Annotated in this window: 45 protein-coding genes and 2 pseudogenes (2 of these 47 only partly in view); 25 read left to right on the top strand and 22 right to left on the bottom strand. The window is 67.2% G+C overall.

Going from position 1 to position 57,531, the window contains the following annotated elements:
- The 11 genes from ACTXG9_RS08565 to ACTXG9_RS08515 form a co-directional block, all read left to right on the top strand.
- Window positions 1-306, top strand: the 3' end of a protein-coding gene (locus ACTXG9_RS08565; protein ID WP_111098818.1) for a LolA family protein. 324 nt of this gene lie to the left of the window's left edge; the window shows 306 of its 630 coding nt (coding positions 325-630); its start codon lies off the left edge, out of view; it ends in the stop codon at window positions 304-306.
- Window positions 278-2,653, top strand: coding sequence for an MMPL family transporter (locus tag ACTXG9_RS08560; protein WP_329858808.1), 2,376 nt, complete (start codon window positions 278-280; stop codon window positions 2,651-2,653). Before ACTXG9_RS08565 ends, ACTXG9_RS08560 begins: the two co-directional genes overlap by 29 nt.
- A gap of 53 nt (window positions 2,654-2,706) precedes the next feature.
- Window positions 2,707-3,957, top strand: a complete 1,251-nt coding sequence (locus tag ACTXG9_RS08555; RefSeq protein WP_329866858.1) for an NAD(P)/FAD-dependent oxidoreductase — start codon at window positions 2,707-2,709, stop codon at window positions 3,955-3,957.
- Window positions 3,945-4,502, top strand: coding sequence for a DUF3261 domain-containing protein (locus ACTXG9_RS08550; protein WP_021203493.1), 558 nt, complete (start codon window positions 3,945-3,947; stop codon window positions 4,500-4,502). Before ACTXG9_RS08555 ends, ACTXG9_RS08550 begins: the two co-directional genes overlap by 13 nt.
- Window positions 4,499-5,683, top strand: coding sequence for a beta-ketoacyl-ACP synthase (locus tag ACTXG9_RS08545; protein ID WP_134732097.1), 1,185 nt, complete (start codon window positions 4,499-4,501; stop codon window positions 5,681-5,683). Before ACTXG9_RS08550 ends, ACTXG9_RS08545 begins: the two co-directional genes overlap by 4 nt.
- Window positions 5,680-6,135, top strand: coding sequence for an ApeP family dehydratase (locus ACTXG9_RS08540; protein ID WP_134732095.1), 456 nt, complete (start codon window positions 5,680-5,682; stop codon window positions 6,133-6,135). The genes ACTXG9_RS08545 and ACTXG9_RS08540 overlap by 4 nt, the downstream gene beginning before the upstream one ends.
- Entirely contained in the window at window positions 6,132-6,863 is a 732-nt protein-coding gene (locus ACTXG9_RS08535; RefSeq protein WP_021203490.1) for a 3-ketoacyl-ACP reductase FabG2, read from the top strand. Before ACTXG9_RS08540 ends, ACTXG9_RS08535 begins: the two co-directional genes overlap by 4 nt.
- Window positions 6,863-8,101 carry a beta-ketoacyl-ACP synthase gene (locus ACTXG9_RS08530; RefSeq protein WP_197575337.1) on the top strand — a complete coding sequence of 413 codons (1,239 nt, stop codon included), beginning with the start codon at window positions 6,863-6,865 and terminating at the stop codon, window positions 8,099-8,101. The genes ACTXG9_RS08535 and ACTXG9_RS08530 overlap by 1 nt, the downstream gene beginning before the upstream one ends.
- Before the next feature lie 61 nt (window positions 8,102-8,162).
- Window positions 8,163-8,603, top strand: coding sequence for a hypothetical protein (locus ACTXG9_RS08525; protein ID WP_005420284.1), 441 nt, complete (start codon window positions 8,163-8,165; stop codon window positions 8,601-8,603).
- A gap of 160 nt (window positions 8,604-8,763) precedes the next feature.
- The gene (locus tag ACTXG9_RS08520) at window positions 8,764-9,024 is read left to right on the top strand and encodes a YcgL domain-containing protein (protein WP_014648833.1); all 261 of its coding nucleotides are present in this window, start codon (window positions 8,764-8,766) and stop codon (window positions 9,022-9,024) included.
- Window positions 9,017-12,355: an ankyrin repeat domain-containing protein gene (locus tag ACTXG9_RS08515; protein WP_019661701.1), complete on the top strand. Its 3,339-nt coding sequence runs from the start codon at window positions 9,017-9,019 to the stop codon at window positions 12,353-12,355. The genes ACTXG9_RS08520 and ACTXG9_RS08515 overlap by 8 nt, the downstream gene beginning before the upstream one ends.
- Window positions 12,356-12,489: 134 nt before the next feature.
- Here ACTXG9_RS08515 and ACTXG9_RS08510 read toward each other — a convergent pair whose 3' ends face one another.
- Window positions 12,490-14,268, bottom strand: coding sequence for a monovalent cation:proton antiporter-2 (CPA2) family protein (locus tag ACTXG9_RS08510; protein WP_021203487.1), 1,779 nt, complete (start codon window positions 14,266-14,268; stop codon window positions 12,490-12,492).
- A gap of 344 nt (window positions 14,269-14,612) precedes the next feature.
- Here ACTXG9_RS08510 and mgtE point away from each other — a divergent pair, with 344 nt between their 5' ends.
- Both mgtE and ACTXG9_RS08500 read left to right on the top strand, forming a co-directional pair.
- Complete coding sequence (gene mgtE / locus ACTXG9_RS08505; RefSeq protein ID WP_021203486.1) at window positions 14,613-15,983, top strand: magnesium transporter; 1,371 nt, start codon at window positions 14,613-14,615, stop codon at window positions 15,981-15,983.
- A 129-nt stretch (window positions 15,984-16,112) separates the two neighbouring features.
- Window positions 16,113-18,833, top strand: coding sequence for a bifunctional acetate--CoA ligase family protein/GNAT family N-acetyltransferase (locus ACTXG9_RS08500; RefSeq protein WP_021203484.1), 2,721 nt, complete (start codon window positions 16,113-16,115; stop codon window positions 18,831-18,833).
- 73 nt (window positions 18,834-18,906) lie between these two features.
- Here ACTXG9_RS08500 and ACTXG9_RS08495 read toward each other — a convergent pair.
- Window positions 18,907-19,103: pseudogene (locus tag ACTXG9_RS08495) on the bottom strand (heavy metal-binding domain-containing protein); the annotation flags it as partial.
- Between the two features lie 136 nt (window positions 19,104-19,239).
- Here ACTXG9_RS08495 and ACTXG9_RS08490 point away from each other — a divergent pair.
- A complete protein-coding gene (locus ACTXG9_RS08490; protein ID WP_111098815.1) occupies window positions 19,240-19,941 on the top strand; it encodes an alpha/beta fold hydrolase in 702 nt (233 codons plus the stop codon).
- 104 nt (window positions 19,942-20,045) lie between these two features.
- On the opposite strand, the gene metH is transcribed toward ACTXG9_RS08490, so the two are convergent.
- From metH to ACTXG9_RS08475, 3 genes are read right to left on the bottom strand one after another with little or no spacing between them, the layout of a single operon-like run.
- Entirely contained in the window at window positions 20,046-22,730 is a 2,685-nt protein-coding gene (gene metH / locus ACTXG9_RS08485) for a methionine synthase (RefSeq protein ID WP_021202717.1), read from the bottom strand.
- Between the two features lie 57 nt (window positions 22,731-22,787).
- Window positions 22,788-23,879, bottom strand: a complete 1,092-nt coding sequence (locus ACTXG9_RS08480) for a homocysteine S-methyltransferase family protein (protein ID WP_021202718.1) — start codon at window positions 23,877-23,879, stop codon at window positions 22,788-22,790.
- Window positions 23,880-23,892: 13 nt separating this feature from the next.
- Complete coding sequence (locus ACTXG9_RS08475; protein WP_019660391.1) at window positions 23,893-24,822, bottom strand: ArsR/SmtB family transcription factor; 930 nt, start codon at window positions 24,820-24,822, stop codon at window positions 23,893-23,895.
- A gap of 153 nt (window positions 24,823-24,975) precedes the next feature.
- Here ACTXG9_RS08475 and ACTXG9_RS08470 point away from each other — a divergent pair, with 153 nt between their 5' ends.
- A complete protein-coding gene (locus ACTXG9_RS08470) occupies window positions 24,976-26,124 on the top strand; it encodes an acyl-CoA dehydrogenase family protein (RefSeq protein WP_021202719.1) in 1,149 nt (382 codons plus the stop codon).
- A gap of 45 nt (window positions 26,125-26,169) precedes the next feature.
- On the opposite strand, the gene ACTXG9_RS08465 is transcribed toward ACTXG9_RS08470, so the two are convergent.
- Window positions 26,170-27,087 (bottom strand): hypothetical protein, encoded by a 918-nt coding sequence (locus ACTXG9_RS08465; RefSeq protein ID WP_021202720.1) that lies wholly within the window; start codon window positions 27,085-27,087, stop codon window positions 26,170-26,172.
- Between the two features lie 289 nt (window positions 27,088-27,376).
- On the opposite strand from ACTXG9_RS08465, the gene ACTXG9_RS08460 reads away from it, so the two are divergent.
- Window positions 27,377-27,670, top strand: coding sequence for a hypothetical protein (locus ACTXG9_RS08460; protein ID WP_019660388.1), 294 nt, complete (start codon window positions 27,377-27,379; stop codon window positions 27,668-27,670).
- A 152-nt stretch (window positions 27,671-27,822) separates the two neighbouring features.
- Here the strand turns inward: ACTXG9_RS08460 and ACTXG9_RS08455 are convergent, their stop codons facing one another.
- The 3 genes and pseudogenes from ACTXG9_RS08455 to ACTXG9_RS08445 all read right to left on the bottom strand — a co-directional run bounded on the left by ACTXG9_RS08455 (window position 27,823) and on the right by ACTXG9_RS08445 (window position 32,935).
- Window positions 27,823-30,996, bottom strand: coding sequence for a multidrug efflux RND transporter permease subunit (locus ACTXG9_RS08455; RefSeq protein WP_019660387.1), 3,174 nt, complete (start codon window positions 30,994-30,996; stop codon window positions 27,823-27,825).
- A gap of 15 nt (window positions 30,997-31,011) precedes the next feature.
- Window positions 31,012-32,280, bottom strand: a complete 1,269-nt coding sequence (locus ACTXG9_RS08450) for an efflux RND transporter periplasmic adaptor subunit (RefSeq protein ID WP_111098205.1) — start codon at window positions 32,278-32,280, stop codon at window positions 31,012-31,014.
- Window positions 32,280-32,935: pseudogene (locus ACTXG9_RS08445) on the bottom strand (TetR/AcrR family transcriptional regulator). Before ACTXG9_RS08445 ends, ACTXG9_RS08450 begins: the two are co-directional and overlap by 1 nt.
- Window positions 32,936-33,185: 250 nt before the next feature.
- Here ACTXG9_RS08445 and ACTXG9_RS08440 point away from each other — a divergent pair.
- From ACTXG9_RS08440 to ACTXG9_RS08430, 3 genes are all read left to right on the top strand, one after another.
- Window positions 33,186-38,162 carry an NAD-glutamate dehydrogenase gene (locus ACTXG9_RS08440; protein WP_021202723.1) on the top strand — a complete coding sequence of 1,659 codons (4,977 nt, stop codon included), beginning with the start codon at window positions 33,186-33,188 and terminating at the stop codon, window positions 38,160-38,162.
- 194 nt (window positions 38,163-38,356) lie between these two features.
- On the top strand, window positions 38,357-39,130 hold the full coding sequence (locus ACTXG9_RS08435) for an NAD kinase (RefSeq protein WP_021202724.1): 774 nt from the start codon (window positions 38,357-38,359) through the stop codon (window positions 39,128-39,130).
- Window positions 39,131-39,177: 47 nt separating this feature from the next.
- A complete protein-coding gene (locus ACTXG9_RS08430; protein ID WP_021202725.1) occupies window positions 39,178-40,122 on the top strand; it encodes a 5'-nucleotidase in 945 nt (314 codons plus the stop codon).
- Between the two features lie 61 nt (window positions 40,123-40,183).
- Here ACTXG9_RS08430 and ACTXG9_RS08425 read toward each other — a convergent pair whose 3' ends face one another.
- The 12 genes from ACTXG9_RS08425 to asnS form a co-directional block, all read right to left on the bottom strand.
- Window positions 40,184-40,735, bottom strand: a complete 552-nt coding sequence (locus tag ACTXG9_RS08425; protein ID WP_111098202.1) for a DUF2939 domain-containing protein — start codon at window positions 40,733-40,735, stop codon at window positions 40,184-40,186.
- A 42-nt stretch (window positions 40,736-40,777) separates the two neighbouring features.
- Complete coding sequence (locus ACTXG9_RS08420; RefSeq protein WP_111098201.1) at window positions 40,778-41,758, bottom strand: aldo/keto reductase; 981 nt, start codon at window positions 41,756-41,758, stop codon at window positions 40,778-40,780.
- Window positions 41,758-42,444, bottom strand: a complete 687-nt coding sequence (locus tag ACTXG9_RS08415) for a DUF2461 domain-containing protein (protein ID WP_134730870.1) — start codon at window positions 42,442-42,444, stop codon at window positions 41,758-41,760. The genes ACTXG9_RS08420 and ACTXG9_RS08415 overlap by 1 nt, the downstream gene beginning before the upstream one ends.
- Entirely contained in the window at window positions 42,441-43,880 is a 1,440-nt protein-coding gene (gene sbcB / locus ACTXG9_RS08410) for an exodeoxyribonuclease I (RefSeq protein WP_197575181.1), read from the bottom strand. The genes ACTXG9_RS08415 and sbcB overlap by 4 nt, the downstream gene beginning before the upstream one ends.
- Window positions 43,880-45,247: an FAD-dependent oxidoreductase gene (locus ACTXG9_RS08405; protein ID WP_456115653.1), complete on the bottom strand. Its 1,368-nt coding sequence runs from the start codon at window positions 45,245-45,247 to the stop codon at window positions 43,880-43,882. Before ACTXG9_RS08405 ends, sbcB begins: the two co-directional genes overlap by 1 nt.
- A 31-nt stretch (window positions 45,248-45,278) precedes the next feature.
- Window positions 45,279-46,553 carry a kynureninase gene (gene kynU, locus ACTXG9_RS08400; protein WP_019660376.1) on the bottom strand — a complete coding sequence of 425 codons (1,275 nt, stop codon included), beginning with the start codon at window positions 46,551-46,553 and terminating at the stop codon, window positions 45,279-45,281.
- Window positions 46,554-46,720: 167 nt separating this feature from the next.
- Window positions 46,721-47,242 carry a 3-hydroxyanthranilate 3,4-dioxygenase gene (locus tag ACTXG9_RS08395; RefSeq protein ID WP_026347065.1) on the bottom strand — a complete coding sequence of 174 codons (522 nt, stop codon included), beginning with the start codon at window positions 47,240-47,242 and terminating at the stop codon, window positions 46,721-46,723.
- Between the two features lie 19 nt (window positions 47,243-47,261).
- Complete coding sequence (gene can / locus ACTXG9_RS08390) at window positions 47,262-47,924, bottom strand: carbonate dehydratase (RefSeq protein WP_005417406.1); 663 nt, start codon at window positions 47,922-47,924, stop codon at window positions 47,262-47,264.
- A gap of 72 nt (window positions 47,925-47,996) precedes the next feature.
- Window positions 47,997-48,635, bottom strand: coding sequence for an FMN-binding negative transcriptional regulator (locus tag ACTXG9_RS08385; RefSeq protein ID WP_021202731.1), 639 nt, complete (start codon window positions 48,633-48,635; stop codon window positions 47,997-47,999).
- A 7-nt stretch (window positions 48,636-48,642) separates the two neighbouring features.
- A complete protein-coding gene (locus tag ACTXG9_RS08380) occupies window positions 48,643-48,957 on the bottom strand; it encodes a hypothetical protein (RefSeq protein WP_019660373.1) in 315 nt (104 codons plus the stop codon).
- A 7-nt stretch (window positions 48,958-48,964) separates the two neighbouring features.
- A complete protein-coding gene (locus ACTXG9_RS08375) occupies window positions 48,965-49,264 on the bottom strand; it encodes a hypothetical protein (RefSeq protein WP_005417403.1) in 300 nt (99 codons plus the stop codon).
- Window positions 49,265-49,294: 30 nt separating this feature from the next.
- On the bottom strand, window positions 49,295-50,689 hold the full coding sequence (asnS, locus tag ACTXG9_RS08370) for an asparagine--tRNA ligase (RefSeq protein ID WP_021202732.1): 1,395 nt from the start codon (window positions 50,687-50,689) through the stop codon (window positions 49,295-49,297).
- Window positions 50,690-50,817: 128 nt separating this feature from the next.
- Here asnS and ACTXG9_RS08365 point away from each other — a divergent pair, with 128 nt between their 5' ends.
- From ACTXG9_RS08365 to zipA, 6 genes are all read left to right on the top strand, one after another.
- Window positions 50,818-51,156, top strand: coding sequence for a HesB/IscA family protein (locus ACTXG9_RS08365; RefSeq protein ID WP_019660371.1), 339 nt, complete (start codon window positions 50,818-50,820; stop codon window positions 51,154-51,156).
- Window positions 51,157-51,373: 217 nt separating this feature from the next.
- Window positions 51,374-51,811, top strand: a complete 438-nt coding sequence (gene rpsF, locus ACTXG9_RS08360; protein WP_005410228.1) for a 30S ribosomal protein S6 — start codon at window positions 51,374-51,376, stop codon at window positions 51,809-51,811.
- Between the two features lie 11 nt (window positions 51,812-51,822).
- Window positions 51,823-52,053, top strand: coding sequence for a 30S ribosomal protein S18 (gene rpsR / locus ACTXG9_RS08355; protein WP_002804494.1), 231 nt, complete (start codon window positions 51,823-51,825; stop codon window positions 52,051-52,053).
- A gap of 104 nt (window positions 52,054-52,157) precedes the next feature.
- On the top strand, window positions 52,158-52,607 hold the full coding sequence (rplI, locus tag ACTXG9_RS08350) for a 50S ribosomal protein L9 (RefSeq protein WP_021202733.1): 450 nt from the start codon (window positions 52,158-52,160) through the stop codon (window positions 52,605-52,607).
- A gap of 260 nt (window positions 52,608-52,867) precedes the next feature.
- Window positions 52,868-56,371 (top strand): chromosome segregation protein SMC, encoded by a 3,504-nt coding sequence (gene smc, locus ACTXG9_RS08345; RefSeq protein WP_019660369.1) that lies wholly within the window; start codon window positions 52,868-52,870, stop codon window positions 56,369-56,371.
- 46 nt (window positions 56,372-56,417) lie between these two features.
- Entirely contained in the window at window positions 56,418-57,155 is a 738-nt protein-coding gene (gene zipA, locus ACTXG9_RS08340; protein WP_019660368.1) for a cell division protein ZipA, read from the top strand.
- Between the two features lie 95 nt (window positions 57,156-57,250).
- Here the strand turns inward: zipA and ACTXG9_RS08335 are convergent, their stop codons facing one another.
- On the bottom strand, window positions 57,251-57,531 hold the end of the coding sequence (locus ACTXG9_RS08335; RefSeq protein ID WP_111102647.1) for a pyridoxal phosphate-dependent aminotransferase. Its footprint extends 844 nt past the window's final position; 281 of the gene's 1,125 nt are visible here — the last part of the coding sequence; its start codon lies beyond the right edge, outside the window; the stop codon is at window positions 57,251-57,253.

Here is a 57,531-nt window from a genome sequence, read left to right as displayed (position 1 = left end):
CGGCAGCAGCCGGCGATGCGTTCGGTGAACGCGATCATGTTCGCGCTGATGAGTGGCGACGTGCAGGCGCTGTCCGGCCAGTTCAACGTGGCGGCCAGCCGTGAAGGGCAGGGCTGGCGGCTGCGGCTGACGCCGAAGTCGGCGATGCTGGCCAAGGCCTTCCAGTCGCTGACCCTGCAAGGTGACCGCTACGTGCGCCAGGTCGAGATCGTCGAGGCCAACAAGGACCGCACGCAGATCCAGTTCAGCGCGTTGAGCGAGGCGCCGGCCACGCTCAATGCCGACGAGGCCCGCCGCTTTGAGTGAGGCCGTGGCATCGAACCCACCGGACCGGTTGCGGCGCTGGTGGCACTGGCTGGGCATTGCCTGGCTGCTGGTGCTGCTGGCGCTGGGCGCACAGCAGTGGCAGCTGTGGAGCCAGCAATCGCGGATCGACACCGACATCCTCGCGTTGCTGCCGCAGGATGCGCATGACCGCCTGTTGAGCGACGTCACCCGGCGCATCGCCGATGGCAGTTCACGGCAGGTGGTGGTGCTGCTGGGCAGCCAGGACGGTGCCGCCGCCAAGCGCGCGCAGTCCGCGTTCGCTGCGGCTATGGCCAAGGATGCCGATCACGCGTTGCTGGTGCCCAGTGGTTCCATCGAGGGCTGGTTCGATGAGGCGCGCGCGTTCTACGCGCCGTACCGCGACCGCCTGCTGACCCCGGCCCAGCGCGAGCAGCTGCAGGGCAGCGAGCCGGGCGCGTTGGCGGAGCAGGCGTTGGCTGCGCTGTACGGTCCGATGGGCGCCCCACGCCTGACCGATTGGCGCCAGGACCCGCTGTCGCTGTGGCCGCAATGGTGGCAGCAGCAGGCGCAGGGCTCGGGGTTACGGCTGGGCGATGACGGCCTGCTCGAAGCCGAGGGCAGGCATTGGGCCGTGCTGCAGTTCGATACACCTGGTTCGGCATTCCAGCTTGACGGCGAACGCCATCTCGATGGCCTGCTGGAACGCGCCGGAAAGGCGGCCAAGGCCGTAGCACCGGAGCTGGAGATCCTGCACGCCGGCGTGCCGCTGCATGCCGAAGCGGCCGCAGTGCAGGCCAACCGTGAGATCAACACGATCGGCTGGGGCTCGCTGGCCGCGGTGCTGCTGCTGGTGTGGCTGGCGTTCCGTTCGCTGCGCCCGATCCTGCTGGTCGCCGCGTCATTGCTGATCGGCTGTGGCGTGGCGCTGGCGGTGACCGTGCTGGTGTTTGGCAAGGTGCACGTGCTGACCCTGGTGTTCGGTGCATCGCTGGTGGGTGTGGCCGAGGATTACGGCATCCACTGGTTCGCCTCGCGCCAGGCCGAGCCGGCCGATCGTCGCTGGAAGCTGCTGCGGCACCTGCTGCCGGGCCTGTGGCTGGCCCTGCTGACCAGCGCGCTGGCCTACCTGGCACTGGGCCTGGCCCCGTTCCCGGGCCTGCGCCAGATGGCACTGTTCTCGGTGGTCGGTCTGGCCGCTGCTTTCCTCACGGTGATCTTCTGGTTCCCGTGGCTGGATGGTGGTGAGATCCGCCAGACCCGTTTCTCGCAGTGGCTGGGCAACACGCTCGAGCGCTTCCCGCGCCTGCATGGGCGTCGCCGGGTGACGGTGTTCGTGCTGGTCGCGCTGGCATTGTCTGCAATCGGCATCGCTCGCCTGCACAGCAACGACGACCTGCGCAGCCTGCAGTCATCACCGCCAGCGTTGATGGCGCAGCAGATCCGCCTGAGCCAGCTGCTGGGCATGCCCAGCCCGGCGCAGTTCTACCTGGTGCAGGGCGCGGATGCTGCGCAGCTGCTGCAGCGCGAGGAAGCACTGACCGAGCGCCTGCGTGTACTGGCCAACGACAAGCGCATTGGTGGCTATCGCGCGATCAGCGATTGGCTGCCGTCGCCGGCGCGCCAGCAGGCCGATGCCGCGCTGACCGCGAAGGTGGAACCTGGCGTGCTGTCGGCCGTGTCCGAGGCGGTGGGAGAGCCGCTGCAGCGTCCGCAGTTCGCGGATGCGCCGCTTACCGCCGAAGCCTTTCTGGCCTCGCCCGCCTCGCAGCCGTTCCGTCACCTGTGGGTGGGCGCGGTGGGCGGGCAGATGATCAGCGTGGTGATGGTCGATGACCTGTCGCGTGCCGATGCGCTGACCACCCTGCGTGGCGCGGCCGAGGGCCTGCCCGGCGTGCGCTGGGTGGACCGTACCGCCGACTTCTCGCAGCTGCTGGGCCACTACCGCAAGCTGATGGGCGGCCTGCTGCTGGTCGGCATCGTGCTGGTGTTCGGCGCGCTGTGGCTGCGCTACCGACGCCAGGCCTGGCGCGTGTTCGCACCGACCCTGATTGCCGGTGCACTGACCCTGGGCCTGCTGGGCCTGTTCGGCCAGCCGCTGCAGCTGTTCAACGTGCTGGCGCTGATGCTGCTGCTGGGCATGGGCATCGACTACGGCATCTTCCTGATCGAGCACCGCGGTGATGCCAGTGCCTGGCTGGCGGTGTGCGTGGGCGCGGCCAGTACCTGGCTGTCGTTCGGCCTGCTGGGCCTGTCGCAGACCCCGGCGTTGCGCGCGTTCGGCCTGACCCTGCTGTTCGGCATCGGCCTGGTCTGGCTGATCTCGCCGCTGTTCCGTCCGCCGCCGCACGATCTGCCGCCGGCCTGAGCCTGTTTTCCGACTTCCTTCTTTCCACTTGATCGAGCAACAAGGACGCACCGATGAACACTGCTGTGGATGCTGTCGAACGTACTGAAATCCTGATCATCGGCGCGGGCCCGGCCGGTTCGGTGGCTGCGGCGATGCTGCGCCAGCAGGGCCGCCAGGTGCTGATGCTGGAACGCCAGCAGTTCCCACGCTTCTCCATCGGCGAAAGCCTGCTGCCGCAGAGCATGGAGTACATCGAGGCGGCCGGCCTGCTGCAGGATGTGGTCGAGGCGGGCTTCCAGTACAAGAACGGTGCCGCCTTCGTGCACGGCGAAGCGCGCACTGCATTCGACTTCAGGAAGAAGTTCTCGCCGGGTTGGGGCACCACCTACCAGGTGCAGCGCGCCGACTTCGACAACGTGCTGGCACGCGGTGCCGAGCGCATGGGCACCACGCTGCGCTTCGGCGACGAAGTGCTTGCGGTCGAGCCGGGCGAGCAACCGGCGGTGACGGTGCGCCGCCCGGACGGCAGTGAATACCGCATCGAGGCCGATTTCATCCTCGATGCCTCCGGCTTCGCGCGCCTGCTGCCGCGGCTGCTGCAGCTGGAGTCGCCGTCCAACTTCCCGGTGCGCGGCGCGATCTTCTGCCACGTGCGCGACAACATTCCGGCCGAAGCGGACTTCGACCGCAACAAGATCCTGATCACCACCCACCCCGAGCACATCGACGTCTGGTACTGGACGATCCCGTTCTCCAACGGCTGCTGTTCGCTGGGCGTGGTCGCCGAGCCGTCGTTCTTCGAGCGCTACGAGGGCGACGACCTGCAGAAGCTGCAGGCCGTCGTCGGCGAGGACCCCAACCTGACCGGGCTGCTGGCCAACGCCGAATGGGCGGTGCTGCCGGTGCGCCGCATCACCGGCTACTCGGCCAACGTCAGTTCGCTGTGGGGGCCCGGCTACGCGTTGCTGGGCAACGCCGGCGAGTTCCTCGATCCGGTGTTCTCCTCGGGCGTGACCATTGCCTTCAAGTCCGCGCAGCTGGCCAGCGAATGCCTGGCGCGCCGCTATGCCGGTGAAACCGTCGACTGGGAAGCTGAATTCTCGATCCCGCTGCGCGCCGGCGTGAAGACCTTCCGCCGCTTCGTCGAAAGCTGGTACGACGGCGGCTTCCAGAAGATCATCTACCACCCGCAGCAGCAGCCCGAAGTGCGCGACATGATCAGCTCCATCCTGGCCGGCTACGCCTGGGACACCAACAACCCGTATGTGGCCGACGAAAGCGGCCGTCGCATGCGCGTGCTGGAGGAACTGTGCAGCGCCTGATCTTCCGTACTGCGGCCCTGCTGCTGTGCCTGCTGCTGGCCGCCTGTGCCGGGCGCATGCCCAAGCCACAGGTGGAACTGCCGCCGCTGCGCCTGTCGCCGGCCAGCCTGCCGGCGCCGCTGGCGCTGCAGCAGCAGCTGCACTTCCGTTTCGGCAGCCATGAGCGCGACCTCGATGCGCTGCTGGAAGCCGATGCACAGCGGGTGCAGCTGGCGGTGCAGGCGATGGGCCAGACCGGCGTGCGCCTGCAGTGGGACGGCCAGCAGCTGACCCAGCAGCGTGCGCCGTGGTTGCCGCCGCAGGTGCGTGCCGAGCGTGTGCTGGATGACCTGCAGTTCGCGCTGTGGCCGACCGCGGCCATCGCCGCAGCGCTGCCGGCCGGCTGGGAGGTCATCGACGACGGCCACCAGCGCAGCTTGTCGCGCGACGGCACGGTGTGGCTGCTGCTGCAGCGCCTGGACGATGGCAGCGTGCAGCTGGACAACCGCGCCGAAGGCTATGCGCTGCGCATCGAATCGATCGATATGGCCGGGCAGGACCCATGAGTGCACCGATCTACCTGAACGACCTGGGCGTGGTCTGCGCGCTCGGCGATGGCCGCACTGCGGTCGCGTCGGCGATGTTCGCCGATGTGCCGGGCGGGCTCAGCGACAACGACAGCCTGCTGCCGGGGCGCATCCTGGCGCTGGGAGAGGTCCGCACGCCGCTGCCGGCGCTGGAAGACCTGCCGGTGGCCCTGCGCGGGCGCAACAACGCCCTGCTGGACGTGGCGCTGGCGCAGATCGCACCGGCGGTGGCCGCGGCGATTGCCCGCCATGGTGCCGAGCGCGTGGCGGTGGTGCTGGGCACCAGCACCTCGGGCATCGGTGAATCCGAGCAGGCCCTGCGCAGCCACGCTGAACAGGGCCAGTGGCCGCAGGGCTTCGATTACGCCCAGCAGGAAATGGGCACCGCCGCGCAGTTCGTGCGCCAGCGCAGCGGCGCACAGGGACCGGCGTGGACCCTGTCCACCGCGTGTTCGTCCAGTGCCAAGGCATTGATGTCAGCCGCGCGCATGCTGCGCGCCGGCATCGTCGATGCGGTGATCGCCGGTGGCGCCGATTCGCTGTGCCGCTTCACCGTGGCTGGTTTCAGCGCGCTGGAATCGGTGTCGGCGGCACGCTGCAACCCGTTCTCGCAGCACCGCGCCGGCATCAACATCGGCGAGGGTGCCGCGCTGTTCCTGCTCACCCGCGAACCCGGCCCGGTATGCCTGGCGGGGTGGGGCGAGTCGGCCGATGCCCACCACATGTCCGCGCCCGACCCGCAGGGGCTGGGTGCCATCGACGCGCTGCAGCAGGCGCTGCTGCGCGCAGGCTGGGGCGCAGACGAAGTGGATTACGTGAACCTGCATGGCACCGCCACCGGCCACAACGATGCGATGGAAAGCCTGGCGGTCTCGCAGGTGCTGGGCAACAGCGTGCCAGCCAGTTCGACCAAGCCGCTGACCGGCCACACGCTGGGTGCCTCGGGTGCCATCGAGGCGGCGCTGTGCTGGATCGTGCTGGCCGAGAACCCGCAGCAGCTGCTGCCGCCGCACTGGTGGGACGGCGTGGCCGACCCGGCACTGCCGGTGCTGCCGCTGGTCGCACCGGGCACGCGCCTTGCGCAGCCACCGCGGCGGGTGCTGAGCAATTCGTTCGCCTTCGGCGGCAGCAATGCGGTGCTGGCACTGGAGCGTCGATGAACACGTTGTATGCAATCGAAGAGGTGGTGCCGCACCGCCAGGACATGTGCCTGCTGCAGCGCATCACGCATTGGGACCAGGACACCCTCGAGGCCGAACTGGTGGTGCCCGAGGCCGGCCTGTTCGTGGAGAACGGCGAAGTGCCGGCGTGGGTCGGCATCGAATACATGGCGCAGGCCATCGCGGCCTGGGCCGGCTGCCGCGCGCGTGCGGCCGGCAAGCCGCCGCAGCTGGGCTTCCTGCTCGGCAGCCGCCGCTACAGCAGCGCGCGCAGCAGCTTCCCCGCCGGTTCGCGGCTGCGCGTACAGGCGCGCTGCGAGCTGTTGGGTGACAATGGATTGGGGATGTTCGCCTGCCGCATCCTGGCAGGTGAGGACGAATGGGCGACAGCCAACGTGTCGGTGTACGAACCGGCCGACGCGATGGCCTATCTGGAGAGTGGACAGGCATGACAGGGAATCGAAGCGTGCTGGTGACCGGCGCCAGCCGGGGCATCGGCCGGGCCATTGCGCTGCGCATCGCGCGCGATGGCTTCGACGTGGTGGTGCATTGCCGCAGCCGCCTGGAAGAGGCACAGGCCGTGGAGGCTGAGATCCAGGCACTGGGCCAGCAGGCCCGCGTGCTGGTGTTCGACGTGGCCGACCGCGAGGCCGCGAGGGCCGCGCTGGAAGCCGATGTCGAGGCACATGGCGCGTATTACGGCGTGGTCTGCAATGCCGGCATCGCCCGTGACGGCGCCTTCCCGGCGCTGTCGGAGGACGATTGGGACCAGGTCATCCACACCAACCTGGATGGCTTCTACAACGTGCTGCATCCGCTGATCATGCCGATGGTACGGCGGCGCAAGCCGGGCCGCATCGTCACCCTGTCGTCGGTATCCGGGTTGGCCGGCAACCGCGGCCAGGTCAACTACAGTGCTGCCAAGGCCGGCATCATCGGTGCCACCAAGGCGCTGGCGCTGGAACTGGCCAGCCGCCAGATCACCGTCAACTGCGTGGCTCCGGGCCTGATCGAAACCGAAATGCTCAACGATGAAGTGGTGGAACACGCGCTCAAGCTGATTCCCGCCGGCCGCGTCGGCCGTCCCGACGAAGTGGCGGCGACGGTGGCGTTCCTGCTGTCCGAGCCGGCCGGCTACATCACCCGCCAGGTGATCTCGGTGAACGGAGGCATGCTCTGATGGCCGCCGATCGTCGCGTGGTGGTCACCGGCGCCGCCGCCATCAGTCCGCTCGGCCACGACTGGCCCACCATCGAAGCGCATCTTCGCAGCTGCCGCAATGCGGTGCGCGCGATGCCCGAATGGGATGTGTACGCCGGGCTGAACACCAAGCTGGCGGCGCCGGCGCAGGATTTCGCGCTGCCGCCCAACTACAACCGCAAGACCACCCGCTCGATGGGCAAGGTCGCGATCATGTCGGTGCGCGCCACTGAGGTGGCACTGCGTGAAGCCGGCCTGCACGAGCATCCGGTGCTGCGCAGCGGCCGTACCGGCGTGGCCTATGGTTCCTCGTCGGGCAGCCATGAGGCCACCGGTGAATTCGGACGCATGCTCAACGAGTTCACCACCGACGGCATCAGTGCCACCACCTACCTGAAGATGATGAGCCACACCGCGCCGGTCAACATCGGCGTGTTCTTCGGCCTGTCCGGGCGCGTGTACACCACGTCCAGCGCCTGCACCTCGGGCAGCCAGGGTGTGGGCGCGGCCTATGAAGCCATCCGCAGCGGCAAGCAGACGGTGATGGTGGCCGGCGGTGCCGAGCAGCTCGATGCCACCGCTGCGGCGGTGTTCGACACGCTGTTCGCCACCAGCGTGCGCAACGACGCGCCGCAGACCACCCCGCGCCCGTTCGATGCCGGCCGTGATGGCCTGGTACTGGGCGAGGGCGCCTGCACGCTGATCCTGGAGGACCTGGAACACGCGCAGGCGCGTGGCGCCACCATCCTGGCCGAGGTGGTCGGCTACGGCACCAACAGCGATGGCCAGCACGTCACCCAGCCCAGCGCCGACACCATGGCCCAGGCCATGCGCTTGGCATTGGAGGACGCCGGTCTGGACCCGGCGCAGATCGACTACGTCAACGCCCATGGCACCGCCACCGACCACGGCGACATCGCCGAGACCCAGGCCACCGCACAGGTGTTCGGCAGCCGCGTGCCGATCAGCTCGCTGAAGAGCTACGTCGGCCACATGCTGGGTGCCTGTGGCGCGTTCGAGGCCTGGCTGAGCATCGAGATGATGCGCACCGGCTGGTTCGCGCCGACCCTGAACCTGGCCGAGGTCGATCCGCGCTGTGGCCAGCTCGACTTCATCACCGGGCAGGGCCGCGAACTGCAGGCCGAGTACGTGATGAGCAACAACTTCGCCTTCGGCGGCATCAACACCTCGCTGGTGTTCCGCCGCTGGCGCGAGTGAACCACCGTCCCACCGCACTGTTTCCGCTACCCACCCGCACCCCTGACAAGGAGAAGTTTCGATGCGCCGCACTCTCATGATCGCCACTGCCACCGCGCTGCTGGCCCTGACCTCCACCGCCTCTGCCCGCGACACGCGTGTCGAACAGTCCCTGCAGGAACTGGTCAATTCGCAGGCCGCCAAGGACGCTGGCATCGACGGCAGCGTGCGCTTCTATCTGGCCGGCCAGCCGGTCAGCGTGCAGCAGCGCCTGGGCGAAGACGTGACCAACAAGAAGACCAACGCCGCCAACAAGAGCGATGCCGAGGCCTGCCGCTGGGTTGCGTTGTCGGCACTGCGCGCGCTGCAGGACGGTGCCAAGTCGCGCGGCGCCAACGCCGTGGTCGACATCGTCAGCTATTACAAGAAGAACGAGTTCAAGAGCAGCACCAACTACGAGTGCTACGCCGGTGCCATCCTCGCGGGTGTCGCGCTGAAGGGCACCTACGCCAAGGTCAAGTAAGCGCCCGTGTGGTGGCAGCCGTGGCTGAACGACGCCGCCACATTGCTGAACCTCGCCGGGGAAACGCCTTCGATCACGCCGCCAACGTCGGCTGACGGCTTTCCCCGGTGTCGGCTTTCCGACACAATCATGGCTCTTCCCGGGTTATCGTCCCGCGGACATGCACGCCTACGTCTATAAAAGCCAACTCAAGCCGGACACCTACGTCTACGTTCCCCGTCGCGATGATTTCAGCGCGCTGCCCGCGCCGCTGCTCACCTCGCTGGGGACGCTCGCCTTCGTCCTGGAGGTGGCCCTGGATGCCCAGCGCCGCCTGGCGCAGGCTGACCCGGAAAAGGTCCGCAGCGAAATGAGCGAGCGCGGGTTCTACCTGCAGGTGCCGCCGTCGGTGGCCAGCCTGATGCCGCGCCACTATGACTGACGCCTCCCGTCCGCGCCTTGTGTCAATTGCCTTCGCCGCGGGCGCGGTGCTGGCGCTGGGCGCCGCCGTGGGCGGCTTCCCGGGTGCCGTCCTGGCCGCACTGGCGCAGCCAGCGTTCGCGCTGGCGATCTCATGGTGGCGTCGCAGCCGCGCGCTGCTGCCGCTGAAGGTGGTCGCTCGCCAGGACCTGCCGGCGCTGCTGGCGTTGTGGACGGCCGCGCCGCTGCTGCTGGCGCTGTTGCTGGCCTGGCCGCTGGCGGCGCTGCGCGACAGCGGCAGCCTTGCGGCGGTGCTGGGCCTGAGCGTGCTGGTCAGTGCCGGCCTGCTCGCCGCCTGGCGCACCTGGCCGTTGTGGAACGATGTCGAACGCCTCGACGGCAGCCTGGCCCAGCACTGGCAGGCGCTGGCGGGGCGTGACCTGGGCGCCTGGCGCGGCCTCGGTGTGGCCGCGCTGGTGATCGCGCTGGCCGCGCTGGTGGTGCTGCCGGCCTGGCCGGGGCTGCTGCCGGAAAGCGCACACTGGCCCGCCGCGCTGGCGGTGGTGCTGCTGTCTCCCGTGCTGCACCTGCTGCTGCAGCGGGTGGCGCCGGCACCGCTGGTGTCGCTGCGCGCAGGCCCACTGGCCACGGCCAGCGACGAGCGCGAACCGATGTTCTCCGCTGCGGTCGAAACCACGCCGCTGGAGGCGATGGCGCCGCAGGAGCTGACCCCGGCGCTGTATGAAGCCGCCCGCCATGGCCGCATCGACCGGGGCCTGCAACTGCTGCAGGCCGGTGCCGATCCGTATGCGCTGCCGGACCCGAACTGGCGCGACCAGCGCAGCCTGGCGGTGCTGGCAGCGGTGCTGCCGGACCTGCGCCTGCTGCGCGAGCTGATCGCCCGCGGCGTCGATGTGAACGCACCGCACCGGGGCATGACCCCGCTGCTGGCCGCCACCCGCGACAGCTGGCATGGCCGCCCCGAGGCGGTGATGACCCTGCTCGCCAACGGTGCCGACTCGCGTGCCACCGACAGCGATGGCAACACGCCGCTGCACCATGCCGCGCGCAGTTCCGACCCGGGTGTGGCGGCGCTGCTGCGCGATGCCGCCGCCGAAGTCGATGCGTTGAACAACGAGGGCTGGTCGCCGCTGGCCGTGGCCTGCCAGGTCGGCAACTGGCGCCTGGCCCGTTTCCTGCTCGAACGCGGTGCACGCTGCGAACCGGCCGATGGCACCCCGGTGCTGCTGGCCGCCGCCGCCACCGAGGACGACGATCCGGCGGGCGTGCAGCTGCTGCTCAAGCACAAGGCGCGGGCCGACGCGCGTGATCGCCAGCGTCGCAGCGCGTTGCATGAAGCGGCGCTGGCCGGTCACGTCGAGATCATCGGCGTGCTGCTGGCTGCCGGCGCCAATCTGGAAGCGCGCGATGCGCTGGGCCGTACGCCGTGGCTGGAAGCGGCCCGTGCAGGTCGCGCCGCCGTGATCGAGCATCTGCTGCCGCACAAGCCGGACCTGGTCGCGGTGGACGGCGAAGGCCGTAATGCGGTGCAGCTGGCGGCGATGGCCGAGGATGTCTCGCCGCTGCTGATCAAGCGCCTGGTCGAACTCGGCATCGCCGCCGATGCCACCGATCCGGTCGGCCGCCGTGCGGTGGACTATGCCGCCGAAGCCGGCCGCTGGGCGATCGTGGCTCTGCTGGACCCGTCCTATCCATTGCCGGCTGCGGTCAGCGATGGACTGGCCGAGCGTGGCGAAGCCGCCGGCGCAAGTGGCCTGCTGCCGGACCGCCCGCCGCTGACCCTGCTGCGCGAAGCGCTGGGCTTCGGCAACACCGAAGGCATGGCCGCGCTGGCCAAGCTGTGCCAGCCGGAAGAGCTGGGTGGCCTGCTGCTCGATCCGGAGCTGGCGCTGGAGCCGCGTGCGGTCGACTGGCTGCTGGCCCACGGTGCCGATCCCTACGTGCGTGACGCCTGTTCCGACACGCCGATGTTCGCGCTGTTGTCGCGCGGCATCGACGCGGTGCCGGCGCTGCAGGTCATGCTGCAGCGTGGCCTGTCGCCGGCCGGACGCGGTGGCCTGGCACGCTTCCTCGCAGCGTGTGCGCAGCACGACCAGGCCGCCCGTGGCCTGGAACAGCTGGCACTGGAACTGCTGGAACGTGGCGCCGATCCGTTCGCCGCCTCGCCGGCCGGCGATCCGCCGCTGTCGCTCGCGGTGCGCCTGGGCTGGCTGCGCCTGCAGCAGGCCCTGCTCAAGGCCGGTGTTGATCGTGAAGCGCGCGACAGCCACGGCATGACCGCATTGCACCTGGCCACCGCGTTGGCCCGCGAAGGCGCACTGAAGCTGCTGGTGCAGCACGGTGCCTCGCCGGAAGCCCGCGCCGCCGACGGCCAGACGCCGTTGGGCGTGGCGCTGTCGATCGGTCGCCGTGATCTGGCCGACTGGCTGGACTGGCGGGTGTGGCCGTTGCCGCGCCGTACCCTGCGCGAGGCCGATCTGCCGGCCGCTGCGATGGCCGGTGATGTAGACGCCGTGCGCCGCCTGATCGATCTGGGATTTGCCGTCGACGCGGTCGACGCTCAGGGCTGCACCGCACTGCTGCGTGCAGCCGGTGGCGGCCACCTGGCGGTGACCGACCTGCTGCTGGCGCGCGGCGCCGATCCGCAGCACGCCGCGGCCAGTGGCGCGACGCCGCTGTCGGCGGCGGTCAGCATGCGCCAGGTGGACATCGTTTCGGCCCTGCTCGATGCCGGCGCCAAGCTGGAACATCGCCTGCCGGGCGGGGTGACCGTGCTGATGCTGGCCTCGGCGCTGGGTCTGCCGGACATCGTCGCGCGCCTGCTCACTGCCGGTGCCGACGTGCATGCCGGTGACGCGCAGCAGCTGGGCCCGCTGCACTGTGCCGCGCTGTACGGTTTCAGTGCCCGCGACCGCTCGCGCCTGCTGGCCCTGCTCGACACCCTGCTGTTGGCGGGCGCCGAGCCGGACCAGGCCGCCGCCGGTTCGGTCACGCCCCTGCTGCTGCTGCTGGGCGCTCGCGCCGAGCCGGGTACCGCCTGCGACGAGCAGGTGGTGATGGCGGCGGTAGAGCGCCTGCTGGATGAGGACGTGAGCCTGGACGTGCGTGATCCGCGCGGCTTCGGCCCGTTGCATTTGGCCGCGCTGCATGGCCTGCCGCTGCTGGTGCAGCGCCTGCTGCGCGCGGGGGCGGATCCGGAAGCACGCGACAGCCTCAACCGCAGCCCGCGCGAGATCGCCGTGATGCGCGGCTTCATCGACGTGGCCGGTGAGTTCGAACCGCGCGTGCCGGGCGTTTCGTCGATGGCGCGGTTCCTGCGCGACAACGGCTGATCGCTGGAAAAGGGTAGTGCCGGCCGCTGGCCGGCTACCTCATGACATCTCCGGGAACACGGGATTGCCGGCCAGCGGCCGGCACTACCGGGTCCGCCATTGATCGGGTGGGTGCCGACCGTTGGTCGGCACACCTACTCGCCGTCCCTTTCCGCGTCGGCCTCGAAAAGATGCATCAGGTCGTTGCGTGCATCGCGCGAGGTCTGGATCACCGCCGCCTCGTCGTCGTACACCAGGTACTGGTCACGCAGCAGCTGCTCATCATGCTCACGGAAGCGCTGCACGTGTCGTTCGGCCACGTCCGGCGCCACGCCCAATGCGGTCAGCACGCGGCCGCTCATCTCCAGGCTGGTGCCAAACACTTCGCGGAACGGCTCGGCCGACATGTCCATCAGGCGCCAGGCATGCTGGCGGTTGCGCGCACGCGCCAGCACCGTCGCGTCCGGGTACAGCCGGCGCACCATGCGCACCGCGCGCAGGTTGGTCTCCGGGTCGTCCACGGTGATCACGAACACATCGATGTGCTCGCCGCCCGCCGCACGCAGCATCTCCGGCCGGGTCGGGTCGCCGTAATACAGCTGGTTGCCGAAACGGCGCAGGTCGGCCACGGTGTCCGGGTTCGCCTCCAGCGCCACGAACGGCACCTTCTGCGCGGTCAGCAGGCGCGCGATCACTTGGCCGAAACGGCCCATGCCGGCGATCAGCACCTTGGGGCGGTTGTCCGGCGCCACCTTGTCGGCCTCGGCTGCCTCGCGCGGTGCGGCCTTCTCCTGGCCGAGCAGCTTGAGCAGCGCGATCATCAGCAGCGGCGTGATCGCCATCGACAGGCCCACGATCGCCACCAGCCGGTCGTGGTTGGCATTGCCGAGCAGGTGCGCGCGCTGCGCTTCGTTGAACACCACGAAAGCGAACTCGCCGCCCAGCCACAACACGCTGCCCAGCAGCAGCGACTGCCGCGGACTGAGCCGGGCGATGCGGCCGATCGCGTACAGCAGGCTGAACTTGACCACCAGCAGGATGCCGACGCCAGCCGCGATCATCCACGGCTCGGCCGCGATGCGGTCCAGGTCGATGCCCATGCCCACCGCGATGAAGAACAGGCCCAGCAGCAGGCCCTTGAACGGCTCGATCTGCGCTTCCAGCTCATGCCGGAACTCCGAATCGGACAGCAGCACGCCGGCCAGGAACGCGCCGAGGCTGGGGCTGAGGCCGGCTTCCTGCATGAACCAGGCGGTGCCCAGCACCACCAGCAGTGCGGTGGCGGTGAACACTTCCGGGCTGCGGGTGCGGGCGATGATGCTGAACACCTTGCGCAGCACCGGTCGCCCGCACAGGATCACCACTGCCAGCGCACCGAGGGCCACGGCGGCGTCTTCCCAGCGCAGAGTCTCGTTCTTCACCCCGCCCAGCAGCGGGATGGCCGCCAGCAGCGGAATCGCGATCAGGTCCTGGAACAGCAGGATGGCGAACCCGAGCCGGCCATGGTCGCTGTTGATCGCCTTGTGCTCGGACAGCAGCTGCAGGCCCACCGCCGTGGATGACAGCGCCAGCGCCACACCTACCACCAGCGCGCTCTTCCACTGGAAGTGGTCGAGCAGCAGCAGGCCGCCCAGCACCAGCCCGGACAGCGCCACCTGTGCCGCACCGGCGCCGAACACCGAGCGCCGCATCACCTTCAGGCGTGCCGGCGACAGCTCCAGGCCGATCACGAACAGCAGCATCACCACGCCGATCTCGGCGGCGCCGAGGATGCGGTCGGCGTCCTGCACGAAGCCCAGCCCGTCCGGGCCCAGCACCACACCGGCCGCCAGGTAGCCCAGCACCGCGCCGAAGCCGAACTTCTTGAACACCGGCACGGCGATGACCGCCGCCAGCAGCAGCACCAGCGCCAGTTCCAGACCACCGCTATGCATGGGAATACCTGGTCATCGGGGGAGCCGCTGTGCGTCCGTTCGGGTTGGGAAAAGCGTGGCGAACACCACCGCGCCATTATGCGCGCCGGCCTGTGCATGCACGAGAACAACCTGCGGGCAGGGTGCTGCCGCGGCGGAACCGGGTTGACCTGCATGGTCCACGGGTCCAGACTGCCCGCCGCTGGCGGCGCGTCCGCCGGCACACGCATCCCGGAGTCCCCAACCCATGTCCAGCGACAGTAGAAGTCGACCTCGTTCGACGCCAGCGATGGCCACCGCCTGACATCGGGACGGTTTGCCTGCGTTGGCGTTGCGCGAGGTCGCACCCCCACAAGGCAAACCCGATGAACCAGAAGCAATTGCTGCGCCCGGTGGCCGATGCCGCCGCACTGGCCGCGCCGCTGGCGAACTTCAACACTGCCGATGCGGTGGAATTCCTCAACACGCTGGAGCTGACCCGCGGCGCGGAAACGCTGGCTGCCCTTCCGTTGCCGCGTGCAGTGAAAATGCTGGAAGCGCCGGAACTGCACCGCAGTGGCGAGCTGGTGGCAGCGCTGCCACCGGCGCGCGCTGCCGCCCTGCTCGGCTTGATGGCCGACGACCGCGCCACCGACATCGTCCATGAGCTGGATGAGGAAGAACGCGCGCGGTTGATCCCGCTGCTGGGCACCGACGCCCGCCAGGCCATCCAGAAGCTGCTCAGCTACCCGCCGAACACCGCCGGTGCGCTGATGACCACCGAGTACGTGGCGGTACCCGCCAGCTGGACCGTGGCGCAGACCCTGCAGCACATCCGCCAGGTCGAGCGCACCCGTGAAACGGTGTACGCGATCTACGTGCTGGAGCCGTCCAGCCAGCAGCTGCAGCAGGTGGTGACCATGCGCCGGCTGATCACCGGCCTGCCGGAGGAGTCGATCCTGGACGTGGCCCAGGTCAATCCACCGGTGACGGTGGACGCACTGATGGACCAGGAAGAAGTGGCACGGCTGATCCGTCGCCACGACTTGCTGGCGATCCCGGTGGTCGATGCACAGCAGCAGATGCTCGGCATCGTCACCGTGGACGACGTGCTCGACGCGCTGATCGAGGAATCGACCGAGGACGCGCACAAGTTCGGCGGCATGGAGGCACTGGACAAGCCCTACATGCAGATCGGCTTCCTGGAGATGCTGCGCAAGCGCGCCGGCTGGCTGAGCGTGCTGTTCCTGGGCGAGATGCTGACCGCCAGCGCGATGCAGCACTATGAGGACGAACTGGCGCGCGCGGTGGTGCTGACCCTGTTCATTCCGCTGATCATGAGTTCGGGCGGCAACTCCGGTTCGCAGGCCACTTCGCTGCTGATCCGCAGCCTGGCGCTGCGCGAGCTGCGCCTGCGCGACTGGTGGAAGGTGGCCCTGCGCGAAGTGCCCACCGGCATGGTGCTGGGCGCGATCCTCGGCTGCCTGGCCATCGTGCGCATCGTGATCTGGCAGCTGGGTGGCCTGCATGACTACGGCGAGCACTGGATCCTGCTGGCGATCACCATCGGTGCCGCGCTGGTCGGCATCGTCACCTTCGGTTCGCTGTCCGGCTCGATGCTGCCCTTCATCCTCAAGCGGCTCGGTTTCGACCCGGCCAGCGCCTCGGCCCCGTTCGTGGCCACCCTGGTGGACGTGACCGGCCTGGTGATCTATTTCAGCATCGCCGCCATGATCCTGCACGGCACGCTGTTGTAACGGGAGCGTCATCCACACATGACGTGGATCTACTGGTCCCGGCGGTAGATCCACGTCATGCGTGGGTGCGGTGTCAGGACCTTGCGCACGATCATGCCGTTGCCGCGCCAGTCCGTGTACCGTAGGCGCATGAGTACCTACCACCTGCAGTCCGTGTTCCGTCCGCAGTCGGTCGCGGTGATCGGCGGCAGTCCGCGTGAGCGTTCGGCCGGCCGCGCGGTGATGCGCAACCTGCGCGGCACCGGCTTCCCCGGCAAGGTGGCGTGGATCAATCCGCGGCATGCCGAGATCGATGGCATCCGCACGGTCAAGCGGCTGAAGGACCTGGACTGGGTCCCCGACCTGGCGGTGATCACCGCACCAGCGGCCATCGTGCCGCAGGTGGTGCGCACTGCCGCCGAACGTGGCGTGCAGGCGGCGATCATCCTCACCGCGCACCTGGGTGAAGGCCCGGGCTCGCTGTCGGCGCAGGTGGAGGCGGTGGCGCGCAAGCATGGCCTGCGCATCCTCGGCCCACACTGCTTGGGTGTGATTGCACCGCACGCGCGACTCAATGCCAGTATCGCCGCACATTTCCCGCAGGCAGGCGACCTCGCCCTGATTTCCGAATCCTCGGCGATCGCCGCCGCGCTGGTGGAGTGGGGCGTAGCGCGCTCGGTCGGCTTCTCCGCCGTGGTCTCGCTGGGCGATACGATGGACGTCGACTTCGGCGACCTGCTCGACTACTTCGCCACCGACTACCGTACCCGCGCCATCCTGCTCTACGTCGAGCAGATCAAGGACGCGCGCAAGTTCATGTCGGCCGCGCGTGCCGCCGCCCGCGCCAAGCCGGTGGTGGTGGTGAAGTCGGGGCGCGCCGAGCGCGTGCAGCCGGGCAGCCGCGATACCCATGTGCAGGCCCTGGCCCGTGCCGATGATGTGTACGGTGCCGCCTTCAACCGCGCCGGCCTGCTGCGCGTCGGTGCGCTGGACGAGCTGTTCACCGCCGCCGAAACACTGGGGCGGCTGGGCACCTTCCCTGGCCGCCGCCTGGCCATTCTCAGCAATGGTGGCGGCGTCGGTCGCCTTGCCGTGGACCAGCTGATCGCGCTGCAAGGCACGCTGGCCACCCTGTCCGACAGCACGGTGCAGAAGCTCGATGCAGTATTGCCACAGGGCTGGTCGCGCAGCAATCCGGTCGACATCGTGGTCGACGCCGATGGTGACCGCTATGCCGCGGCCATCGAAGCGCTGCTGGCCGACAACGAGAACGACGCGGTGATGGTGGTCAACGTGCCGACCGCGTTCACCTCATCGGCGGACGCCGCGCAGGCACTCACCCGCACGCTCGGCCTGCGCCCGCGCCATCATCGCGACAAGCCGGTGTTCGCGGTGTGGCTGGGCAACGATGACCAGGCCACCGCCACGCTCAACGCGGCGCGGGTGCCGACCTATCCGACCGAGGCCGAAGCCGTACGTGGCTTCCAGCATCTGGTGCGCTACCGCGAAGCGCAGAACGCGTTGATGGAAACGCCGCCCAGCCTGCCGCAGGACTTCAGCGTCGACACGGCCGCCGCGCGCGCACTGGTCGATGCCGCGCTGACCAACGGCCAGCAGTGGCTGGACCCGCTGGCTACGCATGAACTGCTCAAGGCCTACGGCATTCCCTCCGCGCCGGTGATGCATGCGCGTGACGCGCACGAGGCGATGGATCTGGCGCAGCCGCTGCTGGAACGCGGTGCCACGGTCGCGCTGAAGATTCTCTCGCCGGATATTCCGCACAAGTCGGAAGTGGACGGCGTGCGCCTGAACCTGTCCACCCTGCCGGCGGTGCAGAGCGCGGCCAACGCGATCCTGTCGCGTGCACGCCAGCTGCGGCCGGATGCGCGCATCGATGGTCTGCTTGTGCAGCCGACCATCGTTCGCCCGAAGGCGCGCGAGTTGATCGTCGGTATTGCCGATGACGCGACGTTCGGCCCGGTGATCGTGGTCGGCCGTGGCGGTACCGCGGTTGAAGTCATCAATGACAAGGCGTTGGCGCTGCCGCCGCTGGACCTGCGCCTGGCGCACGAGCTGATCGGCCAGACCCGCGCCTCGCGCATCCTCAAGGCCTATGGCGATGTGCCTGCCGCCGACGAGCGCGCACTGGCATTGGCGCTGGTCAAGCTGGCACAGCTGGCCGCCGACATTCCCGAAGTGCGTACGCTGGACATCAATCCGTTGCTGGTCGACGGCAAGGGCATCCTCGCCCTCGACGCACGCGTGGCGGTGGCGCCGTCGCGCATCCTGCACAAGGGCCGTGGCCACCCGCGCTTCTCGGTGTTCCCGTACCCGAAGGAGTGGGAGCGCACCATCGAACTGTCCGATGGCGGCCGTGCCTTCGTGCGTCCGGTGCGGCCGGAGGACGACGCGCTGTTCCGTGCGTTCTTCGCCCGCGTCAGCGACGAGGACCTGCGCCTGCGCTTTTTCCAGTCGGTGAAGCACTTCAGCCACGAGTTCATCGCGCGCCTGACCCAGCTCGACTACGCACGCTCGATCGCACTGGTGGCGATCGAACCGCGCAGTGGCGAAATGCTTGGCGCGGTGCGCCTGCACGCCGATGCGGATTACCACCGCGGTGAGTACGGCATCCTGATCCGCTCGGACCTGAAGGGCCATGGCATCGGCTGGCGGCTGATGGCGATCATGATCGAGTACGCCAAGTGGCTGGGCCTGGACGTGGTCGAAGGCCAGGTGCTGCGCGAGAACAGTACCATGCTGGCGATGTGCCAGAGCCTGGGCTTCAAGACGAAGCTGGACCCGGATGACCCGACGGTGATGATGGTGACCTTGCCGGTGCAGCAGGTCGAAGTGCCCGGAACCCCGTTGTAGAGCCGAGCCTGCGCTCGGCTGCCTTACATCTCACGGGCACGCCTGAGCCGAGCATGGGCTCGGCTCTACAGGATCACCGCTGCGGTTCCACCGCCACCGCCGTGCCATAGCACAGCCGCACGGTCAGCCCGGTCATCACATAGATGGCGTCGTAGCGCATGCCGATGATCGGGTTGGCAGCCAGCTGCCGTGCTTGCTTGTCTCTGCTGCGCCAGGTTTCCTCGCGGCCTGTTCGCACAGCGCGGTGTAGATGGTGATGGTGTCGCCAAAGAGCGGCTCCGCCGCTGTCTTCTGTAGCGTCGAGCCATGCGCCACTGGCTATGCAGCCGTCGAACGTGGCTCGACGCTACAATCCGCCCCCTGTTGCGGCATGGTTCCGTCACCGTGCTGGCGCGACAATACCCCCATGACCGACCGTATCCCCCTGCTGCTGCTGCCTGGCCTGCTCAACGACGCTGAGCTGTGGCGCTCACAGTTGGCTGATCTTGCCGACATCGCCGATTGCACGGTAGGCGACCAGACCCGTGGCGAAACCCTGCAGGCGGTGGCCGAGGACGTGCTCGCACAGGCACCGGAGCGCTTTGCGCTGGCCGGTTTCTCATTGGGCGGCTTCGTCGCCCAGCAGATCCTGCGCATTGCGCCGGAGCGCGTGCTGCAGCTGGCGCTGATCGATACCTCGATCCACGCCGATTCACCGGAACGTGCCGAGCAGCGCCGCAGCCAACGGGCCAGCGTGCGCCTGCCCGGCAGGTTCCATGGCTTTGGTGATGCGCTGATGCGCAGCTACATCGATGCCTCGCGGCTGGACGATTACGTGCTGGTGCAACGCGTGCGCGACATGACCGCTCGCCTGGGCGCGGAAGTATTCTTGCGCCAGAGCGCACTGGAACGCCGTGATGGCCATGATGTGCTGGCTGGTTATCGCGATCCGCTGCTGATCGTGTGCGGCGCCAACGATCGCATCACGCCGCTGGCGGTGAGCGAGGAAATGCACGCGCTGGTGCCGCACTCGCAGTTGGTGGTGGTGCCCGATTGCGGGCACCTTGCCCCGATGGAAAAGCCGGACGAGGTCAGTGCGGCGATGCGAGGCTGGTTGTTGCAGGCCTGATGGATCCGCCGGGCATGGCCCGGCGCTACCCACGCGTATCCGGTAGCGCCGGGCCATGCCCGGCGGACGGGAGATGACGCCGGGCATGGCCCGGCGCTACCGCCTCATTCGGGGTCGTAGTCGAGATTGGAGGCCAGCCAGCGTTCGGCCTGGCCGCGGTCCACGCCCTTGCGCCGGGCATAGTCGGTGACCTGTTCGCGGCTGAGCCGTCCGACAACGAAGTACTGGCTCTGCGGATGGCTGAAGTAGTAGCCGGAGACAGCGGCCGTGGGCAACATCGCGAAGCTCTCGGTCAGTTCCATGCCAGCGTTCTTCTCAGCCTGCAGCAGGTCGAACAGGCGGCGCTTCTCGCTGTGCTCGGGGCAGGCCGGGTAGCCTGGCGCCGGACGGATGCCGCGGTACTGCTCGTCGATCAAGGCTTCGTTGTCCAGCGTCTCGGCGCGGTCGTAGCCCCAGAATTCTGTACGCACGCGCTGGTGCAGGCGCTCGGCCAGTGCCTCGGCGAAGCGGTCGGCGAGGGCCTTCAGCAGGATCGCGTTGTAGTCGTCATGCTCGGCCTCGAAGCGCGCGACGTGGGTGTCGATGCCGATACCGGCAGTGACCGCGAACGCGCCGATCCAGTCCTGCTTTCCGCTGTCGGCCGGTGCAATGAAATCGGCCAGGCAGAAATCCGGGCGTTCGGCTGGCTTGTCCACCTGCTGGCGCAGGAAGTGCAGGGTGGTTTCGCCCTGTGCGTGCTGCACGCGGACATCGTCGCCGATGCTGTTGGCCGGCCACAGGCCGAACACGGCCTTGGCCGTCAGCCACTTCTCGCCGACGATGCGCTCGAGCATCGCACGGGCATCCTTGTACAGCTCGCTGGCCTGGGTGCCGACGATCTCGTCGGTGAGGATCGCCGGGAACTTGCCGGCCAGCTCCCAGGCCTGGAAGAACGGCGTCCAGTCGATGTAGTCGACCAGTTCGGCCAGGGGATAGTCGTCGAACACGTGCAGGCCGGGCTGATTCGGTGCCGGTGGCGTGTAACTGTCCCAGCCGCCCTGGAATTTCTGCCCGCGCGCATGTTCCAGCGTGACCAGGCGCTTGGCGTCGCCCCGGTTGCGGTGGCGCGCGCGGATTTCGGCATAGTCGGCTTCGTTGGCGGCAACGAAGGCCTCGCGCAGATCACGCGAGATCAGCGACTGCGCAACGCCAACCGCGCGCGATGCATCCTTCACCCATACCGTCGGCGCCTTGTAGTGCGGGTCGATCTTCAGCGCGGTGTGCGCACGCGAAGTGGTCGCACCCCCGATCAGCAGCGGCAGGTCGAAGCCCTGGCGCTCCATCTCGCGGGCAACGTGGCTCATCTCCTCCAGCGACGGGGTGATCAGCCCGGACAGGCCGATCAGGTCGGCGTTGTGCTCGCGGGCGGCATCGAGGATCTTCTGCGCCGGCACCATCACGCCGAGGTCGACCACGTCGAAGTTGTTGCAGGCCAGTACGACGCCGACGATGTTCTTGCCGATGTCATGCACATCGCCCTTCACCGTAGCCATGATGATCTTGCCGTTGCTCTTGGCGGTGTCACCGCTGCGCGCCTTTTCCGCTTCGATGTAGGGCAGCAGGTAGGCCACGGCCTTCTTCATCACGCGCGCGGATTTCACCACCTGTGGCAGGAACATCTTGCCGGCGCCGAACAGGTCGCCGACGATGTTCATGCCGTCCATCAGCGGGCCTTCGATCACATCCAGCGGGCGGCTGGAGGCCTGCCGGGCCAGTTCGGTGTCTTCCTCGACGAAGGCATCCAGGCCGTGTACCAGGGCATGCGCCAAACGCTGTGCCACCGGCTTTTCGCGCCAGGCCAGGTCTTCGGTCTTCGCCGCGCCCTTCTTGCCCTTGTAGCGCTCGGCGATCTCCAGCAGACGCTCGGTGGCATCGCTTCGGCGGTTGAGGATCACGTCCTCGACGCGCTCGCGCAGGTCCGGCTCCAGGTCGTCGTAGATCGGCATCGCGCCGGCGTTGACGATGCCCATGTCCATGCCGGCGGCGATCGCGTGGTACAGGAACACCGAGTGGATGGCCTGGCGTACCGTTTCGTTGCCGCGGAAGGAGAACGAGACGTTGGAAACGCCGCCGGAGACGTGGCAGTGCGGCAGGGTCTGCTTGATGATGCGGGTGGCTTCGATGAAGTCCACTGCATAGTTGTCGTGCTCTTCGATGCCCGTAGCGACGGCGAAGATGTTCGGGTCGAAGATGATGTCCTGCGGCGGGAAACCGATCTCGTCGACCAGGATGCGGTAGGCACGGGTACAGATTTCGACCTTGCGCGCGCAGGTGTCGGCCTGCCCGTTTTCGTCGAACGCCATCACCACCGCAGCAGCACCGTAGCGCAGCACCTTGCGCGCGTGCTCGCGGAACAGCGCCTCGCCTTCCTTCAGCGAAATCGAGTTGACCACGCTCTTGCCCTGCAGGCATTTCAGGCCGGCCTCGATCACGCTCCACTTGGAGGAATCGACCATCACCGGGATGCGCGCGATGTCCGGCTCGGACATGATCAGGTTCAGGTAGCGGGTCATCGCCGCTTCCGAGTCGATCAGGCCCTCGTCCATGTTCACATCGAGGATCTGCGCACCGCTGGCCACCTGCTGGCGGGCCACGTCCACCGCTTCTTCGTAGCGGCCTTCCTTGATGAGCTTGCGGAACTGCGCACTGCCGGTGACGTTGGTGCGTTCGCCGACGTTGATGAACAGCAGGTCCGGGGTGATGACCAGAGGTTCCAGGCCGGACAGGCGGGTAGGGCGGACAGGCGTCATGGCAGGCGTCGGCTCAACAGCAGTAGGGCGGGAAGTGCGGGACAGTGGCGGCAACGTTCATGCGGCCTGCTCCCGGGTGCCGGGCAGTGCGCGCGGCGGTAGTCCGGCCACGGCATTGGCAATTGCACGGATATGCTCGGGGGTGGAACCACAGCAGCCACCGACCAGGTTCAACAGGCCATCCTCGGCGAAGCCCCGCAGGGTGGTGGCCATCTCTTCAGGGGTTTCGTCGTACTCGCCGAACGCGTTGGGCAGGCCGGCGTTGGGGTGGGCGCTGACGTAACAGTCGGCGACCTGCGAGAGGGTTTCCACATGCGGGCGCATCGCATCGGCACCCAGCGCGCAGTTCAGGCCGATCGACAGCGGTCGCGCATGCGCCAGCGAGGCGTGGAAGGCTTCGGCAGTCTGTCCGGACAAGGTGCGCCCCGACGCGTCGGTGATGGTGCCGGAGATCATCACCGGCAACCGCGCGCCACGTGCATCAAAGGCCTCTTCCAGCGCATACAGCGCGGCCTTGGCATTGAGCGTATCGAAGATGGTCTCGACCATGAGCGTGTCGGCGCCGCCGTCGATCAGGCCTTCGATGGCTTCGCGATAGGTGTCGCGAAGCTCGTCGAAGCTGGTGTTGCGGAAGCCCGGATCGTTCACGTCGGGACTGATCGAGGCGGTGCGGCTGGTCGGGCCGATCACCCCGATCACGAAGCGCGGCTTGCCGGGCGTGGTCGCTTCCGCCGCGTCACAGCAGGCGCGCGCGACGGCCGCACCGGCCTTGTTCAGTTCGTACACCAGGTGCTCGAGGTGGTAGTCAGCCTGGCTGACCGAGGTGGCATTGAAGGTGTTGGTCTCGACCAGATCCGCGCCTGCCTCCAGGTAGGCGGTATGGATGTCGGCGACGATCTGCGGCCGGGTCAGCAGCAGCAGATCGTTGTTGCCCTTCAGATCATGGCCTTCGGGCACGCCGTGGCCACAGCCGGGGCCATGCGCATGGTCGTAGCCACCGGCGAAGCGCTCGCCACGGTAATCGCCTTCCTGCAGGCCATGGCGCTGGATCATCGTGCCCATCGCGCCGTCGATGATCAGGATCCGCTCGCGCAGGGCGTCGAGCAGCGCGTTGGCACGATCGGGATGCAACCAAGGCAGGGCAGGCATGGCGGTCTCGGGCTCAGGGCTTGTTGGCGATCAGCGAAATCACTTCAAAGTGCGGCGGGCGTTTCTCGCGGGTGACCGTCTCCAGGCTGGACACCTGCAGGCCGGCCTTGTCGACGAACCTGCGCAGCTCCTTGTCGCTGAAGCCGAGGTTGACATGGCCATAGGCCTCCACGGCGGCCTTGTGCTCGTGGCGCGCCAGGCTGCACAGCAGCAGCCGGCCACCGGGCCGCAGCACGCGCGCGGCTTCGGTCACCGCCTGCGCCGGCTTGCTGGCGTAGGTCAGCGCGTGCATCAGCACGACCAGATCGAAGCTGGCATCCTTGAACGGCAGTGCATGCATGTCGCCCTCGCGCACTTCCACGTTCGGCAGGCGGCGCAGGCGTTCGCTGGCGGCGGCGACCACGCGCGCGCTGGTGTCGATGCAGATGTAGCGCTTGGCATGTGGGGCTACCAGTTCGGCCAGCACGCCGTCACCGGAAGCGATATCCAGCACGTCGCCGGTCTCCAGCAGCGGCAGCGCGGTACGCGCCAGTGCCTCCCAGGTGCGGCCAGGTGAGTAGTGGCGTTCCATGTCGCCGGCCACGCTGTCGGCCCAGTTCTGGTCCGAGGCGCGGTGCGCCAGCACGGCGGCGACGCGTTCGGCATCCTGGCGCAGCAGCGGGTCATCGCTTCCGTTGCTCAAGGCATGCCACAATGCACGCTGCGCCGGGTCCAGCTGGGCCTCGTCGAAGCGGTAGTACGCCGACACGCCAGCACGGCGGTCGCGGACCAGGCCGGCTTCCTTCAGGCGTGCCAGGTGGGTGGACACGCGCGGCTGCGCCAGCCGGGTGATCGCCGACAGTTCGGCCACGGTCAGTTCCTCCTGCTCCAGCAGCGCCAGCAGGCGGACGCGAGTGGCATCGGCGAACACCTTCAGGCGGGTCGACCAGTCTTCCAGATCCATAAACATCTACCTATCGCGATATAGAGATATATTCGCCGAGAGGGCCTGTCGCGGTCAAGTCGGCAGCGTACGGAAGCAGCCGGCCCCCGGTACAATCGAGGCACCTGGGCGCGCCGTATGCGGCCCATAACTTCATGTACCCGGGAGGGTGTTGTGGATTTCAGCTTTACCGAAGAGCAGTTGATGCTGCAGGACGTGGCGCGGCGTATCGCGCAGGAGAAGATCGCCCCGAGCGCGGAGCATCATGACCGTACCGGCGAGTTCCCGCTGGACAACATTCGCCTGTTGGGCGAGAACGGCCTGATGGGCATCGAAGTGCCGACCGAATACGGCGGCGCGGGCATGGACCCGATCGCGTACGTGCTGGCGATGGTGGAGGTCGCCGCCGCCGACGCAGCCCATTCGACGATCATGTCCGTCAACAACTCGCTGTTCTGCAACGGCATCCTCACTCACGGTTCCGAGCAGCAGAAGCAGAAGTACGTGCGTGCCATCGCCGAGGGCGAGGCCATCGGCGCGTTTGCGCTGACCGAGCCGCAGTCCGGCTCCGACGCCACGGCCATGCGCTGCCGCGCGGTGAAGCAGGCAGACGGCACCTTTGTCATCAATGGCAAGAAGAGCTGGATCACCTCCGGCCCGGTGGCAAAGTACATCGTGCTGTTCGCGATGAGCGAGCCGGACAAGGGCGCACGCGGCATCACCGCCTTCCTCATCGACACCGACAAGGCCGGCTTCGGCCGCGGCAAGACCGAGCCGAAGCTGGGCATCCGCGCCTCGGCTACCTGCGAGATCGAGTTCAACGATTACGTGGCGCGGGCCGAAGACGTGCTGGGCCAGGAAGGCGAGGGCTTCAAGATCGCCATGAGCGTGCTCGATGCCGGCCGCATCGGCATCGCTTCGCAGGCCATCGGCATCGCCCGTGCCGCCTATGAAGCGACTCTGGAATACGTGAAGGAGCGCAAGGCGTTCGGCGCGGCCATCGGCACTTTCCAGATGACCCAGGCCAAGATCGCCGACATGAAGTGCAAGCTGGACGCAGCGCTGCTGCTGACCCTGCGCGCGGCGTGGGTGAAGGGCCAGGGCAAGCGCTTCAGCAATGAGGCTGCCATTGCCAAGCTGACCGCCTCTGAGGCGGCAATGTGGATTACCCACCAGGCCGTGCAGATCCACGGCGGCATGGGGTATTCCAAGGAAATGCCGCTGGAGCGCTACTTCCGTGATGCCAAGATCACCGAGATCTACGAAGGCACCTCGGAAATCCAGCGCCTGGTGATCGCACGCAACGAGACCGGGCTGCGCTGATGGACACGACGGGGCGGCGATTGCCGCCCCGTTTCCTCTGCGCTGTCAACGTGGCAACCGGCAAACGATATCCTTTCCATTCCATTCACAGACGATCTGAAGGGATTCCCGTGGCATTCCCGGATGCATGGTCACGCCGTAGAGCCGGGCGGAGTCAACCCATCGTTCGAGCTCGCCGGCATCGTCAAAGCGATAGTTGCCGATGAAGCTCCGGGCCATCTCCGGATCGGTTGCCGCACCATCCGGAATCTTGTTGCCCTTGGCGTCACGGCTTTCACCTTGCACATAGCGGGCTTGATCAACCGCAGAAGGCGTGATGACCAGCGTGGTTTTTGAACCATCGCGCCATGTGATCCGATAGATGGCGCTGTCAATGCCGACGGTCTTGCTGACGAAGCTCAGGCCGATCGAGGAAAGGAATGTTGCCATGCCGTTCCAGGCGGCCGACGATGTTGTCGCCCCCGTGAAGGCCTTGCCGATGTCACCTTCCAGCCTTGATCGCTCAGTGGCCATCTGAACGACATCGTAGGCGTTGAGGTTCTTGTGCTCTTCCGGGAAGCTTATGCCGTTGGCGTATTGCGGGTCATCAGGATGAACCTCGTACTGGACTCCTCTTCCGGCCCGCTGCCGCGGCGCGAACTGTACGGTTGGCACGTTGTTGTCGAGCATGCCCATGATCCGATTGAAGGATGCGTTGATTGGCCCGGGAATCTGCGCCCTTGTTGCGCGATAGCGCCGTAGCTCGCGATCGTATTCCACATCGAAACCATGGATCCGGCGCTGCTGGAAGTCGGCGACGATGGTCGGCCCCGTACCCGAGGAAAGCGCCAATGCGCGCGGGTCACGACAGTTGTCGCAGACGAGGACGCCTGCCGCGTGGCTGTCCTGGATGCTGCTGGCCGCGAGTAGCGCGCCAAACAGCAGGGCAGGGCAGCTGAAGAATCGTAGTGGTGCTCTTTCCATGATCAGTCTCCTGGAGGGCTTCGGATCGATTGCCGTCGAGACATCTGGATAGCAGCGATCCGGGCGTGCCGCATTTCTGTGTGCCCATGAATCCGGGGTGGGTGGCTTTCTGCGAACACGGTAGACGCCTTGAGCGCTTCGGTGTCGGGTGATGCCTTCCGGCGCAGCGGTCGAGGCTTCTCAATACAGTCCGTATGCGACCGGTCTCCGTGCAGTCGATGTGTCAGCGATCCATTGGCATTCCGGCTCGATGAGCGCAGAATGCTCCGCCGTTCATGGACACCACCACATGCTCATCTATCGAGGCGCGGGGCTGCTGATCCTGCTCACACCGATCGCTGCCGTGCTGCTCATCCTCATCCTGTTCCCGGATCCAGTGGTGGGTCGCGGCAATACTTCACTCGGCCAGGTCCTGCTGGCGTTCGGCCTTGGCTCAGCAATCAATACGGTGCTGGGTTTTGTGCTCAATCGAAAGCCGCGTGCACATGGCCTGCATGCTCCGCATCACTTCTTCTTCCTGCCGATGCAATGGCCTGCGATGGCGGTTGTGGCGGTGTGCGTGGTGGTGGCGCTGCTGCGCTGAGACGTTGCCCGAACAGCGCCAACCAAGGTTGGCGGCTACCGGGCATGCCGTTGCTCCGGTAGATGCCAACCTGGGTTGGCATGGATGCAGAAGCGGCAACAAAAAAGGCCCCGGATCGCTCCGGGGCCTTTTCGTTTCAGCGCACCGCCGGATCAACGATCCGGGCGGTGGGCGGACTCTGCGTCGCGCTGGCGCTCCATGAACTCCTTCGACGGTTCATCCAGCTTGTCGCCCAGCATGCGGCGCACGACCACGAAGAACACCGGGATCATCAGCAGGCCGAGCAGGGTGGCGAACAGCATGCCGCCGATCACGCCGGTGCCGATGGCGTGGCGGGAGTTGGCGCCGGCGCCGGTGGAGATCGCCATCGGGATCACGCCCATGATGAACGCGAACGAGGTCATCAGGATCGGGCGGAAACGCAGGCGGGCCGCTTCGATGGTGGCATCACGCAGGTTCTTGCCTGCTGCGCGCTGCTCCACCGCAAACTCCACGATCAGGATCGCGTTCTTCGCCGCCAGGCCGATCACGGTGATCAGGCCGATCTTGAAGAACAGATCGTTGGGCAGGCCGCGCAGCATCGACAGGCCGAGGGCACCCAGCACGCCCAGCGGCACGACCAGCAGCACCGCCACCGGGATCGACCAGCTTTCATACAGGGCGGCCAGGCACAGGAACACCACCACGATCGACAGCACCAGCAGCAGGGTCGCCGCGTTGCCGGCCAGGATTTCCTGGTAGGACATGCCCGACCAGTCGTAGCCGAAGCCGGCCGGCAGGTCGTCGTTGACGATGCCTTCCATGGTCTGCATCGCCTCACCCGAGCTGGTGCCCGGTGCCTGCGAACCGACGATGTTGATCGCCGAATAGCCGTTGTAGCGGCTCAGCGACGGCGGCGCCGACACCCATTCGGACTTGACCACCGTGTTCAACGGGATCATCGCGTTGGTGCCATCGGCGTTCTGGGTCAGGCTGGACGGGCTGTAGAAGCTCTTCAGCGATTCCTGGCCAGTGCGGTACGGACCATCGGCCTGCATGGTCACGCGCTTGATGCGGCCTTCGTAGAAGAAGTCGTTGACGTACACCGGGGCCAGCATCAGCTGGATGGTGCTGTACACGTCCGACACCGACATGCCCATCGACTGCGCCTGCACGCGGTCCACGTGCAGCTGCAGCTGAGGCGCGTTTTCCAGACCGTTGGGGCGCACGCCAACCAGGTGGTCCGGCTTCTGCGCGGCCTGGCCGAGCAGGATGTTGCGGGCCTGGGTCAACTGTTCGTAGCCGGCACCGCTACGGTCCTGCAGCCACATGTCAAAGCCACCGAACTGGCCCAGGCCCTGCACGGTGGGCAGGTTGACCACGAAGATCTGCGCTTCCTTGATGCCGTAGAACGCGCCGTTCATGTTCTGGATGAACTCGGGCGCGGTGAACTTGCGTTCCTCCCACGGCTTCAGGCGGATGAAGCCCATGCCCACGTTCTCGCCGGAACCGACGAAGCTGAAGCCGGCCACCTGCAGCATGCCTTCATAGCCATCCTGCTTTTCCAGGATGCCACGCATCTGCGCGAACACTTCGTTGGTCTGGCCCTTGGTCGAGCCCGGCGGCAGCTGCACGATCGCCAGCGCATAGCCCTGGTCTTCTTCCGGCAGGAAGCTGCCCGGCATGCGGGTGAACAGGAAGCCGCACAGCGCGGTCAGCACCACGAACAGGATCATCCAGCGCGGCGCATGGCGCACCGCAGAGGTGATGTGGCCCACATAGGTGTGGCTGATCTTGTCGTAGTACTTGTTGAAGGTGCGGTAGACGATGTTCGGGTTGTCGTTGTGCGTCGGCTTGAGGAAGGTCGCGCACAGCGCCGGCGTGAAGCCCAGGGCCAGGAACGCCGAGAATGCCATCGAGATGGCGATGGTCAGCGCGAACTGCTTGTAGATCTCACCGGCGGCACCGCCCTGCAGGGCGGAGGGGATGAACACCGCGGCCAGCACGACGGTGATCGCCACCACCGCACCGGTGATCTGGGTCATCGCCTTCTGCGTGGCAGGCTTGGGCGCCAGGCCCTCCTCGGTCATGATGCGTTCGACGTTCTCGATCACCACGATCGCGTCGTCGACCACGATGCCGATCGCCAGCACCATCGCAAACAGCGTCAGCTGGTTGATGGTGAAGCCGATCATCCACATGCCCAGGAAGGTACCGAGCAGGGCGACCGGGATCACCAGGGTCGGGATCAGGGTGGCGCGGAAGTTCTGCAGGAAGATCAGCATCACCAGGAACACCAGCAAGACCGCTTCAAACAGGGTCTTGACCACTTCCTGGATCGAGATCTTGACGAACGTGGTGCTGTCGTACGGCGAGAACCAGGTCACCCCGGACGGGAAGCTGGGCTGCAGCTCATCCATCTTGGCGCGCACCGCTTCGGCCACGTTCAGGGCATTGGCGCCCGGCAGCAGCTGGATGGCGAAGGCGCCGGTCGGCTTGCCGTTGTACTGGGTGTCGAAGCCGTAGTTGTTGGCACCGAATGCGACGCGGGCGATGTCCTTCAGCAGCACGCGCGAACCGTCAGCGTTGGCGCGCAGGATGATGTTCTCGAATTCCTGCGGCGAGCTGAAGCGGCCTTCGGCCGAGACCGTGGCGGTGAAGTGCTGGCCTTCCGGCGACGGGTCCGAACCCAGCGCACCGGCGGCGAACTGCACGTTCTGCGCACGTACCGCGGCCAGTACCTGGCTGGCCGACAGGCCATAGCCCTGCATCTTCTCCGGGTTCAGCCAGATGTTCATGGCGTACTCGGAACCGAACTGCTGGGTGCTGCCGACGCCGGGGATGCGCGAGACCTGGTCGAGCACGCGCGAACCGACGATGTCGTTCAGGGCGTCACGGTTGATGGTCGGGGTATCGGACTGCAGCGCCACCACCATCAGGAAGCCGGCGTTGGCCTTGGCCACCACCACGCCCTGCTGGGTCACTTCCGAGGGCAGGCGTGGCGTGGCCAGCGAGACCTTGTTCTGCACCTGCACCTGGGCGATGTCCGGATCGGTACCGGTCTCGAAGGTCAGGGTGATCTGCGCACGGCCGTTGGACGCGGACGAGGAACTGAAGTACAGCAGGTGATCGATACCGGTCAGCTGCTGCTCGATCACCTGGGTGACCGATTTTTCCGTGGTGTCGGCACTGGCACCCGGGTAGGTCGCCGAGACGGTGACCTGCGGCGGGGCGATGTTGGGATAGGACTCCACGCCCAGGTTGAGGATCGCGATCACGCCGCTGAGCGAGATCAGGATCGCAACCACCCAGGCGAAGACTGGATGTTCGATGAAAAATTTAGGCATGACGGAAGGTTCCCGTTACTGCTTGTTCGAATCGGTGGCGGCCGGCTTGGCCGCATCGGCCTGCTCGGGCTTTGCAGCGTCGGCCGGTGCCTTGCCTGCGGCCGGTGCCGCGCCCGCCGGAGCGGCGCCGCCTGCGGCAGGCTTGCCGTTGGCGTCTTGCCCCGGGGTCCACGGCTTGGCCACCGCCGGTGCACCTTCCTTGACCTTCTGCACGCCGGCCACGATCACCTTGTCACCGGCGGCCAGGCCGTCGCTGACCAGCCAGTTGCCGTTCTGCGCGCCATCGGTCTTCACGTTCTTGCGCACGACCTTGCCGTCGGCGCCGACCACCATCACGTAGCCGCCGGTGGTATCGCGCAGCAGGGCCTGCTGCGGTACCAGGTAGGCGTTGTTGCGCTCGCCCAGGTTGGCCTGGAAGCTGACGAAGGCACCTGGCAGCAGGATCTGCTGCGGGTTCGGCAGCACAGCGCGCAATGACACTGCACCGGTGGCCGGGTCGACCGTAGTGGAGGAGAAGTCCAGCGTGCCCGGCTCGCTGTAGATGCTGCCATCGGCCAGCTTCACTGCCACCGTCGCCTTGCCGTCGCCGGACAGCGCCAGCGCGCCCTTGGCCTGCTGCGCGCGCAGCTGGGTCAGTTCGTCCACGCTCAGCGAGAAGTTCACGTACAGCGGGTCGAGCTGATCGACAGTGGTCAGCAGGGTCACATCGCCCTGGCCGACCAGCGCGCCCTCGGTGACCTGCTGCTTGTTGGCCACGCCACTGATCGGCGCGGTCACTTCGGCGTAACCCAGGTTGATCCGCGAGGAGGTCACGGCGGCTTCGGCCTGCTTGACCGCGGCCAGCGCGGTGCGCTCGGCCGACTCGGCGTTGTCCAGGTCGGACTTGGAGACGAACTGCTGCGGCGCCAGCGAGCGTGCACGGTCGGCGGCCACCTTGGCGTTGGCGTAGGTCGCGCGGGCCGAGGCCAGCTGCGCTTCAGAGGCATTGAGCGAGGCACGCAGCGGCGCCGGGTCGATCAGGAACAGGGTCTGGCCCTGCTTGACCTGCGAGCCTTCCTGGTAGACGCGCTTGAGCAGCACGCCCGGCACCCGCGCGCGCACGTCGGCACTGCGGAACGGCGACAGGCGGCCGACCAGCTCACGCTGCAGCGGCAGGGTCTGCGGCTTGGCGTCGATCACGCCCACCTCCGGCGGCGGGGGCGTCTGCTGTTCCGGCTTCTTGCAGGCAGCCAGCGCGACAGCAACGGCGCACGTCAAGGCAAGGGTGCGGAGTGGGGCGGTCATCAGGAGGAACTCCGGGGTTGGTTTGTAGACGGGCCGCCGACGGCTGTGGCGCGAAGGCGCGCAGGAAGCTGTCGACGGAGAACTCTGCCCAACGCCGACGCAGCAGTGCGTCATCACGGTGGGGGGTATGGAAACGCTGTTTGTCGAAATCCTGACCGGCAATCATGCTCAGCAGCAGTTCGGCCATGAAGTGCGGGTCGTCATGCCGGAGCTGGCCACGCATGCAAACGGTTTCAATCCATTCAGCAAGATGAAGCGTCAGCGCGCCGGCACCGTGCCGGTACAGCGTACGCGCCTCTTCGGGAAACTGGGCCGCATCGGCGGCAATCAGCCGGCAGGCCTGGCCCACGTGCGGTTGGTTGAAGTGCTCCAGGAAGTCAATGGCGAACTGGAGCAGGCTGGCACGCAGGTCGTCAGTGCGGAGTGCACGGACCATGGCGCCGGTGGCGTGGCCCACATGGCGCTGCATCACTCGGCGCAGCAGCTCCTGCTTGCTGCCGTAGCGCGAGTACAGGGTCTGCTTGGAGCAGCCCGCATGCTGGGCCACTGCGTCCATGCTCATCTGCATGCCCTGCTGGGCCAACAGCTGGCGCACGGCTTCGAACACGCGCTCATCGCGTGCGTCGAGGGCAACGGGGAGGTAGGCCGGATTCACGCGGTGGACTATACCGTCCAGTTCAGGATTGTGGAATCGAAACGGCGTTGCCGCGTGTGTCTTCCGGTAACACGCTTTGCCGATCCTGTCGCCAGAGCCGAACCGGGCGCCATCACCCTACCGGCGCGAACTGAATAGGCGTCTAAACCGCAGCAAACCCGAATCTGCTTATTCCGTCCTGCAGCAAGGCCTTTTCCCGCGGTAGGGCTACAATTTCATTTTCCCAACTGAGCAAGCGCATCGCTCTGCCATGAAACCGCAAAAAACCGCAGCCAAGACCGTGAAAAACAAGACCAAACCAGCAGAAGCGGAGGTCGCAGTGACCGCTGGTTTCTCCCTGGAGCCGGTGTACACGGCCTTGCGCAAGCGCTACCCCGCGGCCGCACAGGCCGAAGCAGTGGCCTTTGCCACTGACTTCTACAAGCGTATGGAGGCGGACGAGTTCCCGCACCACAGCGCTGAAGAGTGGGCCGCTCTCGCGGCTGAGACGCTGGAATTCGCCCGTGCCCGCAAGGCTGGCAAGGCCAACGTCCGCGTGTTCAATCCGACCGCGAAGGCCAACGGTTGGGAATCGCCGCATACCGTGCTGCAGATCGTCAACGACGACATGCCGTTCCTGGTCGACACCGTCACCATGTCGCTGGCCGAGCAGGGCGTGGGTGTCCACGTGCTGGGCCACCCGGTGCTGCGCTTCACCCGCGACAAGGCCGGCAAGCTGGTCAAGGTCGGCGAGGGTGATGCCGAGTCGGTGATGCTGCTGGAGATCGACCGCCAACCGGCCGACGCCATGGCCGCCATCGAACAGGCCATCAACAAGGCGCTGGATGAAGTGCGTGCGATCGTGCGCGACTGGCAGCCGATGAAGGACAAGGCGCTGGCGCTGGCCGACGACCTGGGCAGCCGCCAGCTGCCGGTCGACGACGCGTCGCGCAAGGAAGCACAGGAGTTCCTGCGCTGGGCCGCTGACAACCACTTCACCTTCTTCGGCTACCGCGAGTACCGCGTCGAGAAGCAGGGCAAGGAAGAGGTGCTGGCGCCGCTGAACGACACCGGCCTGGGCCTGATGCGCGGCAAGGACAAGTCCGCCGCCCGTCCGGTCAAGACCCTGGCCGCGCAGGGCCTGAACACCACGTCCGGTTTGAAGGACGCGCTGATCCTGACCAAGACCAATGCCCGTTCGCGCGTGCACCGCGCCGGTTACATGGACTACATCGGCGTGCTGGAGTTCGACGCCAAGGGCAAGATCATCGGCGAGCAGCGTTTCCTCGGCCTGTTCACCTCCAGCGCCTACAACCGTCGCCCGTGGGAAATCCCGCTGGTGCGCCAGCGCCACGAGCACGTGATGAAGCAGTCCGGCCTGGCCCCGGCCAGCCACAGTGGCAAGGCCCTGCGCCATATCCTGGAAACCCTGCCGCGCGAAGAACTGTTCCAGTCCAGCGAGGACGAACTGTTCCGCACCGCGATGGGCGTGCTGGGCCTGCAGGAACGCGTGCGCAGCCGCCTGTTCCTGCGCCGCGACAAGTACAGCCGTTTCATCTCCGCGCTGGTCTACCTGCCGCGCGAGCGCTTCAACACCGACGTGCGCCTGCGCATCGAAGCGATGCTGAAGGACGCGCTGCACGGCGAGTTCGTCGACAGCTCGGTGGTGCTGGGCGAATCGCCGCTGGCCCAGGTGCACCTGATCGTGCGCCCGAAGCCGGGTGAAATGCTCGACGTCGATACCGCCGAACTGGAGCAGAAGCTGGCCCAGGTCCTGCGCAACTGGCAGGACGACCTGCGCGAGGCGCTGGTGGCCCGCCATGGCGAGACCGAAGGCTTGCGCATCGCCGCCCGCATCGGCAAGGCGCTGCCGGCCGGTTACATCGAAGACAACAGCACGGCTGTTGCGGCCAACGATGTCAGCCAGCTCGACGCGCTGACCGGCCCGGACGACCTGCGCCTGAGCCTGCAGGCCGTGCCGCGCGAAAGCGGCGATGGTCTGCGCCTGAAGCTGTATCGCCAGCTGGACGACATCCCGCTGTCGGACGCGCTGCCGATGATGGAAAACATGGGCCTGCGCGTGATCGCCGAGCGTCCGTACCGCCTGTCGGTCGACAACGCACCGGTATACGTGCAGGACTTCGAGGTCGAGTCCACCGCTGGCGCGATCGATGCCGCCAGTGTCGATGAAGCCTTCGGCGAGACCTTCGCCCGCGTCTGGCACGGCGATGCCGAGAACGATGGCTTCAACCGCCTGGTGCTGGCGGCCGGCCTGCACTGGCGCCAGGTCGCCATGCTGCGTGGCTACTGCAAGTACCTGCTGCAGACCGGCGTGCCGTTCTCGCAGGCCTACGTGGAAGGCACGTTCGCGCGCTACCCGCTGCTGGCCCGTCTGCTGGTCGAGCTGTTCGAAGCCCGCTTCGATCCAGCCACCGGCCACGAGAGCAAGGACGACATCGCCGCCGGCCAGGCCCAGCTGAAGGCCCACTTCGATGTGCTGGCTGCTGGCGACGAGGCCACCCTGAAGGTGCTCAAGACCGTGGTCGACGCCCGCAAGGGCGACCGTGACGCGCAGATGCAGGCCGCGCGCGATGCGCTGCTGAAGCTGATGGACCGCGTGTCCAGCCTGGACGAGGACCGCATCCTGCGCTCGTTCATGGGCGTGATCGACGCGACCCTGCGCACCAGCTACTACCAGACCGATGCCAACGGCCAGCACGGCCATGTCATCAGCTTCAAGTTCGATTCGGCGCTGGTGCCGGACCTGCCGAAGCCGCGCCCGTACCGCGAGATCTTCGTGTACGGCCCGCGCGTGGAAGGTACCCACCTGCGCTTCGGTGCGGTTGCGCGTGGCGGCCTGCGCTGGTCGGATCGTCGCGAAGACTTCCGTACCGAAGTGCTGGGCCTGGTCAAGGCACAGATGGTCAAGAACACCGTCATCGTGCCGGTCGGCGCGAAGGGTGGCTTCTTCGCCAAGACCCCGCCGGTGAACGGCGACCGCGATGCGATCTTCGCCAACGGCGTGGCCTGCTACAAGCTGTTCATCCAGGGCCTGCTGGACATCACCGACAACATCGTCAACAACAAGATCGTGCCGCCGGTGGATGTCGTGCGCCACGACATGGACGATCCGTACCTGGTGGTGGCCGCCGACAAGGGCACCGCGACCTTCTCCGACATCGCCAACGGCCTGGCCGTCGCGCACGGCTTCTGGATGGGCGATGCGTTCGCCTCCGGTGGTTCGGTCGGCTACGACCACAAGGGCATGGGCATCACCGCGCGCGGTGCGTGGGAATCGGTCAAGCGCCACTTCCGTGCGCTGGGCCGTGACAGCCAGAGCCAGGACTTCACTGCGGTCGGCGTCGGCGACATGTCCGGCGACGTGTTCGGCAACGGCATGCTGCTGTCGCGCCACATCCGCCTGGTCGCTGCGTTCGACCACCGCCACATCTTCCTGGACCCGAATCCGGATGCGGCCACGTCGTTCATCGAGCGTGAGCGCCTGTTCACCCTGCCGCGTTCGAGCTGGGCGGACTACGACACCAAGCTGATCAGCAAGGGCGGCGGCGTGTACCCGCGCAGCCTGAAGTCGATCGAGATCACCCCGCAGGTGCGTGAGGCGCTGGGCCTGGACGAGAACGTCAAGGCGCTGTCGCCGAACGATCTGATGAGTGCGATCCTGAAGGCACCGGTCGACCTGCTGTGGAACGGTGGCATCGGTACCTACGTCAAGGCCGCCAGCGAACAGCACAGCGACGTCGGCGACCGTGCCAACAACGCGCTGCGCGTGAACGGTGGCGAGCTGCGCTGCAAGGTGGTGGGCGAGGGCGGCAACCTGGGCATGACCCAGCTGGGCCGCATCGAAGCTGCCCAGGCTGGCGTGCTGCTCAACACCGACTTCATCGACAACTCGGCCGGTGTCGACACCTCCGACCATGAAGTCAACATCAAGATCCTGCTCAACGATGTGGTGCGGGCCAAGAAGCTGACCGTCGAGCAGCGCAACAAGCTGCTGGCCTCGATGACCGATGAAGTCGCCGAGCTGGTGCTCAACGACAACTACCGCCAGAACCAGGCGCTGAGCCTGATGGAGCGGATGGCGGTCAAGCGCCTGGGTTCCAAGCAGCACTTCATCCGCACCCTGGAACAGCAGGGCCTGCTGGATCGCCAGATCGAGTTCCTGCCGTCCGACGCCGAGCTGTCCCAGCGCAAGGCGCGCGGCCAGGGCCTGACCCGCCCGGAACTGTCGGTGCTGCTGTCCTACTCCAAGCTGGTGGCGTTCAACCAGCTGCTGGATTCGGACATCCCGGAAGATCCGTACCTGTCCAAGGAACTGCAGCGCTATTTCCCGACCCCGCTGCAGAAGAAGTACGCCGACGCGATGGAGCGTCACCGCCTGAAGCGCGAAATCATCGCCACGGCCGTGACCAACCAGACCATCAACCGCATGGGCGCCACCTTCCTGATGCGCATGCAGGAAGACACCGGTCGTTCCATCGCCGAGGTTGCCAAGGCGTACACCATCAGCCGTGAAACGCTGGATGCACGCGCGCTGTGGGCGCAGATCGATGCCCTCGACGGCAAGGTGCCGGAGTCGGTGCAGATCGACGCACTGGAAGTGATCTGGAAGCTGCAGCGTTCGTTCGTGCGCTGGCTGCTGTCGCGCCCGGGCGCGATGCCGGGCATCACCGAAGCGGTCAACCGCTACCAGGGACCGTTCAACGACATCCGCGTTGCCTCGGGTGTGCTGCCGGATTCGCAGCGTCCGACCTACGAGGCCCTGGTGGCCGAGTGGAAGGAAAAGGGCCTGCCGTCTGCACTGGCACAGCAGCTGGCCGAACTGCACTTCCTGGAACCGGCGTTCGACATCATCGAACTGGCCCGCACCCGCAAGCTGAAGCCGGTGGACGTGTCCAAGGTCCACTTCCGCCTGGGTGATGCCCTGCAGCTGCCGTGGCTGTTCGAGCAGGTCGATGCGCTGGAGGTCAATGGCCGTTGGCACGCCGTGGCACGTGGCGTGCTGCGTGACGAACTGGCAGCCAACCACCGCAACCTGGCCGGGCAGGTGCTGGGCACCAAGGGCAACAGTGCCGAGGCCAAGGTCGCTGCCTGGATGGGCCGTGATGACAACAGCCTGCGCTTCACCCTGGCGATGCTGGCCGAACTGGCCGAGCAGAAGACCCTGGACTACCCGACCGTCTCGGTCGCGGTGCAGCGCCTGGGCCAGCTTGCTGCCCACGGCGCGTAAGTGACGTAGCGCCGGGCCATGCCCGGCCTGCGTGGAGAAAAGGAGCGGCCCCGCGAAAGCGGGGCCGTTCTGCATTGCCTTGGTAGTGCCGGCCGCTGGCCGGCAACTGCATGAACCGTTATCGGCTGAAGCTGCCGGCCAGCGGCCGGCACTACCGGGTATGCTCTTGCTGGCACACCCACCCGGATCCCCCGATGAGCGACACCCCCCGCATCGCTTTCCTGGCCAGCAACACCGAACCGGCGCAGATGGCGCGCGCGGCGATGATCTCGCGTTATGGCGATCACGCGCCTGAGCAGGCCGACGTGCTTTGCCCGCTGGGGGGCGACGGTTTCATGCTGCAGACCCTGCACCGGCACGGGCACCTGGGCAAGCCGGTGTTCGGCATGAAGCTGGGCACCGTGGGCTTCCTGATGAACCAGTACCGCGGCGACGATGACGTGCAGGCGCGCATCGCCCGTGCCGAACCGGCCAACCTGCGCCCGTTGGAGATGGTGGCGCTGACCGAATCGGGCACCAGTACCGGGTCGCTGGCCTACAACGATGTTTCACTGCTGCGCCAGACCCGGCAGGCTGCGCATATCGGCATCGACCTGAACGGCCAGGAGCGCGTGGCCGAACTGATCGGTGACGGCGTGCTGGTCGCCACCCCGGCCGGCAGCACTGCCTACAATTATTCCGCGCACGGCCCGGTGTTGCCGCTGGGGTCGCATACCATCGCGCTGACGCCGCTGGCCCCATATCGGCCGCGACGCTGGCGCGGGGCGATCCTCAAGGCCGATACCGAAGTGCGCTTCCGCGTGCTCGATCCCTACAAGCGTCCGGTCAGCGTCACCGCTGACTCGCACGAGACCCGCGACGTAGTGGAGGTGACCATCCGCGAGTCCAGGGACCGGCGCGTGACCCTGCTGTTCGACCCGGAACACAACCTGGAAGACCGGATCCTGAGCGAACAGTTCGTTTTTTGAGGACAATGGGCGGCCGGCCCTGCCGACCGCTTGAAGGACCCCCACCGATGGGCGACAACTCCCCCCGTTTGCTGACCGTCGCGGTCACCTCGCGCGCGCTGTTCGACCTCGAGGAAAGCCATGCGCTGTTCGAGAGCGATGGCGTGGCGGCCTATGCAGAATTCCAGCGCCAGCATGAGGACGACATCCTCGGACCTGGCGTGGCCTTCCCGGTAGTGCGCAAGCTGTTGGCCCTGAACCAGGGCGCCAGCCCGGAGGACCCGCGGGTCGAGGTGATCCTGCTGTCGCGCAATTCGGCCGACACCGGCCTGCGCATCTTCAATTCGATCCAGCACTATGGCCTGGGCATCATCCGCGCGACGTTCACCGCCGGCGAGCCGACCTGGCCCTACGTGAAGCCGTTCGGCACCGACCTGTTCCTGTCGGCCAACCCGGAATCGGTGCGCAGCGCGCTGCGCCATGGCATCGCGGCGGCGACCATCCTGCCCAAGCCGCCTGGCGAGACCGCAGCCGCAGCGGCCGACCAGATCGACATCGGTCGCCCTGCCGGGCAGCTGCGCATCGCCTTTGACGGTGACGCGGTGATCTTTGGTGACGAGAGTGAACGCATTTCGCGCGAGCAGGGCGTGGAAGCCTTTGGCCGCCATGAGCGCGAACGGGCCCGCGAGCCGCTCAGCGGCGGTCCGTTCCGTGGCTTCCTGTCAGCGCTGCACACGCTGCAGGAAGTATTCCCTGCCGGCGAGAGCGCGCCGATCCGTACCGCACTGGTGACTGCGCGTTCGGCGCCGGCCCATGAGCGGGTGATCCGCACCCTGCGCGAGTGGGGCGTGCGCCTGGACGAAGCGCTGTTCCTCGGCGGCCGGCACAAGGGGCCGTTCCTGCAGGCGTTCGGCGCCGACATCTTCTTCGACGATTCGCAGCACAACATCGACAGCGCCCGCGAGCATGTGGCTGCCGGCCACGTACCGCACGGCGTCGCCAACGAGGGATAGGGCGGATTCGACCGGCAGGTGCCAACCGTTGGTTGGCACTGCCGTCAGGCCACGGGTCCGATCAAGGGCTGCCCGACATCCCCAACTGCAGATCCACCACCTTCCAGCGCAGCCCCTGCGGCTCCAGCACCACCTTCATCGGCGGCTGGCCGGGACCGCGATCGACATCGATCACGAAGCGGTCCAGCGCTTCGAAATGGTGTTCGGCATGCTTCAACGGTCGCGCCGGTTCGGTCGGGCCGAAGGCATCGCCGCCCTGCAGTTCATTGCGGCCGCGCTTCCACAGCACGTGGCCCTGCAGCATCGCGCCGATCCCGGTGGGGGTCACCATGGTGTCCACCGCGGCACCGCCCAGCTGGTCGCCCAGCCCGTACAGCAGGGCACCGAAGGGACTGGCCGCCACGTCCGGGCCGGCCTGGCGCACCAGGTAGTCATTGAGCTGCGCGCGCAGGCTGCTGCGCACGCGCGGGAAATCGACGTAGCGTTCCAGGCGCGCGGTGTCGCGCTGCTCGATGGCCTTGGAAAGGCCATTGACGGTCAGGTAGGGGCCGCCGAACCACCAGGCCGCCAGGGCCAGGACCAGCAGCACAACCAGTGCGGAGAGTTTCTTCATGGCGGACAGACTGCCGCAACGGCGGCAGTGCGGGGTGAAGACTCACTGACTGGGCGAACCACGGCCATCACCGAAGGCATCGACCAGCTGTTGCCGTTCCGCCGGGGTCAGCGCCTCAAGGCGCGTCGCCAGCACTTCGTCCAGGCTGCCGGTGCGGGTGGTGCCCAGAATGCCGCTGGCGACGCCGCGATGGCCCAGGGCGTAGGCAAACGCGGTCTGGGCGGGGCGCTGGCTGTGGATGGCGGCGATGGTGTGGCGCATCCGGCGTGCGCTGTGCATCAGGGAGCGGCTGCTTGGCTTGAGCCAGGCTCTGGCCAGGTACCAGGCGTCGGCCGGGCGCGGCAGGCGGGCCCGTGATGGCAGCAGGTGGCCCTGCGCCAGCACGGTGCCGGCCAGCACGCCGATACCGGCCGCGTGCAGCCGGTCGATGAGGGGTTCACGATCCTGCTGCAGGGCGTTGTAGTCCAGAAGCACCACGTCGAACAGCGTGGGATGGTCGATCATCCAGCACAGGGTCGACGCCGTGTGCGTATTGATGCCGGTGTGCCGGATCAGCCCGCGTTCGCGCAGTCGCTGCAGTGCGGCCAGCAGGTCATCGTTGATGTCGTGCTGGCTGGCACCGTGCAGCTGGTAGATATCGAGGTAATCCAGGCCGAGGTTGCGCAGCGAGGCTTCGCAGCTGGCGGTGATGGCCGCTGGCGAAAAATTGCGCTGCTCGGCGCCGCTGACGCCGGCCTGGCCGGTCAGCGTGCCGCCCTTGCTGGAGATCACCAGCGAATCGCGCGGGTATTGCTTGAGCAAGGAGCGCAGGATGCGGCCCAGCCGCGGCTCGGCGTGGAAACCGGAGTAGTTGTGACCGGTGTCCAACAGGTTCACGCCCTGTGCCAGTGCATGCTCGACGACGTGCGCGGCCGACTGCTCCGGGAAGCGCCGATGCCCCCAGAAGCCGGAGCACCCAAGGCCGACCGGCGAAACCGCCAGGCCGGTGCGGCCCAGCGTGCGCCGTTGGTGCGCCAACGGCATCAGAATTCCAGGTCCAGCGCTGCGCACAGATAGTCGACGAACGGGCCGAGCGCGGCCAGATCCTTGCCCAGCGTGGACAGCAGGCGTGGGCCGGTCATGGTGGCGTCATCCAGCGGGCGCCACATCACCCAGTTGCGGTGCTTGAGGTCGTCGATGAACTCGAAGTCGGCCGGGAAGCCGCGCGGCGGACGCACCAGCTTTTCGCTCTCCTCGAACTCGAAGCGCCTGCGCAGCGCAGGTGCATGGGCCGCGGCCTTCCAGCTGCCCGGATTGTCGAGGATGAAGTGGCGCACGCGGCGCTGGGTTTCCGGTTCCGGGTGCCACAGGCCGGCACCGACAAAGCTCTCGCCTGGCTGCAGGTGCAGATAGAACGAGGGCGCGGCCACTTCGCGACGGCGCTCATGGAACAGGCGCGCACCCTGCCAGGTCTTGTAAGGCGATTTGTCGTTGGAGAAACGCGCGTCGCGGTGGATGCGGAACAGTGAGCCGCCGACGCCGCGGGTATCGGCGCGGAAGTGTTCGCTGACCTCGGCAAGGGCTGGCTGAAGATCACCCAACAGGCGCAGGAACGGCTGTCGCACATGCTCTTCGTACTGCTGGCGGTGGTCGTTGAACCACGCCTTTTCGTTGTGGCGCGCCAGGCTGCGCAGGAACTTGAAGCTGGCGTCCGAGAAATAGGTACTCACAAGGTCTCCTGCAGGTGCTGGCCCCAGTCGCGCAACGATTGCAGCAGGGCCTGGCGCCGCGCGTCGTCGGGCGACTCGGCGGCCAGCGCATCGAGCTGCTGCTGGTACTGGGGCAGGTTGAGTTCGCCCAGGCCGCCGTCTCCCAGCAGGCGCTGGCGCCGGTAATCCTGCCAGCGCTGGCGTTCAGCCGGCGCGAGGCTGTCCGGATGATTGCGCGCACGGTAGCGGAACAGCAGCTCCGGCAGGCGCGGGTCGCGGAAGCGGCCTTCCAGCGCGGCCAACTGCTCCGGTGCGGTGGTGCGGGCCAGCGCCAGCAGCGGTTTGTCGCCGTTGCCGAGGAAGCCGTCGTACAGGGAGGCATCGACGTCGGCCACGGTGGCCGCGCGCGGCTGGTTGTAGACCTGGCGCGCCTTCTCGGCAAGCTGAGGGGCGAACCCGCGCAGCCGTTCAACCTTGGCCTCGATCGCGGCCACGTCCAGGCCCAGTCGCGCGTGGTCGTCGCCACGAAGGTGGTTCCATGCGACCAGGGCGGGCACCTTGTTCAGGTGCACTTCCTTCAGTGGCACCCGTGCCACGCCCTCGGGCAGTTCACTGGCGCGCAGGTACAGGCGCTGTGCGATCACCTCGGCCGGCAGGGCCAGCAGGTCGTCGATGTCGCCGTCCAGGTCGAACACGATCACCCGGTTGCTGATCGTCGGGTGCACGGACAACGGCAGCACCGGCGCCGCGCACAGACGGCTGGCGGGGTAGCGCATGGAAATGTGCAGCACCGGCGTCATCGCGGTGACATCCAGCAGGCTGCCGACGAAACGCTTGTCGCGCAGCTTCAGGGCGTAGTCCCACAGGCGCGGCTGCGACTGCTTGAACAGCCGTGCCATGCCGATCGTGGCTCGCACGTCGGATAGCGCTTCGTGCGCATCACCCTCGCGCACGTTGTTGGCTTCGGCCAGGTGCTCGAGTTTGAACGAGGTGGCACCGTCCTCGCGCAGCGGCCACTGGATGCCATCCGGGCGCATCGCGCGCATCAGCCGCAGCATGTCCAGCAGGTCCCAGCGCGAATTGCCGTTGCGCCACTCGCGTTCGTATGGGTCATGGAAGTTGCGGAACAGGCCGTAGCGGACGAATTCATCGTCGAAGCGCAGCGTGTTGTAGCCCAGGGCGCAGGTGCCGGGTCGCGACATCAGTTCGTTGATGCGGTCGAAGGCTTGGGACTCGCTGATGCCTTCGGCCAAGGCCTGCTGCGGGGTGATGCCGGTGACCAGGGTGGCCATCGGCGAGGGCAGCAGGTCATCGGCCGGGCGCACGAAGAAGCTGACCGGTGTGTCGATCTCGTTGAGGCCGGCGTCGGTGCGGATGGCGGCGAACTGCGAGATGCGGGTGCGCCGTGGATCCTGGCCGAAGGTTTCCAGGTCGTAGAACAGGAAGCTGTCAGCCATCAGTGCGCACCCTCCAGGACCGGTAGCTGCGCGTGGATCTGCGCTTCCAGCGCCGCCCAGTCGATGTTGTCCAGCGACTCGTGGCCGACCGTGGCCGCCACCAGCAAATCGCGCTGCAGTTCGGTACGGCGCAGCGCTTCGGCGTACGGCGTGTGCAGGAAGGTGACCATCGTGTAGTGCGGTACGAAGCGGGTCGGCCAGCGCCGCTGCAGTTCCCGCTCCAGTTCGCGCTGCAGCAGGAACGAGGGATCGGCCACGCGGTCGCGCATTTCCAGGTAGTTCTCCAGCGCCATCTGCTGGATCGCGCATGCATTGGGTTTGCGCTCGGCCTCGAACGCAGCGAACGCACTTTCCAGGTCATCCGCCTCCATCAGGTGACGGGCCAGCGCAACGCAATCCTCGAACGCGCAGTTCATGCCCTGGCCGTGGAACGGCACCATTGCATGCGCGGCGTCGCCGATCAGTACGGCGCGACCCTGCTGGTGCCAGCGCTCCAGGGTGAGCGTGCCGAGCAGGCCCGGCGGGTGCTGTTCCCAATCCACGCGCAGGTTCGGGATCAGCGGCAGCGCGTCCGGGAACTCGCGAGCGAACAGCGCCTCGGCCTGCGCACCGGTATTGATCGTGGCAAAGCTGGGATCGCCCTGGTTGGGCAGGAACAGGGTGACGGTGAAGGTGCCTTCATGATTGGGCAGGGCGATGCACATGTAGTGGCCGCGTGGCCAGATGTGCAGCGCGTTGCGCTCGATGCGGAAGCCCCCGTCTTCGGCCGGCGGAATCTCCAGCTCCTTGTAGGAGTGATCGAGGAAGGCGATGTCCTCGCCCAGCGGCGCGCGCCGGTTCATTGCCGCACGCAGCGCCGAACCGGCACCGTCTGCACCGATCAGGGTGTCGAAGCGGATGTCGTGCGGGCTGTCATCGCGGTCATCGATGAAGCGGGCGTAGCCGGCATCGAAATCAACGGTGTGCAGGCGGCGATGGAAATGCACGGTGGCCCCTGCCTGTTCGGCCAGTTCCAGCAGCGTGGTGTTCAGGTCGCTGCGGTGGATCGACCAGATCACTTCGCTGTCATCACGGCCATAGCGCTGCAGCTGCGGTTCGCCGTCGCGTGGATGCACCATGCGTCCGCGCATCATCACCGCGCGCGCCATCACCTCGTCTTCCACACCGGCCTGGCGCAGGGCGTTGCGCCCACGCTCGGCCAGCGCCAGGTTGATCGAGCGGCCGCTCTCGTAGTCGGCCACGCGCGGATCGCCGCGGCGTTCGTACAAGGTGATGCGCCAGCCCTGGCGTGACAGCAGGATGGCCAGCAGGGAGCCGGCGAGGCCGGCACCGATAATGCTCAACGAGCGGGAGGCGTGTGCGATCAACGAACTGTCCAGCAGTAGGGGAGGGTCCGGCTCAAAGGCCGGCCCAGGCTTCCACTTCCTCGACGAAGTGGTGCACGTCCAGGTAGCGGTTGTAGAGCGGGGTGGGCGAGATGCGGATCACGTCGGGCTCGCGCCAGTCGCCGAGCACGCCGATGCTGCGCAGGTGCTCGAACAGGGCGCGCCCGCGCTCGCGGCCGCCGATCACGCGCAGCGACAACTGGCAGCCGCGGCGCTGCGGGTCTGCCGGGGTGATGATCTCCAGCACCTGCGGCAGGCGTGCGCGCACCAGTGCTTCGAGCATGCCGGTCAGCGCCAGCGATTTGCTGCGCAGCGCGTCCATGCCGGCTCGCTCGAACAGGTCCAGCGAGGCGCGCAACGGTGCCAGCCCCAGAATGGGCGGATTGCTCAGCTGCCACCCTTCGGCACCGATGGCCGGGGTGAACTGCGGTGCCATCTGGAAACGGGTGGCTTCCTCATGGCCCCACCAGCCAGCGAATCGGGGCAGGGTGGTGTCGCGATGGTGGCGCTCGTGCACGAAGGCGCCGGCAACCGCGCCCGGGCCGCTGTTGAGGTATTTGTAATGGCACCACACCGCAAAGTCCGGCGCCACGTCATGCAGGCGCAGCGGCAGGTTGCCCACCGAATGCGCCAGGTCGAAACCGATGCGCGCCCCCTGCAGGCGTGCGGCGCGGGTGATTGCATCGAGGTCGAAGGCCTGACCGGTGCGGTACTGCACGCCGGGCCACAGCACCAGCGCCAGGCGCGGGCCGTGCTCGGCGATGGCGCGTTCGATCGCGGTCAGCGAGATCGTGCCGTTGGCTTCGTCCGGCTGCACTTCCACCAGGCACTGGGCCGGGTCGAAGCCATGGAAGCGGATCTGTGCTTCGACCGCGTGGCGGTCGGTCGGGAATGCGCCGGCTTCCATCAGGATCACCGGGCGCTGCGTGGTCGGCCGGTAGAAGCTGACCATCATCAGATGCAGGTTCACGCTCAGCGTGTTCATCGCCACCACTTCGCTGGGCAGCGCACCGACCACGCGGGCCAGCTGCGCGCTCACCAGGCGGTGGTAGGACAGCCACTGGGTGGGGCCGGTGAAGTGGCCTTCCACCGCCAGCTCGCCCCACTGCTTCATCACTTCCTGCACCGCGGCCTGAGCGCCACGCGGCTGCAGGCCCAGCGAGTTGCCGACGAAGTAGGTCTGCTCGCCGCCGCCATGGCGCGGAATCAGGAATTCGTTACGCATCGGACGCAGCGGATCGGCGGCGTCCAGGGCAATGGCGTGGGTGCGGCTGAGCAGGTCGGACATGGTCGGGCAACAGGCTGCAACGGGACCGCCAGTGTAGCGCTTGGCGGCGTGCCTGCCGCGCGGCGCGCTCGCCGGGCATGGCCCGGCGCTACCTGGGGATCACGCGCATCGGTAGCGCCGGGCCGTGCCCGGCGGAGGTAACAGCAATCGCCATGCCCACCGGCCTTTCAGCCCGCCGCCGGCACCGGCAGCGGATCCACGTGCCCGCACTGGCTGCAGGTGCGCAGTTCCAGGCTGGCGTGGTAGCGCGCGAACACCTTGGGCAGGTCGGTCTCGATGTTCTGCAGCGCGAAGAACTCTTCGTGCAGCTTGTGGTTGCAGCGTTCGCAGTGCCAGATCACCCCGTCCTTCTCGTGCGGCAGGCGCTTGCGCTCGACCACCAGGCCGATGCCCCCGGGCGGGCGGCGCGGCGAGTGCGGCACCTTCGCCGGCAGCAGGAAGACCTCGCCGGCGCGGATCGGGATGTCACGTACCGCACCGTCCTCCTGCACCTTCAGCACCATCTCGCCCTCGAGCTGGTAGAACCACTCCGGGCCTTCGTCGTAGTGATAGTCGGTGCGCGAATTCGGCCCGCCGACCACCATCACGATGAAATCGCCGTTGTCGATCATCTTGTTGCCCACCGGCGGCTTCAGCAGGTGGCGGTTCTCTTCGATCCAGGCGTGCAGGTTGATCGGCGAAGCGAGCATGGTGGTCATCCGTGGGGGATCAGTCGCGACGGCCCTTGCGCGGCACGAAGGATAGTGCCTTCTCATATGCCGGCTGCAGCTCTTCCAGCGAGCCTACGTCGATGCCCATTTCACGCACGCGACCGTCCTTCAGGCTGTACACCCAGCCATGCACCATCAGCTTCTGGCCGCGGGCCCAGGCGTCCAGCACGATGGTCGAGCGACAGAGGTTGGCGACCTGCTCGATCACGTTCAGCTCGCAAAGGCGGGCGTGCTTGAGTTCATCGTCTTCGATCGCATCGAGGATGCCCTGGTGCTTCTGAACGACGTCGCCGACGTGGCGCAGCCAGTTGTCGGCCAGGCCGACGCGGGTATTGTGCAGGCAGGCGTGCACGCCGCCGCAGCCGTAATGGCCGACGATCAGAATGTGCTTGACCTTCAGCTGGTCCACCGCGTACTGCACCACGCTCAGGCAGTTCAGGTCGGTGTGGGCGACCACGTTGGCAACGTTGCGGTGCACGAACACTTCGCCGGGTGCCATGCCGATGATCTGGTTGGCCGGAACTCGTGAATCGGAGCAGCCGATCCACAGGTACTCGGGATGCTGCTGCTTGGCCAGCTGGTGGAAGAAGTCCGGGTCTTCCTTCTCGATGCGGTCGGCCCAGTCGCGGTTGTTCTGCAGCAGCTTGTGGATGTCTTTCATGTTCGGATGCCTGGCGTCGGGTGGGGGCGCGCCGCAGCCGTCCGGCTGCGTCGTCGCGGGAATCGGGGGCGTTCAGCCGCTGGGGGTGGCCTGTTCGCGGTGCCAGCGCATCCACTGCGCCAACTCGGTGGAGGAAGGGGTGCCCAGCTGTTCCAGTTCGGCGATCACGGCACGCTGGTTCGCATCGGGGTGGTTCTGGCTCAGCTTCAGCTTCAGCTGCACGTGTTCAACCTGGAAGCGGAAGCCGACGATGGCGCGCAGCTCCGCGCCGTGTTCGGCGCGCGCGGCATCGAAGCGCCAGGCCTGGCCGACGCTGGCTTCGAAACGGTCGCTGATCGCGCCGACCAGTTCGGCCAGCGCATCGGTGTCGTCGAAGGTGTGCAGCTGGCCGCGCAGCTCGGCGGCCGCATAGTTCCAGGTCGGCACCCGCGCGGCGGGCTCCTTGTCCGGATACCAGCTGGCCGAGACGTAGCCGTGCGGGCCATCGACCAGTACCTTGGCCGCACCGCTGTGGCGCGACTGCGGGTTGGCGCGGGCCCAGTGCCCGCGCAGCTCAATGCGCTCGCCCTCGCGCCGGTACAACACCGGCATCCGCGTCAGCTCCGGCAGGCCATCGCTGCCCGGGGTGAGCACGCTGACGAACGGATCGCGCGCCAGCAGGCGGTCCAGCCAGAGCAGGTCGGTCTCGGCGAAGGCGCGCGGGGTGAACATGCCAGGGTCAGGCGCGCCCGCCCAGCGACTGGATCATGCGGCCACGCAGGCCCTCGTCGCTGTCGGCCTGCGGCGGCTGCACTTCGTGCAGGCTGAAGCCGCGCACCAGCGCGTCCTCCTCGTCCAGGCCGTCATACTCGACGAATTCAGCGTCGAACAGCTGCGAACGGGCGGTGTCTTCACTGTCATAGCTCAGCGTGTTGCCGTCGCTGTCGAGCACTTCGGCGGTGCCGGCAGGGCGCACCCGCAGGCGTGCCCAGATCAGGGTGTTGCCGAGGCTGGCCAGCCACCAGCTGTCGCGCGAAGTGGTGATGTCATTCATGGATGTGTTACCAGAGCGAGGCCAGCCAGAGCAGGGCAGCCATGCCCAGTCCGGCCAGCAGGGTCAGCAGCGATACCCAGGCCGGCGTCGCCAGCCCGGACAATGATCGGTCCGGCTGCTGGCGATAGTCGCGGCGCAGCAGCCAGGCCAGGGCATCGGGCTTGAGGAAGGCGCCGCTGCCGAAGCGCTCGGCGAGCGCCGGATGGCGGTCGCGCACGTGCACCAGGGTCAGCGGCCAGAAGATCACGAAGGCACTGAACCCGGCCACTGCAACGCCAACGAAACAGAGGGCGAAGAACAGGGTCATGGGGGCAGCACCTCCGTGGTCGTTTGGGGCTTAGAAGTCCGCGCTGCCCGGGGCGCGCGGGTAGGGGATCGCATCGCGGATGTTGGACAGCCCGCAGACGTAGACCACCAGGCGCTCGAAGCCCAGGCCGAAGCCGGCGTGCGGCACCGAACCATAGCGGCGGAAATCGCGGTACCAGCTGTAGTGCTCGCGATCCAGGCCGAACTGGGCCATGCGCGCATCCAGCACGTCCAGGCGCTCTTCGCGCTGGCTGCCGCCGATGATCTCGCCGATGCCCGGGGCCAGCACGTCCATCGCGGCAACGGTCTTGCCGTCGTCGTTCAGGCGCATGTAGAAGGCCTTGATGTGCTCCGGGTAGTTGGTCACCACCACCGGGCGGCCGACGTGTTCCTCGGTCAGCCAGCGCTCGTGCTCGGTCTGCAGGTCCAGGCCCCATTCCACCGGGAAGTCGAACTTCCTGCCGGACTTCTGCAGCAGGCTGACCGCATCGGTGTAGTCGATGCGCTCGAACGGTGCGTTGATGAAATCTTCCAGCTTGGTGATCGCGTTCTTGTCCACGCGCTCGGCGATGAAGGCCAGGTCGTCGCTGCGCTCGTTCAGCACCGCGCGGAACAGGTACTTCAGGAACTCTTCGGCCAGGCGTGCGTCTTCGGCCAGGTCGGCGAAGGCGATTTCCGGCTCGATCATCCAGAACTCCGCCAGGTGGCGGGTGGTGTGGCTGTTTTCGGCGCGGAAGGTCGGGCCGAAGGTGTAGACCTTGCTCAGCGCCAGGCAATAGGCCTCGACGTTCAGCTGGCCAGACACGGTCAGGAAGGTTTCCTTGCCGAAGAAGTCGCGGCTGAAATCGATCGCGCCCTTCTCGTCGCGCGGCAGGTTCACCATGTCCAGGGTGGACACGCGGAACATCTGGCCGGCGCCTTCGGCGTCGGAGGTGGTGATGATCGGGGTGCTGATCCAGTTGAAGCCGTTCTCGTGGAAGAAGCGGTGCACGGCCTGGGCCAGGCAGTTGCGGATGCGGGTGACCGCCCCGAACAGGTTGGTGCGCGGGCGCAGGTGCGCCACTTCGCGCAGGAACTCCGGCGACATCGGCTTGGGCTGGATCGGATAGGTGAGCGGGTCTTCGACCCAGCCGACCACTTCAAGCGTGCTGGCCTGGATCTCGAACGACTGGCCCTTGCCCTGCGACTTCACCAGGGTACCGGTGGCGATGACCGAGCAGCCGCTGGTCAGGCGTTTGATCTCGTCGAAGTTGCCCAGGGTGTCGTTGGCCACGACCTGGATCGGGGCGAAGCAGGAGCCGTCGCTCACATTCACGAAGGCCAGATTCGCTGAACCGCGCACCGTGCGCACCCATCCGCGTACCGTGACTTCGCCGCCTTCCGGGATCTTCCCGGCAAGCGCATGTTCAACGCTGACCACCGTCATGACTTGAATCCTCTGCTGATCGACTCGATCTGTGAACACGGGAGTTTACCGGTTGCAGCGTTCTGCTTGCGAGGCATTTTTCGCGGCCACAGCTCCTTATAATGTCCCCGTACCTCTGGAGTAGCCCCATGGCCGTCAGCCTGACCCCCGTTGCCTTCGAGCGCGTGCAGCGCTTTGTCGCCCAGACCCCCGGCGCGCTGGGCCTGCGTTTCGGCGTGACCAGGACCGGCTGCTCCGGCTGGGGCCACATCACCGACCTGGCCCGCGATGAGCGCGAGGGCGATACCGTGTTCGAGCAGGACGGCGTGAAGATCTATGTCGACGCCAAGAGCCTGGCGCTGGTGGACGGCACCGTGATCGACTTCGGCAAGCACGGCCTGAGCGAGACCTTCACGTTCAGCAACCCGAACGCCACCGCCGAGTGTGGCTGCGGCGAGAGCTTCACCACTGACGCCGACAAGGCCTGACGGCCGGCCGGGGCCTGATCGTTCTGGTAGCGCCCAACCCGGGTTGGGCGCTCGCCCCCGGTTCAGGGTGTCAGGTGGCCCACCGGTTGCCCGGCCACCCCATCTGCGCCATAATGCGCGGCTTCCTGCCTCCCTGGCGGGAACCCTTGCCCCACCGCGGTCTCAACGGCGGGGGGCTGTCCGGCCGCAAGGCCACATCCGAAAGGTAGAAAAAAACATGAGTCGTCATTACGAAATCGTGTTCATGGTCCACCCGGACCAGAGCGAGCAGGTCCCGGCCATGATCGAGCGCTACAAGTCGCTGGTCGAGAACGGCAACGGCACCATCCACCGTCTGGAAGACTGGGGCCGCCGCCAGCTGGCGTACCCGATCCAGAACCTGGTGAAGGCCCACTACGTGCTGATGAACATCGAAGCCGACCAGGCCGTTCTGAACGAACTGACCGAGAGCTTCCGCTTCAACGACGCCGTGCTGCGCAACCTGGTCATCAAGCGTGACGAGGCTGACACCGAGCAGTCGCTGATCATGAAGAGCAAGGACGAGAAGGGTGACAAGCCGGAGCGCGGTGAGCGCCGTCGTCGTGACGACGAAGAAGGCGAGTCCAACAACACCGCTGACAACGAAGCCGGCGACGACGCCGCTTCCGCCGCCTAAGGAGCCTTCCCATGTCCAAGTTCTTCCGTCGCCGCAAGTTCTGCAAGTTCACCGCTGAAGGTGTGAAGGAGATCGACTACAAGGATCTCAACACCCTGCGCCAGTACCTGACCGAGAACGGCAAGATCGTGCCGAGCCGCGTCACCGGTACCAAGTCGAAGTACCAGCGCCAGCTGGCGACCGCCGTCAAGCGCGCTCGCTTCCTGGCCCTGATCCCGTACACCGACAACCACGACGTCTGATGCAGGCGGGGCGGCCCGACGCCGCCCCCGCTGTGCCAGCTATTCGGACAGCCTTTGTTGCGGGGCGTTGCCTCGCTAACGAATAACTTATCTGGAGCAATACCATGCAGTTGATCCTCCTGCAGAAAGTCACCAACCTCGGCAACCTGGGCGACCTGGTTGATGTGAAGCCGGGCTACGGCCGCAACTTCCTCGTGCCGCAGGGCAAGGCCGTGCCGGCCACCGAGAGCAACAAGGCCGAGTTCGAAGCCAAGCGCGCCGAATACGAAGCCAAGGCCCAGGCCATCCACGCCGACGCTGAAGGCCGCAAGGCCAAGCTGGAAGGCGCGAGCGTGACCATCGCCGCCAACGCTTCGACCGAAGGCAAGCTGTACGGCTCGGTTGGCCCGCGCGACATCGCCGAGGCCTTCACCGCCGCCGGCCTGCCGCTGGAAAAGAGCGAAGTCATCCTGGGCGAAGGCGCCTTCCGCAACATCGGCGAATACGACGTGCTGATCCACCTGCACGCCGACGTCGAGACCACCGTCAAGGTCGTCGTCGTCGCCGAAGCCTGATCCCACGCCGCAAGGCCTGGCATCACCGCAGAACGGGCGCCCGCAAGGGTGCCCGTTTTGTTTTATGGCTCCCGCTCCAGGGTGTCGAGGCCGGCCGGGCCGACGGGGCAGGGCTGGACAATGTTCCACGTCCATTCGTAGAACACGGCCACATCGGTATACTCAGGGCGTCACACCCGTTCCACGGTCATCGATCCCAACAGGATCAATGACTTGGAGGGTAAACGCAGGCCGCTTGCCGGCCCCAGTCCGGAACCCCTATGCGTCTTTCCACGATCAAGCTGTCCGGCTTCAAATCGTTCGTCGATCCGACCACCCTGCACCTGCCGACCAACATGACCGGCGTGGTGGGGCCCAATGGTTGCGGCAAGTCGAACATCATCGACGCTGTGCGCTGGGTCATGGGCGAGAGCTCGGCCAGCCGCCTGCGTGGCGACTCGCTGACCGACGTGATCTTCTCCGGGTCCAATGCCCGCAAGCCGGTGTCACAGGCCACCGTCGAGCTGATCTTCGACAACTCCGACCACACGATCTCGGGCGAGTACGCCTCGTTCAACGAAATCTCGGTCAAGCGCACGGTCAGCCGCGACGGCACCAGCAACTACTACCTCAACGGCACCAAGTGCCGTCGCCGCGACATCACCGATCTGTTCCTCGGCACCGGCCTGGGGCCGCGCAGCTACTCGATCATCGAGCAGGGCATGATCAGCCAGATCATCGAGGCACGCCCGGAAGACCTGCGCGTGTACCTGGAAGAGGCGGCCGGCATCTCCAAGTACAAGGAGCGCCGCAAGGAGACCGAGACCCGCATCCGCCACACCCGCGAGAACCTGGACCGGCTGGGCGACCTGCGCGACGAGATCAGCAAGCAGCTGGAGCACCTCAAGCGCCAGGCCAAGCAGGCCGAGCAGTACCAGGCCCTGCAGGAAGAGCGCCGGGTCAAGGACGCCGAGTGGAAGGCGCTGGAATTCCGCGGCCTCGACGGACGCCTGTCCAAGCTGCGCGAAGGATTGTCGCAGGAAGAAACGCGGCTGCAGCAGCTGATCGCCGACCAGCGTGATGCCGAAGCCCGCATCGAAACCTCGCGCGCGCGGCGCGAAGAGGCTGCCGACGCGCTCAACACCGCACAGGCGGCGGTCTACCAGGTTGGCAGTACGCTGGCGCGCCTGGAACAGCAGATCCAGCACCAGCGCGAGTTGTCGCAGCGCCTGCACAAGGCACGCGATGAAACCCAGCAGGCCCTGGCCGAACTGGGGCAGCACATCAGCGGTGATGAGGCCAGGCTGAGGGTGCTGCGTGAGGCGGTGGAGGCCGCCACTCCGCAGCTGGAAGCACTGCAGGAAGAAAACGAGATCAAGCAGGAAAGCCTGCGCGAGGCCGAAGAGCGGCTGGCCAGCTGGCAGCAGCGCTGGGAACAGCACACCTCGCAGAGTTCGGAAGCCTCGCGCGCCGGCGATGTCGAGCGCACGCGCGTGGACTATCTGGACAAGCAGATCCTCGATGCCGACCGGCGTCGTGAGGCCCTGGCCGCCGAGCGCGCCGGGCTGGATGTGGATGCGCTGGAAGAGGCCTTCGAGCAGCTGCACCTGCAACACGACACGCAGAAGGCTGCGCTGGATGAGCTGAGCGAAGACGTCGAGCTGCGCAAGCAGGGCGTGGCGGCGGTGCAGGAACAGCAGCGCAATGGCCAGAACGAACTGGCCGAACTGCGCAAGCAGGCCAACGGCCTGCGTGGCCGCCTGGCCTCGCTGGAGGCCCTGCAGCAGGCCGCGCTGGGCCAGGAGCAGGGCGCGGCAGTCGCGTGGCTGAAGGCGCGGGGGCTGGATTCTGCGGCGCGTGTCGGCGAGCGCCTCGACGTGGATGCCGGCTGGGAAAACGCGGTGGAAAGCGCGCTCGGCCACTTGATCGAAGGTGTGCTGGTCGATGACCCGGCCAGCCTGGTCGATGCCCTGGGTGAGCTCGGCGATGGTCACCTTGCGCTGGTCGCCAACGGCGATGACGAGCTGAAGGTCGCCCCGACCTCGCTGGCCGCGCGCGTGCGTGGCCCGGTGGCGATCCGTCGCCTGCTGGCACACCTGCATGCTGCCAAGGACCTTTCCGAAGCGAAGGCGTTGCAGGGCAGCCTGCCGGAAGGTGATTCGGTCATCACCCAGGGTGGCGAGCGCCTGGGCCAGGGCTGGCTGCGCGTATCGCGCTCCGGCGCGGCCCAGCAGGGTGCGCTGCTGCGCGAACGCGAGATCCAGGAGCTTCGCGAGCAGATCGAACAGCTGCAGGACCGCGAGGCCGAGCTGGAAGAACAGCTGGCCGGTTTCCGTGAGCAGCTGCACGCTGCCGAACAGCAGCGTGAAGACGCGCAGCGCGCGCTGTACCAGGCCCATCGTGCGGTCTCCGAACTGGCCGGCCAGTTGCAGGGCCAGCAGGGCAAGGTGGAGGCGGCGCGCACGCGCATCGACCGCATCGAAGGCGAGCTGAAGCAGCTGCAGGAAACCATTGAAGCCAACAACGAGCAGGCGCGTGAAGCACGCTCGCGGTTGGAGAGTGCGGTCAGCAGCATGGGCGACCTGGAGTCGACCCGGCAGCGGCTGGAGGGCGAACGCCGCCAGCTGACCGAAGCCCGCGACCTGGCCCGCGATGCCGCCCGCGCGGTACGCGAGCGCGCGCATTCGTTGGCCCTGACTTTGGAATCGCAGCGGGCGCAGCTGGCCTCGTTGAGCCAGGCGCTGGAACGCATGGGCACCCAACGTGGACAGTTGGATTCGCGGCTGGGCGAACTGCATTCGCAGCTGGACGAAGGTGATTCGCCGATCGAAGCACTGCAGGCTGAGCACCAGAATGCGCTGGAAGAGCGTGTGCGCGCCGATCGCGTGCTGACCGAGGCGCGAACGCTGCTGGACGGCATCGACGCTGAGCTGCGCAATTACGAGCAGACCCGCCACCAGCGCGACGAGCAGGCGTTGGTCCAGCGCGAGCGCATTTCGCAGCGCAAGCTCGACCAGCAGGCGCTGGTGCTCAGTGCCGACACCCTGCAAGCGGCGGTGGAAAAGGCCGGCTTCGTGCTGCAGGACGTGCTCAACGCACTGCCCGAGGATGCCCGCCTGGGCGACTGGGAGCAGGCGGTCCACCAGATCGATGCTCGAATGCGCCGGCTGGAGCCGGTCAATCTGGCGGCCATCCACGAGTATGGCGAGGCGTCGCAGCGCTCGGACTACCTGGATTCGCAGCACGCCGACCTGACCACAGCGCTGGAAACCCTGGAAGACGCGATCCGCAAGATCGATCGCGAGACCCGCGGCCGCTTCAAGGACACCTTCGACCGCGTCAACGCCGGCGTGCAGGCGCTGTACCCGCGCCTGTTCGGCGGCGGCCATGCTTACCTGGAGCTGACCGGTGAAGACCTGCTCGATACCGGCGTGACCATCATGGCGCGCCCGCCGGGCAAGCGCGTGTCCAGCATCTCGCTGCTGTCCGGCGGTGAGAAAGCGATGACCGCGGTGGCGCTGGTGTTCGCCATCTTCCAGCTGAATCCGGCGCCGTTCTGCCTGTTGGATGAGGTGGACGCACCGCTGGACGAAGCCAACGTCGGCCGCCTGGCCAACATGGTCAAGGAAATGAGCGAGAAGGTGCAGTTCCTGTTCGTCAGCCACAACAAGGCGACGATGGAGGCCGCGCACCAGCTGTCCGGCGTGACCATGCGTGAGCCAGGCGTCAGCCGCCTGGTCAGCGTGGACCTGGAAGAGGCCGCGCGATTGGCGGGCGCGGCCTGACGTGCCATCCTAGTTACCTGAATGAACTAGCCGGAGAACCTATCGAATGTCCGACACGGCACTGTTGCGCATCGGCATCCTGGCCGCCGGCCTGCTGTTGATCGCCGCGATCTTCCTGTTTGGCCGTCCGAAGAAAAAGCCCCAGGGGCGCCGCGTGGAAAGCGCGGAGCCCACCAGTGGCGAGCGCCGTGAGCCGGTGCTGGGCGACGACGGCGTCGCCGTGGCCGAGGGTCGCGTCGAACCGGGCATGGGCACGGAGGGCGAGCAGGCCGAACTCGGCCTGACCGATACCGACCCGGGCGCCAGCGACCTCGGCAAGCGCGCCACCCAGGATTTCGACAAGATCGTCTCGCTGTTCGTGGCCGCCCGGGCCGGCGAGCAGCTGCGTGGCGAGGACATCGTGGTGGCCGCAGAGAAGACCGGCCTGGTGTTCGGCCACATGAACGTGTTCCACCGCCTGGTGGAAGGCCACCCCGAACGCGGGCCGATCTTCTCGATGGCCAGCATCATGAAGCCGGGCAGCTTCGACATGGCCAACATCCGCGCCATGGAAACCCCGGCCATCGCATTCTTCCTGACGCTGCCGGCGCCGCTGACCGCGCTGGACGCCTGGGAGAAGATGCTGCCGACCGTGCAGCGCATGGCCGAGCTGCTCGATGGCGTGGTGCTGGATGACAGCCGCAACGCCCTGGGGCGCCAACGCATCGCGCACATCCGTGACGAGCTGCGCGCCTACGACCGCCAGCACCAGGCACCGCCGCTGACCAAGACCCCTCGCTGGTAAGCGCCATGGTGTGCCGACCAACGGTCGGCACCCACAACAGTAGATCCACGCCATGCGTGGATGGGGCGAACCAAGGTTCGCCCCTACCAACAGGGTCAGGCCGGTACGCCGGCCACCTTGGCGAACGCACGGCGGAATGCGGCCATCTCCTCTTCGGTGCCGACCGTTACGCGCACGCGCTGCGGCCAGATCGGCCAGCTGCGCCCGATCACCACGCCGTTCTCCGCCATTGCCTTGGCGAACGCGCTGCCATCGCGCTGCACGTCGACTATGAAGCAGTTCGCCTCCGAGGGTACGCAGCTGAACCCGCGCTTGCCGAGCCAGGCGATGGTGGCCTGCCGCACCGTGGCGTTCTGCAGGCGCCGCTGGGGGATCA

The organism is Stenotrophomonas maltophilia group sp. LNF247 (assembly GCF_054083135.1).
This window is presented reverse-complemented; position numbering and strand designations above follow the sequence as displayed.

What these genes read in the sequence shown, in the direction of transcription:
- ACTXG9_RS08435 (WP_021202724.1), top strand. Translation starts at nt 38,357, where the DNA reads ATGAGCGACACCCCCCGCATCGCTTTCCTGGCCAGCAACACCGAACCG.
- ACTXG9_RS08490 (WP_111098815.1), top strand. Translation starts at nt 19,240, where the DNA reads ATGACCGACCGTATCCCCCTGCTGCTGCTGCCTGGCCTGCTCAACGAC.
- ACTXG9_RS08450 (WP_111098205.1), bottom strand. Translation starts at nt 32,280, where the DNA reads ATGACCGCCCCACTCCGCACCCTTGCCTTGACGTGCGCCGTTGCTGTC.
- ACTXG9_RS08510 (WP_021203487.1), bottom strand. Translation starts at nt 14,268, where the DNA reads ATGCATAGCGGTGGTCTGGAACTGGCGCTGGTGCTGCTGCTGGCGGCG.
- can (WP_005417406.1), bottom strand. Translation starts at nt 47,924, where the DNA reads ATGAAAGACATCCACAAGCTGCTGCAGAACAACCGCGACTGGGCCGAC.
- ACTXG9_RS08365 (WP_019660371.1), top strand. Translation starts at nt 50,818, where the DNA reads ATGGCCGTCAGCCTGACCCCCGTTGCCTTCGAGCGCGTGCAGCGCTTT.
- ACTXG9_RS08380 (WP_019660373.1), bottom strand. Translation starts at nt 48,957, where the DNA reads ATGAATGACATCACCACTTCGCGCGACAGCTGGTGGCTGGCCAGCCTC.
- ACTXG9_RS08465 (WP_021202720.1), bottom strand. Translation starts at nt 27,087, where the DNA reads ATGGAAAGAGCACCACTACGATTCTTCAGCTGCCCTGCCCTGCTGTTT.
- ACTXG9_RS08500 (WP_021203484.1), top strand. Translation starts at nt 16,113, where the DNA reads ATGAGTACCTACCACCTGCAGTCCGTGTTCCGTCCGCAGTCGGTCGCG.
- ACTXG9_RS08515 (WP_019661701.1), top strand. Translation starts at nt 9,017, where the DNA reads ATGACTGACGCCTCCCGTCCGCGCCTTGTGTCAATTGCCTTCGCCGCG.
- ACTXG9_RS08420 (WP_111098201.1), bottom strand. Translation starts at nt 41,758, where the DNA reads ATGCCGTTGGCGCACCAACGGCGCACGCTGGGCCGCACCGGCCTGGCG.
- sbcB (WP_197575181.1), bottom strand. Translation starts at nt 43,880, where the DNA reads ATGGCTGACAGCTTCCTGTTCTACGACCTGGAAACCTTCGGCCAGGAT.
- ACTXG9_RS08460 (WP_019660388.1), top strand. Translation starts at nt 27,377, where the DNA reads ATGCTCATCTATCGAGGCGCGGGGCTGCTGATCCTGCTCACACCGATC.
- ACTXG9_RS08480 (WP_021202718.1), bottom strand. Translation starts at nt 23,879, where the DNA reads ATGCCTGCCCTGCCTTGGTTGCATCCCGATCGTGCCAACGCGCTGCTC.
- ACTXG9_RS08385 (WP_021202731.1), bottom strand. Translation starts at nt 48,635, where the DNA reads ATGTTCACCCCGCGCGCCTTCGCCGAGACCGACCTGCTCTGGCTGGAC.
- ACTXG9_RS08395 (WP_026347065.1), bottom strand. Translation starts at nt 47,242, where the DNA reads ATGCTCGCTTCGCCGATCAACCTGCACGCCTGGATCGAAGAGAACCGC.
- ACTXG9_RS08560 (WP_329858808.1), top strand. Translation starts at nt 278, where the DNA reads ATGCCGACGAGGCCCGCCGCTTTGAGTGAGGCCGTGGCATCGAACCCA.
- metH (WP_021202717.1), bottom strand. Translation starts at nt 22,730, where the DNA reads ATGACGCCTGTCCGCCCTACCCGCCTGTCCGGCCTGGAACCTCTGGTC.
- ACTXG9_RS08430 (WP_021202725.1), top strand. Translation starts at nt 39,178, where the DNA reads ATGGGCGACAACTCCCCCCGTTTGCTGACCGTCGCGGTCACCTCGCGC.
- ACTXG9_RS08535 (WP_021203490.1), top strand. Translation starts at nt 6,132, where the DNA reads ATGACAGGGAATCGAAGCGTGCTGGTGACCGGCGCCAGCCGGGGCATC.
- ACTXG9_RS08425 (WP_111098202.1), bottom strand. Translation starts at nt 40,735, where the DNA reads ATGAAGAAACTCTCCGCACTGGTTGTGCTGCTGGTCCTGGCCCTGGCG.
- mgtE (WP_021203486.1), top strand. Translation starts at nt 14,613, where the DNA reads ATGAACCAGAAGCAATTGCTGCGCCCGGTGGCCGATGCCGCCGCACTG.
- ACTXG9_RS08525 (WP_005420284.1), top strand. Translation starts at nt 8,163, where the DNA reads ATGCGCCGCACTCTCATGATCGCCACTGCCACCGCGCTGCTGGCCCTG.
- rpsR (WP_002804494.1), top strand. Translation starts at nt 51,823, where the DNA reads ATGTCCAAGTTCTTCCGTCGCCGCAAGTTCTGCAAGTTCACCGCTGAA.
- asnS (WP_021202732.1), bottom strand. Translation starts at nt 50,689, where the DNA reads ATGACGGTGGTCAGCGTTGAACATGCGCTTGCCGGGAAGATCCCGGAA.
- ACTXG9_RS08475 (WP_019660391.1), bottom strand. Translation starts at nt 24,822, where the DNA reads ATGGATCTGGAAGACTGGTCGACCCGCCTGAAGGTGTTCGCCGATGCC.
- ACTXG9_RS08530 (WP_197575337.1), top strand. Translation starts at nt 6,863, where the DNA reads ATGGCCGCCGATCGTCGCGTGGTGGTCACCGGCGCCGCCGCCATCAGT.
- ACTXG9_RS08545 (WP_134732097.1), top strand. Translation starts at nt 4,499, where the DNA reads ATGAGTGCACCGATCTACCTGAACGACCTGGGCGTGGTCTGCGCGCTC.
- zipA (WP_019660368.1), top strand. Translation starts at nt 56,418, where the DNA reads ATGTCCGACACGGCACTGTTGCGCATCGGCATCCTGGCCGCCGGCCTG.
- ACTXG9_RS08540 (WP_134732095.1), top strand. Translation starts at nt 5,680, where the DNA reads ATGAACACGTTGTATGCAATCGAAGAGGTGGTGCCGCACCGCCAGGAC.
- rpsF (WP_005410228.1), top strand. Translation starts at nt 51,374, where the DNA reads ATGAGTCGTCATTACGAAATCGTGTTCATGGTCCACCCGGACCAGAGC.
- rplI (WP_021202733.1), top strand. Translation starts at nt 52,158, where the DNA reads ATGCAGTTGATCCTCCTGCAGAAAGTCACCAACCTCGGCAACCTGGGC.
- kynU (WP_019660376.1), bottom strand. Translation starts at nt 46,553, where the DNA reads ATGTCCGACCTGCTCAGCCGCACCCACGCCATTGCCCTGGACGCCGCC.
- ACTXG9_RS08375 (WP_005417403.1), bottom strand. Translation starts at nt 49,264, where the DNA reads ATGACCCTGTTCTTCGCCCTCTGTTTCGTTGGCGTTGCAGTGGCCGGG.
- ACTXG9_RS08555 (WP_329866858.1), top strand. Translation starts at nt 2,707, where the DNA reads ATGAACACTGCTGTGGATGCTGTCGAACGTACTGAAATCCTGATCATC.
- ACTXG9_RS08440 (WP_021202723.1), top strand. Translation starts at nt 33,186, where the DNA reads ATGAAACCGCAAAAAACCGCAGCCAAGACCGTGAAAAACAAGACCAAA.
- ACTXG9_RS08520 (WP_014648833.1), top strand. Translation starts at nt 8,764, where the DNA reads ATGCACGCCTACGTCTATAAAAGCCAACTCAAGCCGGACACCTACGTC.
- ACTXG9_RS08455 (WP_019660387.1), bottom strand. Translation starts at nt 30,996, where the DNA reads ATGCCTAAATTTTTCATCGAACATCCAGTCTTCGCCTGGGTGGTTGCG.
- smc (WP_019660369.1), top strand. Translation starts at nt 52,868, where the DNA reads ATGCGTCTTTCCACGATCAAGCTGTCCGGCTTCAAATCGTTCGTCGAT.